The following is a 56726-nucleotide window of genomic DNA, read 5'->3' as shown; positions in this document are numbered from 1 at the left end:
TGATTAGTCAGTGATTCGGGTTCGCCAGCGCAGCCAACGCACTTGTGAATCGAAGGATGACGGGAAATTAGATCAGCCGACGTGCGGCTTCTACAACAATCTTGACCGCATGGCTTTCGGTCTTCTTCATGGTTTCCGCATTAGGAATTTCCTGCTGCGTGCGGTTTACGATAACACCGGCAACCATACCCGCGCGCAGGCCCTGGCTGGCGCACATGGTCAGCAAGGTGGCGGATTCCATTTCGTAGTTCATGACGCCCATTTCCTGCCATTCTTTCATCGATTCTTTGAAGCGACGAACGACGCGGCCGGAGAACGTGTCATAACGTTCCTGACCCGGATAGAAGGTGTCAGAAGACGCGGTCACGCCAATGTGCGTGGCAGCGCCAACAGATTCAGCCGCAGCGACCAGCGCAGTAGTACAGGCAAAATCAGCGACCGCAGGGAATTCCATTGGTGCGAAGTGCAGGCTTGCGCCATCGAGGCGAACGGCAGCGGTAGTCACCAGAACGTCGCCCACATTGATGTGTGGCTGGATAGCGCCGGTGGTGCCGACACGCAGGAAAGTACGGATCCCCAATTGCGCCAGTTCTTCAACCGCGATGGAAGTCGAAGGACCACCAATCCCGGTCGAGCAAACAATCACAGATTTGCCGTCAAGCTCAGCACGCCATGAGGTAAATTCGCGGTGAGAAGCCAGACGAACCGGGTTCTCCATCAGTTTGGCAATTTTTTCCACGCGTTCAGGGTCGCCGGGAACAATCGCCAGCGTCGCGCCATTTAAATCTTTTTTGGCCAGGCCAAGATGGAAAACTTCAGGCTGAGACATAACAAACTCCTCTGTGTGTAAGGTCATAAATTGGCAGGAGGAACACCCGGCAACTCTACTGAACATTGTGACGTTATTTCGTGACGGTCGTCACTATGATGTAACAACAGGAATTACACATACATTTAATTTGTGATTCAAGTCACAAATAAATGGATGATTGGCGAGATTTTAAACAGCCCATCTCCGACACCGGAGACGGGCTGTTTTCAGATGATGCCGAATCAGGCAGGAACGGAATCTGCCGCCGCACTGCGCGACCAGATCCGGTGTTTGAGCATTTCTTGCAGGAACGTTTTCAGTAATGCTCCCTCAGCTTTCTCCCCCTCGACGACACCTTCTTCCGGCACATCGTCAGTCAGTCCCAGCAGCGACTTGAAGCGGCGTGCATCACCGCTTAATCCGATGACTTTCAGATGCTTATAGGCTTCAAGCAGGTAATGTCGGGAATCGCCGTTCATCAGCAAGGCATCAATGTGCCCGTGAGGAACAATTACGGCATCGACGGTAATAGAAGGCGAACCGGCGAATGTGGCATCTACCGGAAGTGAAGAACCATCATCGGCGGTGACATTCCCTAAATGGCTGGCCAGAAGTTTTGGATGCACACCCGCCGCCTGAAGCGCCTGCAAGGTTTCCAGTACATCCGCCGCATTCACGCCCTCACCCAGCAATACCGCCACCTGACGTCCTTTGATGGTGCCTTTGCCGCTGGCGTATAAACTCAGTGACGGATCATTGTTCAGGCCATTCACCGGCTTCGGTGGTTTAATATTCAGGGTTTCAGCCGAAAGCGTAATCCCCAGATTTTTAGCCACTGTCTGCGCCAGCGCCTGATCGACATGCGCCAGTAAATCCACTACACGTTCGCGGATATAAGACCGTGCAACTTTCGCTAATTCAAATGAGAAAGCCCCGGCAATATGATCCTGCTCGACAGCCGTCTGACTCAGCCAGAACAGGCGAGGATGCGCATAATATTCGGCAAACGACGGACTGCGCTGACGGATTTTTTCGGCATCAATACGCTCCGGATAGCTTTCAAAACCGCCGCCGGACGCTGCCGGAGGTGTTTCCCTCGGCCAGTTATTGTTGATGGAATTCGGCTCGTAGTTCGCCGGATTGGTATCGATATCCTGGCGGTGCATACCGTCGCGCTGGAAGTTATGGTACGGGCAGGTCGGACGGTTAATCGGAATTTCATGGAAGTTCGGCCCGCCAAGACGACTGATCTGCGTATCGGTGTAAGAGAACAGGCGGCCCTGTAACAGCGGGTCATTAGTGAAATCAATGCCCGGCACCACGTGTCCCGGATGGAAGGCGACCTGTTCGGTTTCCGCAAAGTAATTATCGGGGTTACGATCCAGCACCATCTTGCCGATGAGTTCTACCGGCACCAGTTTTTCAGGGATAAGTTTGGTCGGGTCGAGCAAATCGAAATCGAACTTGAATTCATCTTCCTCCGGGATCAGCTGAACGCCCAGCTCGTATTCCGGGTAATCACCGGCTTCGATGGCTTCCCACAAATCGCGGCGATGGAAATCCGCATCTTTCCCGGCCAGTTTCTGCGCCTCATCCCACAACAAAGAGGCCTTTCCGGCCAGCGGTTTCCAGTGGAAACGCACAAAGGTGGCTTTGCCTTTGGCATTCACGAAACGGAAAGTATGAATACCAAAACCTTCCATCGTGCGGTAACTGCGCGGAATGCCGCGATCCGACATCGCCCAGAAAACGTTGTGCAGGGTTTCCGGCTGCAGGGACACATAATCCCAGAAGGAATCATGGGCGCTGGCGCCCTGCGGGATTTCATTATGCGGCTCGGGTTTCACAGCATGGACAAAATCAGGGAACTTATGCGCATCCTGAATAAAAAATACCGGCGTGTTGTTGCCGACCAGATCGTAAATCCCTTCATCGGTATAAAACTTGGTGGCCCAGCCGCGGATATCACGAACGGAATCCGCCGAACCGCGCGCGCCCTGAACGGTAGAGAAACGCACAAAGACCGGCGTTTTCTTTTTCGGATCAGAGAGGAAACTGGCTTTTGTTACCGACTTCATGCTGCGGTAGGGCTGAAAATAGCCATGCGCTGCCGCACCCCGCGCATGAACAATACGTTCAGGAATGCGCTCGTGGTCAAAATGGGTAATTTTCTCGCGCAGGATAAAATCTTCCAGCAGCGTCGGACCACGGTTACCGGCTTTCAGCGAATTCTGGTCATCAGAGATTTTGGTGCCCTGATTGGTGGTCAGCGGCTGCTTTTCACCATTTTTACGATGACGCTCTAACGCATCGAGTTTGGCATTGGTATTTTTCGGACTTTTGGCACTCCCGGAAGCGGTCGGCTCTTTTCCCGGCGGCGTCGGTTGTGGTGAAGGCTGATAAGCGCGATCAGCAGGTGCCAGATCTCCAAGGCCAGGTTGTGAGGACTTGATGCCCGTGGCGGGGGCGCGGCTTACCGGTTTTGGCTCACTTTTTTTGGTCACTTTAGACGGTGATTTTGACATTGAACATAGCTCCTCAGACAAAGGTTTCGGGCGTTCTGTGGACGTTCTGTAAATCTTCCATGATGACTTTCCTGATTAACTTTTAACTATAGAACATCTCTTGCGCCTTGCTGTTCATGCTTTCCGGCTATAGTTTTAATCCATAGCCACCGATTTTCGTATGGACACTTGCCTGGAGACCCCGATGAAAAAAGAAGAATTGCTTACCCTGAAACAGGCTCCGACCAGCTTTGCTCCTGCTGTCACCCCCGTCGCCAGCACCACCATTCACACTGATACCGACGGTCTGCACGCAGGCCAGACCACCATCCCTTCGCAGGGCGAAGACATGCCCGCCTATCTCGCCCGTCCGGAACAGTTCACCGGTAAATTGCCAATCGTTCTGGTGGTGCAGGAGATTTTTGGCGTACACGAACACATTCAGGATGTCTGCCGTCGCCTGGCTAAACAGGGCTATATGGCCATCGCACCTGAACTGTATTTTCGTCAGGGTGATCCGCGTGATTACACCGAAATCAGCGAACTTTTCGCCAAACTGGTCAGCAAAGTGCCCGATCAGCAAGTGCTTTCTGACCTCGATCACACCGCGCACTGGGCAGCACAACACGGCGGGGATATTTCCAAATTGGGCATCACCGGTTTCTGCTGGGGCGGACGTATCACCTGGTTGTATGCGGCGCACAATCCGCAGTTGAAAGCGGGCGTGGCGTGGTACGGCAAACTGGTCGGTGATAAAACGCTGACCAGTCCGTCACAGCCGGTCGATCGCGCCGCCGCGCTGGATGCGCCGGTCCTGGGTTTGTACGGCGCAGAAGATTCCAGCATTCCTCTGGATACGATTGAAACCATGCGTCAGGCCATTCGCGCGGCTAATGCCACGGCGGAAATCGTGGTCTATCCGGAAGCGGGCCATGCCTTTAATGCCGATTATCGCCCGAGTTACCATGCTGAAGCCGCCGCCGATGGCTGGCAGCGTATGCTGGATTTCTTTATCCAGTACGGCGTGAAATAAAAAGCACGGCAATGAGTAAATAAAAAAGCCCGGCAGCTTTTCCTGTCGGGCTTTTTATTTAAATTCAGTTGGTTACCTGTTTACAACGACAATCGCCCGAACGCGCCCTGCCAGTCCTGTTCGAATTTATCGACTGCCGCCTGTACCGCCGGTGCGCTGATAAACTGCTCCGCCACGTCTACCGGAATGGTGACCGACTGACAGCCCGCCAGCAGACAGGCCAGAACCTGACGCGGCGTTTTGAAACTGGCGGCCAGCACTTTGGCGTGCGGTGCATGGAGTGACAGCAATTGCTGCAACTCCGCCACCATCGCAATGCCGTCTCCTCCCTGCGCGTCCAGCCGGTTCACATACGGCGCGACATATTCTGCACCGGCCAGTGCAGAAAGCAGTCCCTGTCCCGCCCCGTAAACCGCAGTGCCCAGCGTCGGAATTTTACGGGTGCGCAGGATCTTAATCGCAGCAAGGCCAGCGGCTGTCACCGGCACTTTCACCACCAGCCCCGGCACGCGCGAATGCAGCAATTCAGCTTCTTCCACCATTTGCTCAGTCTGATTCGCCAGAACCTGCGCAAAGAGTTTTCCTTCACCGCCTAACGCATCGCGAAGCGCGGGCAGCACTTCCCACAGGGAAGCCTGCGATTTCGCCACAATGCTCGGATTCGTCGTCACGCCCTGCAAAGGCAAAATACGGGATAAGCGTTTTACTGCGCTGATATCAGCCGTATCCAGATAAAGTTCCATACCCTCTCCTGTCAGAGTTCAAGCTCTTGTTTGAGCAGCGCTTCTATCTGTGCTGCTGTCGTCGAATTCATCAGCGCATCGCGGAAACTATCGTGCATGATCCGTCGCGCCAGCTTTGAGAAAATCCGCATATGCTGGTCGCCTGCGGCATGTTTATTCAGCGTCAGCATGATGACAAACTGCGCTTCCTCATCGCCCCACTGCACCGGTTGCGCGAGTTTCGCGACGCTGATAGTCGATTGCTCGATGTGCTCAGATTTTGTGTGCGGAATAGCAAAACCGAACCCGAGGCCCGTGGAAAATACCGCCTCACGCGCCCAGACGTCGGTGGCAAGTTTGCGTGGATAACGGCAGCGACCGGCCAGCATCAGGTTATCAACCATGCCTTTAATCACTTCTTCTTTGCTGCGCCAGTCGGTATTGAGCGCTACACACTCCGCCGTGATCAGCGGTGCATCGTTGACCGCCATACGGAACTGCGCCAGCAGGTGTTCCACTTCAAGCGACGTGCGGCACTGCATTGCACGGTTGAGCAGTAAGCGGCACTCGCGGCTGTCGAGTTTCGCCAGACGCGCTTTGGTCACCGGAATCGACGGCGCGCTCATACTGATTTCATCCAGCCCCAGCCCGACCAGCAGCGGTAACACCGAGCCTTTCGCTCCCAGTTCGCCGCACAAACCAATCCATTTTCCGTGGCGATGCACCTCGCGTACAACGTGGTCGAGACCACGCAGGAAGGCCGGATTCAGGCTGTTGTAATGGCGGGTCACTTTGGCGTTATCACGGTCGACTGCCAGCAGATATTGCGTCAGGTCGTTGCTGCCGATGCTAAAGAAATCAATCTCCTCGCAGCACTGGTCGATGATGAACATCACCGACGGCACTTCCAGCATGATCCCCAGCTGAATTTTTTCATCGAACGGGATTTGCTCACCGCGCAGCGATTGCTTGGCTTCCGCCAGCTTCTCTTTCACCCATAAAATCTCTTCCATCGATGAAATCATCGGGATCATAATTTTCAATGTTCCGTGCGCTGAGGCGCGCAGGATCGAACGTAGTTGCGTATGGAATAACGGCAGGAATTCCTGATAGATACGCACCGCGCGATACCCAAGGAATGGGTTATTTTCGGCAGGAATATTCAGATAATTAACCGGTTTATCGCCACCGATATCCATGGTGCGGACAATAATGGTTTTGCCCCTCGCGGCTTCCGTGGCCTGGCAGTAAATGTTGTACAGCTCATCTTCAGAGGGCGCACTGGCGCGATCCATATACAGCATCTCTGTACGGAATAACCCGACAGCTTCCGCGCCATTGCCAAACGCTGCGCTGGCTTCAACTGAATGGGCAATATTTGCCGCGACTTCAAGACGCACGCCGTCAGCGGTATACCCCGGTTTATCAAGATATTCGCTTTGCTGTTCACGCAGCGCCTGATGCACAGCCTGTTCCTGACGATAATAACGGCGCACCGGCTCGCTGAGCGCACAGGCAATCAGCCCCAGATCGCCGTCGATCTGCACATCCTGCTGCAAATAAGACTGCAACGGTTTGGGATCAACACCGACAAGCGAAGGAATATTGAACGATCGGGCGAGGATCACGGTATGCGACGTGCTGCCCCCGCTGCCGAGTAACAATCCTTTGAGATGTTTTTTATCCAGCTCCAGAAACTGACTCGGCGTCAGTTCATCCGCCAGGCAAATACTGGCTTCGCTCAGCGCCTGCTGGGAAGCAAAGCGTTCCTCACCATAGATTTGCTGCAAAAGCTGGAAGCTGACATCACGAATATCCAGTTCGCGTTCACGCAAATAAGCACTGGACGATTGTGCGAGCTGCGCGCTGAAATGCGCGGCGGTATCGACAATACTTTGCGCACAACTCTGGCCTTGCGCCACTCGGTTCAGCAACGCTTCGCGCAGGCTGTTATCCCGCAGCAAAGAACGGTGCGCTTCCAGCACGGCGGTGATCGTTCCGCTACCCGCCATCAGCTGTAGTTCGATCGATTTTTCAAGCTGTGCCAGTCCGGCGGAAAGCAGGCTTTGCTCTTTATCTTTTCCCTGAGACTCCGGCAAATCCGTCAGCGCCGCCAGATTGACGCTGGAAAGGCTGACCAGTTTACCCAGCGCACAGCCTTCACTGACGGAACGGGCGCGGAAAACCAGCGGGGAAAGATTCATCAGGGATTCAGGAAGCGGCTCAAGTTCAGCGTTTTCATCATGTTCAGGCAGGGCTTCATCACAGAGCGGGAACTGATGCTCAATGAAATGGGCCAGCGCCGCGTGCGCCGCATCTTCGTCCGCTCCTTCGATAGTCACATGGCATTCATCACCCAGTAAAATATCGGCACCAATCAGTGACAACACACTTTTGCCATCAGCAAAGCGGTCAGTACGGACGTTATGCCATTCAAATGCGGAGCCGAAACCGTTGCACAACGTTTCAATATGACTGGCCGGTCGGGCATGAACACCATTTACCAGCACGCAGGTGAAGCTCAACTTCTTGGTCATTTCTGAATCCTCATCCCAAATTCCGGTGCAATGTACCGGCTTATTGCAGGATAAGAGTCAGGAGACGCTGATAGCTACCAGACAAAAATGACAAATGCTGGACAAATGTATTGTCAGTGGTTTTTTGCGAGCCAGCTCACACGCCAAAAGTTAGCAGAAACCTCGCTATTTTTCGGGTTATTTGAACCTGCTCGCATTTTTGCTCTGACATTACAAAAGTCCAGTAAAACACAATTTTGTCCACTATTAGCGCCCCGGTCAGCAGCCTATTGTTGAGATCGATAGCCTTTCTGTATCTGCGGTTTTTGAATTAAGAACGCTGATATTTGCGATTTTTAGCCTGACACCGGTTTTCGTGGAGTTCATCATGAAAGACTTACTCAACATTCTAAAAAATACCCGCCAGCATCTGATGACCGGCGTGTCTCATATGATCCCTTTCGTGGTCGCAGGCGGCATTCTGCTGGCTATCTCGGTCATGCTGTATGGCAAAGGCGCTGTGCCGGATGCCGCAACTGATCCGAATCTGAAAAAGCTGTTTGATATCGGCGTGGCCGGTTTAACCCTGATGGTACCTTTCCTGGCGGCCTATATCGGCTATTCCATTTCCGACCGTTCAGCACTGGCTCCGTCAGCCATCGGAGCCTGGGTCGGTGCCTCCTTTGGTGCAGGCTTCTTCGGCGCAATCATCGCCGGACTGCTCGGCGGCATTATCGTTTTCTATCTCAAGAAGATCCCGGTACCTAAGATCCTGCGCTCGGTGATGCCGATCTTCGTGATCCCGATCATCGGGACGCTGCTGACGGCGGGGATCATGATGTGGGGGCTGGGTGAACCGGTCGGCCTGCTGACCACGTCTCTCACGCACTGGCTGCAAGGCATGCAACAGGGCAGCATTATTGTGCTCGCCATCATTATGGGGCTGATGCTGGCTTTCGACATGGGCGGGCCGGTTAACAAAGTCGCTTATGCTTTTATGCTGATTTGTGTGGCGCAGGGCGTGTATACGGTGGTTGCGATTGCTGCGGTGGCCATCGCCACACCACCGCTCGGGCTGGGTTTTGCCACACTGATTGGCCGTAAATATTACACCACCGAAGAACGCGAAGCGGGCAAAGCCGCCATGCTGATGGGTTGCGTCGGCATCACTGAAGGCGCCATTCCTTTCGCCGCCGCTGACCCGCTGCGCGTGATCCCGTCCATCATGATTGGCTCCGCCTGTGCCGCCGTCACCGCCGCACTGGTTGGCACGCAATGCTATGCCGGCTGGGGCGGGCTGATTGTGCTGCCGGTGGTGGAGGGGAAACTGGGTTACATCGGTGCATTGCTGGTCGGCATGGTCGTCACTGCGCTGTGCGTCAACCTGCTGAAACATCTGGCTGCCAAAAAACAATCCGCTAAAAAACATAAGGAATCCGACCTGGATCTGGATTTCGAAATTAACTGATCTCTGTGCAAAAAATAGAAGGATAAGACTATGACTCATATTATTGCTGTCACCGCTTGCCCGTCAGGCGTTGCTCACACTTACATGGCCGCAGAATCTATTGAACGTGCGGCGAAAGCCAGAGGCTGGGAATGCAAAGTCGAAACGCAGGGCTCTATTGGCCTGGAAAACGAACTGACCGCTGAAGATGTGGCGGCAGCAGATATCGTGATCCTGACCAAAGACATTGGCATCAAACAGGAAGAGCGTTTCAAAGGCAAAGTCACCGTGCGCGTCGCCATCAGCGATGCCGTTAAACGCGCGGACGCCATTATGGAAAAAATCGCGGCGCATCTCGCTAAAGCCGCTGTCACGGATTGAAAGTTAGGAGAACAGGATGACTTCCCGCATCGAACGTCTGAAAACTGCACTTTTCACTGACCCGCGTGAAATCTCGCTGGAACGGGCTCTGCTGTACACTGCCAGCCATCGCACGACGGAGGGTGAGCCCACCGTCGTGCGCCGGGCAAAAGCGACGGCCTATATTCTTGATCACGTGGAAATTACCGTGCGTGAAGACGAACTGATAGCCGGTAACCGCACCGTAAAACCGCGAGCGGGGATCATCTCTCCTGAAATGGATCCTTACTGGCTGCTCAAAGAGCTGGAAGCTTTTTCTACCCGTCCGCAGGATCGCTTTATGATTTCTGAGCCGGATAAACAGATTTACCGCGAACAACTTTTCCCTTACTGGGAATCGCGTTCGATGAAAGATTTCATCAACAGCTAGATGCCGAAAGAGGTAAAAGCCGCCACCAAAACGCAGATTTTCAGTATCAATCAGACGGACAAAGGCCAGGGGCACATCATTATTGATTACCCGCGCCTGCTCAGTTGCGGTCTGGATAACTTAGTCGCTGAACTAAAGCAGCACGTTAACGCTGCGCCGGATAACGCCTTTTATCAGGCGGCACTGATTTTGCTCGAAGCATCGCAACGACACATTTTGCGTTATGCCGCGCAGGCAGAGAAGATGGCGCAAGCGTGTGAAGATCCGCAAAGGAAAGTAGAACTCGTCCGTATTTGCCACATTTCGCAGCACATTTCCGGCAATAAGCCGCAGGATTTCTATCAGGCCTGTCAGCTGTTCTGGTACATGAACGTCATTTTGCAGTATGAATCCAACGCCAGTTCGCTTTCACTCGGGCGTTTTGATCAGTACATGCTGCCGTTTTATCAGCATTCACTGTCCCACGGCGAATCTTCGGAATTCCTTAAAGAGTTGTTGGAAAGCCTGTGGGTGAAATGCAACGACATTGTGCTGCTGCGTTCGGCTTCCAGCGCACGTTACTTTGCCGGATTCCCGACCGGTTACACCATTTTGCTGGGTGGCCTGACCGACGCCGGTCGCAGCGCTGTCAATGTACTGTCGTTCCTGTGTCTGGACGCATATCAGAATATTTGCCTGCCGCAGCCAAACCTTGGCGTGCGGGTCAATGAACTCATCGACCGTTCTTTCCTGCTGAAAACCGCCGAAACCATCCGTCTCGGCACCGGCATTCCGCAAATTTTCAACGATGAAGTGGTGGTTCCGGCATTTCTCAATCGCGGCGTGCGCCTTGAAGATGCACGAGATTATGCGGTGGTTGGCTGCGTCGAATTATCCATTCCGGGTAAGACCTACGGTCTGCATGACATAGCGATGTTTAACCTGCTAAAAGTCATGGAACTGACGCTGCATGAAAACGAAGGCAACACCACCATCAGTTATCCAGAACTGATGGAACAAATCCGCCAGAAAATCAGTCATTACGTCCGGCTGATGGCGCAGGGCAGCAATATCTGCGATATCGGTCACCGCGACTGGGCACCGGTTCCGCTGCTCTCTTCGTTTATCGAAGGCTGCCTGGAAAGCGGCAAAGACATCACCGCAGGCGGCGCACGCTATAACTTCTCCGGTGTGCAGGGCATCGGCATCGCGAACCTCAGCGACTCGTTACATGCGCTGAAAGGTATGGTATTTGACCAGCAACGCCTGACGTTCGACGAGTTACTGGCCTCGCTGAACGAAAACTTTGCAAGCGAGGAGGGCCGCGCCATTCGCGCGCGCCTGATTAACCGCTTTGAGAAATACGGCAATGATGTCGATGAAGTTGATTTAATCAGCGCCGATTTACTACGCTACTACTGCAAAGAAGTTGAGCAGTACCGCAACCCGCGCGGCGGACAGTTTACGCCAGGCTCTTACACCGTTTCCGCGCACGTGCCTTTAGGCGCAGTGGTCGGCGCCACACCGGATGGTCGTTTTGCCGGTGAGCAACTGGCGGACGGCGGGCTTTCCCCGATGCTGGGGCAGGATCATCAGGGGCCGACCGCTGTGCTGAAATCCGTCAGTAAACTCGACAATATGTTGCTCTCAAACGGTACGCTGCTGAATGTGAAATTCACGCCATCGACCCTCGAAGGCCAGCAGGGGCTGAATAAATTAGCTGACTTCCTCGGGGCATTCACCCGTCTGAAATTGCAGCATGTACAGTTCAACGTGGTGAATGCAGAGCAGCTGCGCGAAGCACAAAAACGTCCGCAGGATTTTGCCGGGCTGGTCGTCAGGGTGGCGGGATACAGCGCGTTCTTTGTCGAACTGTCTAAGGAGATCCAGGATGACATTATCGGCCGCACCGCACACCAGCTCTGAGCGGCGGATCCCCGTCACGCAAGAGGCGGAAAAGCGCGGGCGCATCTTCAATATTCAGCGTTTTTCGCTCAACGATGGCCAGGGTATCCGTACCCTGGTTTTCTTCAAAGGCTGTCCGCACCGCTGCCCGTGGTGCGCTAACCCTGAATCGATGTCGCCACGTATTCAGGTGATCAAGCGGCAGGCAAAATGCCTGAACTGTCGCACCTGTTTACAGGATCCTGTCGAATGCCCGAGCGGTGCAATGGAATATGTCGGCGAGGATGTCACGCTGTCAGAACTGATGACGCGATTGCTGAAAGATGAAGTGTTTTTCCGCTCATCGGGCGGTGGTGTCACACTTTCCGGTGGCGAGGTGCTGATGCAGCACTCGTTTGCCGGTGATCTGCTCGATGAGTTGCGGGTGCTGGGCATTTCTACTGCAATAGAAACCGCGGGCGATGCACCACTGCCTCATCTGCTTGCACTGACTGAAAACTGCGATCAGGTTCTGTACGATTTTAAAATTATGGATCCTCAGCAGGCCAGATCGGTGCTCAATATGAACCAGCCGAGAGTGCTGGAAAACTTCCATGCGCTGGCTGAGCGCGGCGTTAATCTGCTTCCCCGCCTGCCGCTGATCCCCGGTTTCACAATGACAAATGAAAATATGCAGCAGGTTCTGGATTTCCTGCAGCCTTTCAACTTAGCCGAAATCCATCTGCTACCCTTCCATAAATACGGCGAAGCAAAGTACCCGTTGCTGGACAAAACTTACTCGATGCATAAGACAAAGGTGCCGGATGCCGCAACTATTGCGCCGTTTTATGCGATGGCTGAAAAATACGGTTATAAAGTCACGCTGGGTGGGTAAATTTTTTAAATCAGGGGAAATACTATGTCGCTCAAACTGGTCGCAGTCACCGCTTGTATCAGCGGTGTGGCACATACTTATATGGCGGCGGAGCGTCTGGAAAAACTCTGCGCACAGGAAAAGTGGCAGGTAAAAGTTGAAACACAGGGTGCGCTGGGCGTCGAGAATTTACTGTCTGAAGCGGATATTGCCCAGGCGGATATTACCTTGCTGATCACTGAAATTCAGCTGGAACAAAGCGAACGTTTTGCTCACAGCCGCTGTGTTCAGACGGGCATTCATACGTTTTTACGTACCCCTGAAAAAGTGATGGCTGCCGTAAAAAAAATCTCTACATCGCCACAGGGCACAAAAATCGTTTTACCGTAAATCCCTCGAAACAGGTCAGCAGTCAGGCATTTTCAAACTGGCTGCGGTATTGACGGCGGTACTCTGAAGGAGATCTTTCGGTGCTCTTTCTGAACTGCCGGCAAAAATAGTTGCTGTCGATAAACCCGCAGGCGTGAGCCACTTCCCTGACTTTCATGTCATACCCTTTCAGCAAATTCTTCGCCTGTTCCAGCCGCACATAATTCAGGTACTCATTCAGGCCAACGCCGCCACTTTTCTGGAACAGATGCGATAAGTAGTTCGGCGAAATATAAAAGGCCTTGGCGACAGAATCGCGGGTCAGCGGTTCGCGGTAATGCTCTTCAATATACTGACGGATAGCAGCGAACAACGCCTGACTGCGTGAGACGGTTTGCACCGATGAACTGAAGAGATCCAGCGCGTGGCTGAGCAGCCCTTTCACCAGAAACTTTGCCGTGGGCTGATCCTGGCGATGCCACGCCAGTTCATTGAGTGCCTGTAACATGAACGCGCCGGTACGCGGCCCGCGCCGCCCGACATTGCCTTTTTCGCTGGAAGAAAACTGTTCGCCATCCCAGTTCAGCAGGCTGAAACCCAGTTGTTGTTTACCAAACAAAAAACTCAGCGTCCGCACCGGCTGCTGCCATTGCGGGCTGTTCCAGCCTTTTGCAGGAACAAATAACGCATCGCCAGTCTGCATCCGGGTCGTCTGAACATTGCCGTGTTCGTCTTCCCACTTCATCATCTGCACTCCGTCCAGAACCAGTTCAAGACGCGGAAAATCCACCTGATAAGCCAGTTCCGGCACCGGATGCTGAGCGCCAGCAAAATACACCTGCCGGATGCCCGCCGGATGTTCAAGTACCGGAGATAACAGGGGAAAAAGAAGATGAGTCATGGTCAGGCTACCTTTGTACTGAAACCCCACCATGATAGCGAAACTATCCCGGAGAAAGGAAAACATGGCGCAAATTTGCGGCAGACCGCGAAAAAATGGCCCGCCAGTAAAGTGGCGGGCCGGTGAGAGCAAATTTTATCGCGGATTCTTCAGCAACTACGCCTGTGGAGGCTGTCCGTTTGAGGCTGAAAGACCGCCATCGACCGGCAGATTTACACCGGTTACGAAGCGGGCGTCATCACTGGCGAGAAACGCAATGACATCGGCAATTTCTTCTGGCTCTGCGCCACGCCCCAGCGGAATACGTTCGGCAAATTTCGCCAATAACGGCTTATTGTCTTTAATGCCAGCCGCCATATTCGTGAACGTCAGCGACGGACATACGGCGTTAACGCGCACGCCGTCTTTGCCGTGATCCATTGCAATCGAACGGGTGAAGTTGGTCACACCGCCTTTCGCGGCATTATAGAAACTCATTCCCCAGTCGCCGCCGATACCGGACACCGACGAAATATTGACGATATTACCTTTGCTTTTAATCAGCGCGGGCATAAAGAACCGCGTGCAGTAGAAAACGCCACTGAGATCGATACCGATAATTTTCTGCCAGTCCTCGAGACTGGCCTCTGTCACATTGCCCTGTACCACCACGCCCGCGCCGTTCACCAGCACGTCGACGCGACCGAATTTATCCTCAATCACTTGTGCCATACGCTCCACATCAGCCGCGGAAGAAACATCTGCCAGATGAATGTAATACTGCGTACTACTCAGTGTTTTCGCGACTTTCTCCAGCTTTTCCTTCGTCCGGCCAACAAGAACCACAATCGCCCCTTCTGAAGAAAAACGCCGCGCCGAAGCAGCGCCCATGCCGGAACCTGCGCCAGTCACTACCACGACTTTGTCTGTAAACCGGTTCATATTTTCTCCCTGTCTGGTGAGTAAAAAGAAAGTGAAGCCTGAATTAAGCCTAGCGGAGAACCACGTCGTACGTGGAAACTGTATGAGATTCAGCACCGCAATCGCGCCACAGCCGCCGTAAGCTGCGGGCTGAAAGAGACGTAACAAAGTACGAATGAGGCCATGCCAGCCCATCCGGATGGCGGATCCCCCTCCCCGCCATTTATCCCTGATTTCCAGCCGGGCAACCGATATTTTCCCACCCGCTATCTCCTTATTCTTTCTCCTGCGGGTCCGCACCTCGTTTCGCACTTATCCAACAGGAGTAAATATTATGGATTCACAATTTATTGGTTCCGTTATCAATGCCCTGCCGCTGGAGAACATGATCGGCGGCCCTTTGCAGGCCATGATCAAAGCTCAGGTTCAGGCCAGTAAAGCCTATGCCGACTTCTTACTCTCCGTGTGTATTAAAGACGGGAAGGCCGAAGCCGTTCAGTTTGACTACGACGAAACCGTCGTTGACCAGGCTGGCGTGATCCAGGGCGTGGTGAAAAAGACCATGCGCATTCCGCTGCTGGCCGCCATCACCCATCCGATCATTTGTATCGAAGAAGGTACCATCGATTTCGAGCTGGAAGTCACCCAGAGCGAATCGAGCTCAAGCAGTGACGATGCGGAAGGCTCCTTCGAAGCCACTCTGGGCTGGGGTCCGGTCAAAGTTAAAGTTTCCGGGCGCGTTTCGCACAAAGCCGAACAAACCCGCAAATCCGATACCCGCGCGAAATACAGCATCCATACCCAGATCAAACGTCAGCAACCGCCAGAAGCGCTGATGCGTGTCATCGACTTCCTGACCGATGCCGCAACCAAACCGGCTGTTTTGCCAGCGGAAGCGAATAAGAAGGAGCTGGATGCGTTTACACCAACCGTAACTTCCGCAGAGAAAGCACCGGAAAAAGCACCGGCCTGATAAAGCCTGTGCCTGACAACGTGTTATCCGAAGGCCGCCAGCGCGGGGCCTTTTCAATCAGGAGCAGGTTATGTCTTTAAAAAGCTGGTTACGGGGCGGGAAAGCCTCAGGTGAAGTACCGCCCGGTGCAACAGTTCCTCCGGCCGGGAATTCGGCCCCTGTGCCACCTCCGGGAGGGCTGATGCCGGTATCGCTGGAGGAAGTGACGCGTGGCATGCAGCAAGCGGCAAGCGCAGCCAATCAGTTGATTGCCCATCAGTATATGCTGGCGCTCGATCCCTATTTTGAGCACCTTGATGACGGTTCACTGGTGCCGCGCACGATGATTATGCAGCTCGACGATAACCATCATTTCGAGCTCCCTCTGGTCGCGCTGGCCACCCCGCGCGGGCTGATGCTGGAGAAGATGAAAGTTCATCTGACCATCCGTACCGACGGCGTCGAACAGTTGCCCGTTGAAGGTGGCGAGGAAAATGTCAGTCGTTTTCACGTCAGCCTTTCACCCGCCAGCAAAAATCAGGAGGGCCGCGACAGCCGCCATGTGGATATCGAAATGCAGTTCACGGTGCTGGAGCCGCCCGAAAGTGTGATGCGCCTGATTGATGAGTACACCAACCGGGTCATACCCAAACCTAACGCAACTGAGGTACTAACAGATGAGTGAGCCACGTTTATCTACCGGCGCAAAAGGTATTGCGTTGATCAAAAGTTTCGAAGGACTGAGCCTCAGTAAATATCAGGATATCGTCGGAAAATGGACCATTGGCTACGGCCATCTGATCCTGCCGGATGAAGTGTTTAATGTGGCACTGACCGAAGCCCAGGCTGAAACGCTGCTGCGCCGTGATCTGGCAGTCAGTGAAAAAGGGGTGAATCAGTACGTTCTGGTGCCACTGACGCAGAATCAGTTTGATGCGCTGGTGTCATTCACCTTTAATCTCGGCGTCGGCAATCTGAAAAGCTCAACGCTGCTGAGGGTGCTGAATGCTCAACAATACCAGAGTGCCGCTGATGAGTTTCTGCGCTGGGATAAAGCGGGCGGCAAACAGGTTGCCGGGCTGACCCGTCGCCGCACCGCTGAACGCGCTTTATTTATCAGTCAGTCCTGAAATAACCCTGGCCTGAGATAATTCATTAATACCGGCCCCCTATTAATACAGGAAACTCACATCATGCCCATTACCCGTAATACACTTTCCGGATTATTCCCGGCACTGAATGCTTTATTCCTTCTGGCAATGTTTATATCAACAGCGGATGCGGAAGATAAAATAAAATGTGATACCGCAGTACAGGAAGCCAATCAGCAATTAGACAAAAATAATAACAAGCCTGTTAATGACGAATCCGGACTGGTGAAGTTATTGCGGACATTAAATAAGGACGATGTTTTACCGCCACAATATGTCACCAGTGAATTTGCCAAAAAGCAGGGCTGGAGTGGCAAGGCACAGGACTCGCTGTGGAAAATCTGGGTGCTGAACAAGAGAGAGATTGGCGGTGACAGCGTCCAGTTGCCGGAGCAGAAGAGCGGCGAAAAATGGTATAGCGCTGATCTGGAATCGGTACGCGGTTATCGCAGTGCAAAGCGTCTTATTTATTCACCACAAAGTCAGGAGCGTTATTTAAGCACAAATGAAAATACATCCAGAGTCATGATTAAACCCTGTCTGTAATCTGAAATGATATAGATATTTTTTCACCCCACCGTTCGTTTCTTATATCTGTTAACTGAGAGGTATCATCATGTTTGAAACCTTTACGCTTCAGCAACCTGCGGGTGGTAATGCCTGCGGTGCCTTCGCTCTGGCGGCATTATTAAATGCCCGCAATCATGGCCTGCCGGTAAATACACCCACGGGCGCCGCGGTATATAACGATATTATTGCGCAGCAAAATGCTTTGCCCGCTGGCTATCCGGCCATTTTTACCCCGCCAGCTCCCCGGTCCCTGCCCTCCAGTCTGGTGCGCGTCGGCATCGCCCGCGGATTTAACGATCAGGTGCAGGTCATGGTCAATCAGGCATTAATGCATGCGCCAATGGTGCCGTTAATTGTGCCAGAAACCACGCGAATTGGTCATGCGGCGGCGGTCATCAACAGTAACGCCAATCTTCAGGGAATGATCCAGGCCGCCGGTTATTATCTGGCGCTGGTGCACAACGGAGATCACTGGATTGCACTCGGGCGAAACGCGCAGGGCTTTTATGCCTACGATTCTGACACCAATTTCCACGGTGCGGTCAACCAGCCGGTGGGCAACAGGGTGACGCTCAACGGCGTGCAGTATGACTTCTCCGGAATTTTAATCTGTTTCTGAGCCCGTTTTTATTCCTCTTCGGTGCCGCAGCCGGTGGCACCGCTTTTCACAGGAGTTCGCTATGGCAGCCGTGATGCTTGAATCCTCACAAAGCTTTCTCATCAGCCAGATACTGGCGGCCTTTTCCGGTTTATTCGGCGGGCTGAGTATTTCTTTCTTCTGGCAACCGAAAAAACTGCATCAGCACGGACGCTTATCTGCCGGGCTGATTATTTGCAGCATCAGCGTCGCGGCCACTTTTGCCCTCGGCGGGCTGGTGTCACGCTGGCTGGGGATGAATTTTAGTCAGGCGGATAATGCAATGGGGCTGGGCTATGGCCTGGGAATAGTGAGTGTCGGAGTGATTGCCTGGCTGGCGAATTTTTTCAACCGCCGGGAGGACAGCGATATTCTCGAAGTCGCCGGAGAACTGAAACGGGTGGCGCGCGGTTTGCGGGCTAAAGGCGTTTCAACTGCGTCACCTTCCGCCGCAAAAACACCGCGCAGACGGGCCGCAACTCATAAATCAACGCGAGGTGAATAAGATGAGTCACTTTGAATGGCCGGCATTTTTTCTGCTGACCCTGCTCGATGCAGTAACCGCAGTGATGATTTTCTTTTGTGCGCTCAATGAGCGTATTTTGCTGATGTCGGTCTGGTATCGCGTCGGCCTGATTGTCGCCGCACTGGGCTTTGCTGCGCAGGGCGCACTGAATTTGCCCTATCTGATTTTTGGCACCCAACTTTACGCCAATGAGATCCCGTTCTGGGCGCTGAAGGATGTGGGCATCGCGATGGTCGCCACCCATTACTTCTGGCTGGTGTTACGCGATAAGAGGAAGCTGGGTACGCCGCTGGAAAATGACAGGGTGAAGCCGCCAGGCAAACCGGCAAAACCACGTATCCGGGCAAAGGCGGCAACGACAATCGTGGCCGGGACAAAAAAACCGGTAACGAAAAGCAAAAAAAAAGTAACGACAGGAACCTGATTATCTTTCGGACGTTACCAAAGTAGCGTCTGAAAAATCACGCAGCGGTGGCTGGTTGAATAAATAATCCCTGGTGTATATCAAATAAAAAAAGGAGTTTAATTATAAATGAAGTGGTTTATTTGACAGAAAATTGTTTATTAAAAAATTATTCATCAGGTGACATCATCATGGCAGCCTGAGTCCGGTTTCTGACGTTAAGTCGCCGGTAAATAGATTCAAGATGAGATTTAACTGTTCCGGCACTGATATTAAGAAGACGGCTGATTTGTTTATTTGACTCACCGGCCGCAATAAGTTTTAACACTTCTCTTTGCCGGTCACTTAACTTCATCACGGATTCCTGCTCCCCCTCCATTTCAGTAACACCTTCCGGATTAGGGATGCAAATCATTCCGCAACTTGCGGTTTTTATCACCTGAAAAATCGTTTCCAGTGAGGCTTCCTTTGACACCACCGCGATCGCATGGTGCTCAAGAAAGCGCCTCAGCGAATCCTTTCTGACCTTCATGAGCATGACAATAATACGGATATGCGGGTAGCGGGCAGCAATGTCATCAAGTAATGTAAGCTGCGAACTGTTCTCTGAACCACCGTCAATCAGTATCACTGAAATATGCATCTCCTCCAGAACCTCCCAAATATCCTCAGGGTGTATTACCCCCTTCACCTCAATGTCCTGCATTATATTTTTTAAACCAGATGCCATGCCTTGTATAAAAAATGGCAGCGGATCAACAATAAGTATGTTCATTATAATGACTCCCATTACTCATAAATTGCGTGTGTGTCTGAGCCGGAAGAAATTTCCTCCGCCTAACGAGTATTATCGCAATATCTTAAGAAAGGGAGGCGTCATTCAGCCTATGACATCAGGCAGTATGACAAAAGGAATAAACTCTATTAGTCAGGTAAAAATAAAAAAGAGGCACCGGAGTGCCCCAAATGTTTCAGCAACAACACAACGATTCTTTATTTCACGCTTTCTCAGCGCGCAAGCGCTTGGCGGCTTTCACCATATTTTCCAGCGACTCGCGGGTTTCCGGCCAGCCGCGGGTTTTCAGACCGCAGTCCGGGTTCACCCACAGGCGTTCTGCCGGGATACGATCTGCGGCTTTACGCAGCAAAGCTTCTATCCATTCCACGCTTGGCACATTCGGTGAGTGAATGTCGTACACGCCCGGCCCGATTTCATTCGGGTACTCGAAGTCTTTGAACGATTCCAGCAAATCCATATCGGAACGCGAGGTTTCGATAGTGATCACATCGGCATCAAGCGCGGCAATGGAATCCATGATGTCGTTGAATTCGCAGTAACACATGTGGGTGTGGATCTGCGTGTCATCGCGGGCAATCGCAGCATTCAGTTTGAATGCATCCACCGCCCAGCGCAGATACGCATTCCACTCCGACTGGCGCAATGGCAGGCCTTCACGCAGTGCCGGTTCATCAATCTGGATGATGCCGATACCGGCTTTTTCCAGATCTTCCACTTCGTCGCGCAGCGCCAGCGCGATTTGTTTGGCGATAGTTTCACGGCTGACATCTTCACGCGGGAATGACCAGCAAAGAATGGTAAGCGGCCCGGTCAGCATGCCTTTCACCGGTTTTTCGGTCAGAGACTGCGCATACTTCGCCCACTCCACGGTAATGGCTTGCGGACGGCTGACGTCGCCGATAATCACCGGAGGTTTCACGCAACGTGAACCATAGCTCTGCACCCAGCCGTTTTGCGTAAAGACAAAGCCGTCGAGATGCTCACCAAAATATTCGACCATGTCGTTACGTTCAGCTTCACCGTGAACCAGTACGTCGATACCCAGGCGTTCCTGTTCTTTGATGGCTTGTTTGATGTGCTCACTGATACCGGTGCGGTATTTAGTGTTATCCAGACGGCCTTGTTTGAAGTCCAGTCGCAGGCCGCGGATTTCGGTGGTTTGCGGGAATGAACCGATGGTGGTTGTCGGCCAGGCGGGCAGATTGAAACGGGCGCGCTGCGCTTGGGCGCGTTCAGTGTAGACATGCGCACGCTCAATATCTGCGCCGGTAATCGCTGCCACACGTTTACCCACTGCCGGATTATTCACTCGGGTGGATCCGCGGCGGGCGCGAATTGGCGCGCTGTATTGTGCCAGTTTCTGTTGCGCTTCAGTGGTCGGATTGTTCAGTGCGGACGTCAGCAATGCCAGCTCGGCGCATTTTTGCAGGGCAAAGGCGAACCAGCTTTTGACTTCTTCATCCAGACGGCTTTCGACGCTTAAATCAATCGGGCTGTGCAGCAGTGAACAGGAGCTGCCAATCCAGACATTGCGTCCCGCCACCAGCGGCTTCAGACGATCAAACCAGGTACTCAGATCCGCACGCCAGACGTTACGCCCGTTGATCACGCCCAGAGAAATCAGCCAGTCTTGTGGCAGTTTACTGATGACGTTTTGCAGGTCGTCACGACCGGCAACGGCGTCAATGTGCAGGCCCTGAACCGGCAGTTGGCGGATAGTGTCGAGGTTATGCCCGACGCTGTCGAAATAGGTGGTCAGCAGCAGTTTGGTTTTGCTCTGTTCCAGCGCGGTGTACGCCGGCTTGTACGCATCCAGCCACTCCTGCGGCAGTTCCAACACCAGCGCCGGTTCGTCAATCTGCACCCATTCAATATCGCGTTTGGCCAGTTCAGCCAGCACCTGCTGATAAACAGGAAGAATATCGTTGAGCAGGGAAAGACGGTCAAACTGCTCGCCTTTTACTTTGCCGAGCCACAAATAGGTCAGCGGACCCAGCAGAACAGGTTTCACTTTGTGGCCGAGCGCCAGCGCTTCGTCCACTTCTTCCAGCAGCTGCGTCCAGGTCAGTTTGAATTTCTGCCCTTTCACAAACTCCGGCACCATGTAGTGATAGTTGGTGTTAAACCATTTGGTCATTTCTGCCGCCGCTGCCGGTTTACCGGTTGGTGCGCGGCCACGGCCCAGGCGGAATAAGGTATCGAGATCCACAGAGCCGTCAGCATTCTGATGACGAGCCGGGACGTTACCCAGCAGCAGGCTGGTGGTCAGTACGTGATCGTACCAGGCGAAATCACCCACCGGCACCAAATCCACGCCGGCTTCAGATTGTTGCTTCCAGTGACGGGCGCGAAGTTCACGTCCCGTTGCCAGCAGTTCTTCCTGAGTGGAATTGCCTGCCCAGTAGCTTTCTTGTGCTTTTTTAAGTTCACGACGCAGACCAACGCGTGGAAAACCCAGAGTGTGATTCAGTATCGTCATCTTTTTAATTCCTGTTTAGCCATCCAGATGTTTACACATCCATAATCCGCAGGTACTGTATAATCCACAAGCGCAAATTATTCATGACACAGTGAAGGACCCTCATGATCGAACTGAAACACCTGCGAACGTTGCAAGCACTGCGTAACACCGGGTCACTGGCCGCAGCCGCCTCGCAACTTCATCAAACCCAATCGGCTCTGTCGCACCAGTTCAGCGACCTGGAGCAACGGCTCGGTTTCAGGTTGTTCGTGCGAAAAAGTCAGCCTTTACGTTTTACGCCGCAGGGCGAAATCATGCTGAATCTGGCAGAACAGGTGCTGCCGCAAATCCAGCAGGCGTTGCAGGCCTGTAATGAGCCACATCAGGCTTCACTGCGTATCGCGATTGAGTGCCACAGCTGTATTCAGTGGCTGACGCCAGCACTGGATAGCTTCCACCAGAACTGGCCGCAGGTACTGATGGATTTCAAATCTGGCGTGACCTTCGACCCGCAGCCCGCGCTGCAACAGGGCGAGCTGGATATCGTGTTAACCTCCGACATTCTGCCACGCAGCGGTCTGCATTATTCCCCGATGTTCGATTTTGAAGTGCGTCTGGTGCTGGCACCGGATCATCCGCTGGCAGCCAAAACGGTGATTACGCCGGAAGATCTCAGCACAGAAACGCTGATGATTTATCCGGTGCAGCGTCAGCGTCTGGATATCTGGCGGCATTTCCTGCAACCGGCAGGCGTCAGCCCGGCACTGAAAAGTGTCGATAACACTTTGTTATTAATCCAGATGGTGTCGGCGAGAATGGGTATTGCGGCGCTGCCCCACTGGGTGGTGGAGAGTTTTGAGCGCCAGGGTCTGATCGTGACCAAAACCCTGGGCGATGGCTTATGGAGCCGCCTGTACGCCGCCGTGCGCGACGGCGAACAGCGTCAGCCGGTAACCGAAGCGTTTATTCGTTCGGCGCGGCAACATGCGTGCGATCATCTGCCTTTTGTTCGCGACGCGGCACGACCCAACGCCGGTGCACCCACAGTGAGGACATAATCACAGCGGCACCGATGATAAAGCTCGGCCAGTGCGGCTGCTGTTGCCAGATCGCCAGATTTACCAGCAGCCCGGCCGGGACGTGAAAGTTGTTCATAATCCCAAGCGTTCCCGCATCGACCTGCGTCGCGCCGTAGTTCCACATGAAATATCCCAGGCCTGAAGCGCCGATCCCCAGCCACATCAGAATGCCCCACTGCAGATTCGTGGTCGGCAGTTTTTGCGGATTACCCCACAGAAACCACGCCACCACCGCACACAGTAGCGCCCCAAGATAAAACCAGGAAAACGCCGTGTGCTGCGGCACCGGACGGGTTTCCATCAGACGTTTATAACCCACCTGTCCGATGGCGAAACAGATATTCGCCGCCTGCACCAGCAACAAGCCAATGATGAAATGTTCGCTGATATGGTCGTAACGGATAATCGCCGCGCCCGCCACCGCCAGCAACGAGCTGAGCGCATACCCGATGCGGATTTTGCGCCCGCTGATCAGGTCATAAATCAGCGTGACATACAGCGGCGTCATTACCGTAAATAACAGGAACTCCGGCACCGACAGGTAAAGATAAGCTTCGAAGCTGATGAGATACATGATGCCAAGCTGCATCGCGCCGACCGCCATATACAGCAAAATGGTGGTGAGCTGATGACCTTTCCAGCGCAGAAAGGGCAGGAAAACCAGCGCAGCAAGTCCTAAACGGACTAACACGGAAAACACGCTGTCGACCTGTCCGGCCAGATAGACACCGATCAGGCTGAATGAAAAAGCCCACAAAATGGTAGTGATAATGAGTAAAGGCACGGCAGTTGAGCCCTAAAATGATAAAGATGGATAATTGTAACGGAATGAAGGAAACCGCGAAGCGTGAAGGTGGTTTACATCTGTTCAATTATAGCGCAAACGAGAGCAACCCGACGCTTTGAGGGAAACGGGCGCTCAAAGGACACGTACATGGCTGCGATGGCATACACTTAACGTATGACTGGAAACGGAGGATGAACTGATGAAATATTTATATGGAATGCTCGCCGCGCTGCCGCTGCTGTTTGCCGTTCAGACCGCCAGCGCAGTCGAAAAAGTGCCGAACCCGAACGATCCGCTGCTGAACAATCCTTCGCAACAGCGGATGCAGCAGCAACAGCAAACCAACCAGCAGATGCAGAAACGTCAGCAGGAGCAGAGTCTGCTCAACAGTCAGCAACAGCAGCAACTGAAGCTGAAGTCTCAAATCCAGAGCAATCAGCAACGGTTGCAGATCCAGCAGAATAACCAGACGCTGAATCAGAAACTGAATCAAACGCCTTAATCACCCCTTCAGGCGCGGTGTTCACTGCGCCTGATCCGCATTACCTCGCTCTAGACGAAATCCGGCCCGATCACATCAATCTTATCGGTACAAATACAGTCCACGCCCCAGCCCAGTAATTCACGGGCGCGCGCCGGATTATTCACCGTGTACACCAAAATATGCAGACCGGCGTCTTTAATCGCCCGCACGCGTTCTTCGTTGAGCAATTTATGGTTTAGATGCAGGGAAACGCATTCCAGTTCATCGGTCAGCGCTTTCCAGTCTTCGTGCCATTCATCGATCAGCAAACCACGCGGCAATTCCGGTGCCGCTTTTTTCGCAGCAACCAGTGCATCGAATTCGAACGAGGAAAGCAGCGGTGGAACGACGTGATCTTTCCATAACTCGCGTGCTGCCAGCGCCACATCGGTGCCGGTTTTTTCATTCAGACCCGTCGTCGGTTTGATCTCGATGTTCACCATCATGTCATGACGCGCGCAGCGTTCGGCGACCTGCGCCAGCAGCGGCAATTTCTCGCCTTTAAACGCGGCGCTGTACCAGTTACCGGCGTCAAGCTGTTCGAGCTTTTCCCACGGCAGTTCACCTGCCACGCCCCAGCCGTTACTGGTCCGGTTCAGGGTATCGTCATGCAGCAGGAAGATTTCCCCGCCCTGCGCCAGTTTGGCATCAAACTCGATCATGGTATGACCGTATTTTGCACCCGTATCAATAGCCGCCAGCGTATTTTCCGGAGCCAGCGCGCCGCCGCCACGGTGCGCCACAATGCGAGGGTAAGGCCAGGCTTTCATGTTCATTCCATCCGTAATCCGGTTTCAGTATCGAAAAAGTGTAACGCTTTCGCCGGGAAAACCAAGCGTAACAGCGAACCGGCTGTCGGGAATACTTCATGCGATAAACGAACCACAACGCCGCTGCCCGCCAGTTTGCCATGCGCCAGATTATCCGCGCCCAGCAGTTCCAGCGTATTCAGCACCATCGGAATACCGTTTTGCATATCATCAGTCAGGTGGATATGTTCAGGGCGGATACCGACCGTCAGCTCGCGACCGCCCCACTCCGGACGAGGAACCGGTAGCGGCAGTTCAAAACCGCCTTCCATCACCAGCGACGTACCGTCGGTGGTCAGCTGGCCGGGCAACAGGTTCATGGCCGGAGAACCGATAAAGCTGGCCACAAACAGGCTGGCGGGACGACGGTAAACCTCTGACGGCGTACCAATTTGCTCGGCGATACCTTTATTCATCACGATCACGCGTTGCGCCAGCGTCATGGCTTCGACCTGATCGTGGGTGACGTACAAACTGGTGGTGCGCAGTCGCCGGTGAAGCTGTTGCAGCTCAAGGCGCATCTGCACGCGCAGCTTGGCATCAAGGTTAGACAGCGGTTCGTCAAACAGGAATACCGCCGGTTCACGGACGATGGCGCGCCCCATCGCCACGCGCTGACGCTGACCACCGGAAAGCTCGCGCGGTTTGCGTTTGAGCAACGGGCCGAGTTCGAGAATACGCGCCGCTTCTTCAACACGGTCATTGATCTGCGCTTTGCCGAAGCCGCGGATTTTCAGGCCATACGCCATGTTGTCGTAGACGCTCATGTGCGGATACAGCGCGTAGTTCTGGAACACCATCGCGATGCCGCGATCTTTCGGTTCCAGCTCGGTCACACGCTGGTCGTTAATGTAGATATCGCCGGAAGTGGTGCGCTCGAGCCCGGCCACCATGCGCAGCAGGGTCGATTTTCCGCAGCCGGAAGGCCCGACCATTACTATAAATTCGCCGTCGGCGACGTCCAGATCAATGCTCTGGATAATCTGGTTTTTGCCGTCGTAGGATTTGGTCACTGCCTGTAATTTCAAATTTGCCATTTCAGTTACTTCTCACTGTCTACCAGGCCGCGCACAAACCAGCGCTGCATCAGGAGCACCACCGCCAGCGGTGGCAATAAGGTCAGGATCATGGCCGCCATCACCTGATTCCATTGGGTCGAGCCGTCACCGGAGGAAATCATGCTTTTAATCCCCGCCACCGCCGTGCCCATGGAGGCATCGCTGGTGATCAGAATCGGCCACAGATACTGGTTCCAGCCATAGATGAAGGTGATGACGAACAGCGCCGCAAGATTGGTTTTCGACAGCGGCAGAACAATGTCCCAGAAAAAGCGCATCGCGCCTGCGCCGTCGATACGCGCGGCTTCCAGCAATTCATCCGGCAAGGTCATAAAGAACTGACGGAACAGGAAAGTCGCGGTCGCCGACGCCATCAGCGGCAACGTCAGGCCGGTGTAACTGTCGAGCATATGCAGATTGGCTATCACCTGAACAGTCGGAAAAATACGCACTTCCACCGGCAGCATCAGCGTCATAAAAATCAGCCAGAAAAACAGGTTACGCAGCGGAAAACGGAAATAGACAATCGCGTAAGCCGAAAGCATCGACACCGAGATTTTGCCGATGGTGATGACCATCGCCATGATGAAGCTGTTGATCAGCAGGCGCCCGAATGCCGGACTGTTGTTGCCCGCGCCCTGCGTCCAGATAGTGCTGATGTTTTCCCACAAATGCGTGCCCGGGATCAGCGTCATCGGCACATCGAAAATCTGTTTGTTATCCAGCGACGCCGCCACAAACGCGACGTACAGCGGGAATAAAATCACCAGCACGCCGAGCAGCAGCATGATGTGGCTGAAGATATCCAGCCCTCTGCGGTTTTCAATCATTGGTAACGCACCTTACGCTCGACAAAGCGGAACTGAATGAACGTCAGGCCGCAAACCAGCAGCATCAGAATCACGGACTGCGCGGCGGAACTGGATAAATCCAGACCGGAAAAACCTTCGCGATAGACTTTGTAAATCAGCGTGGTTGTCGCCTGCACCGGGCCACCCGCTGTCGCGGCATCAATCACCGGGAAGGTGTCGAAGAAGGCGTACACCAGATTGACCACCAGCAGGAAGAAACTCACCGGCGAAATCAGCGGTAATACCAGATTGAAGAAACGACGTACCGGCCCTGCGCCGTCGATAGCCGCCGCTTCCACCAGCGATTTAGGGATCGACTGCAACGCCGCTAAAAAGAACAGAAAGTTGTAGCTGATTTGCTTCCAGACCGACGCCAGCACCACCAGGAACATCGCCTGACCGCTGTTTTGTGCGTGATTCCAGTTATAGCCAATCGAACCTAAGAAATGGGTGATCAGGCCCAGACCGGGGCTGAACAGAAACATCCATAAGACAGCGGCCACGGCAGGCGCGACGGCGTAAGGCAGGATCATCAGCGTCTGATAAATCCGGCTGCCGCGTACCACGTGATCGACCAGCGCCGCGAAAAACAGCGAAACGGCCAGCCCGATAAACGCCACCATAAAGCTGAATTTCAGCGTGGTGTAGAAAGAGTCGAGATAGTACGAGTCCTGAAACAGCTGCGTGAAGTTAGTCATTCCCGCGAAGGTACTGGAAAGTCCGAACGGATCCAGCGTCTGCACCGAATACCACAGCGCCTGACCCGCAGGCCACAGGAAGAATATCGCGGTGATCAGCAGCTGCGGCAGCACCAGTGCATAGGGCAACCAGCTGCAACCAAAACCGGGACGGTGTGAACTCATGATGGTTTACTCTTTAATGCGATGACGCGTTTGGCTCCCTCACCTTTGCAGGGGAGGGAGCCAAACAGGATTACTTAGTTGACGCTTCGAAGCGACGTAACAGTAGGTTCCCGCGCTGAACAGCGGTGTCTAATGCTTCTTTGGCGGTTTTCTTACCGCTCCACACGCTTTCCAGTTCTTCATCCACAATGGTACGGATCTGCGGCATGTTGCCCAGACGCAGGCCTTTGGTGAACGGTAATGGTGGCTTGTTCAGCATCTGGCGCGTGGCGACGTCAGAACCTGGGTTCTTCTCGTAGAAGCCTTCTTTTTTGGTCAGCTCATACGCCGCAGTCGTCACCGGCAGATAACCGGTTTTCTGGTGCCATTCGGCCGCGATTTCCGGCGTGGTCAGGAATTGCAGGAATTCGGCAACGCCTTTGTAGGTGTCTTTGTCTTTGCCGTTCATCACCCACAGGCTTGCACCGCCGATGATGGCGTTTTGTGGCGCGCCTTTGATGTCTGCGTCGTAAGGCATCATGCCCACGCCGTAGTTGAATTTGGAATACTGACGGATGTCAGCCAGTGAACCGGAAGAGGCGGTAGTCATCGCGCAGTCGTCGTTGTAGAACTTGGCGGTGGATTCATCCTTACGACCAAAATAGGTGAAATCACCTTTCTTGTTCATGTCTTCCAGCATCTGGATATGTTTGATTTGTTCTGGTTTGTTGAATTCCAGAACCGCATCAGTGCCATCGAAACCGTTATTTTTGGTGGCGATTGGCAGACCGTGCCAGGCGCTGAAGTTTTCAATCTGGATCCAACCCTGCCAGCCGCTGGCGTATCCACACTTCATACCCGCTTCACGCAATTTTTCGGTGTACGCGGCCATGTCCTGCCAGGTTTTTGGCGGCTGATCCGGATTCAGACCGGCTTTCTTGAACGCATCTTTGTTGTAATACAGCACCGGCGTGGAGCTGTTGAAAGGCTGGGACAGCAGACGGCCTTTGGAATCAGAGTAATAACCGGAAACGGTCGGCACGAACTGGGAAACGTCTTCTTTAATGCCCGCGTCGCTGAACACTTCGTACACTGGTTTGATGGCTTTACTGGCCATCATGGTCGCGGTGCCCACTTCATAAACCTGCAAAATCGCCGGAGCATTACCGGTACGGTATGCCGCGATACCGGCCGCCAGGCTTTCGTCGTATTTGCCTTTATAGACAGGCACGATTTTGACATCAGGGTGCGTCTGGTTAAAACGGTCGGCCAGCGAGTTCACTTCTTTGCCTAATTCGCCGTCCATAGAGTGCCAGAATGGAATTTCTGTCACAGCAAAAGCATTGGCGCTGAAAGCCAGCGTCAGCGCAGTGCCGATAACCGTTTTTTTGAGGTTGATGAACATGCCTGTCTCCTGAATTCTGCTGGTGTGCTGCAAGTGCAGAGAAATAATGGAAGTTAAGAAACGTTTTTAATCGCAGGTAAAATGACACGGCTAAATGACAGAAAAATAACCGTTAAATGACAATGAAGTTACAGCAGCGTTAAATGCAGGTGACGAACAGATGGCAAAAAATAAGGCGCATCTGGTGAACGATGCGCCTTTGGGTTACCGAAAAAAGAGGATTACAGCGCGCGTTTCAGGCGGGCAACCGCCTCGTGCATCTGCTCTTCAGTCGCGGTCGCGAAGGACAGACGGAAGGTCGAATGATCCGGGTTATCTGCATAGAAGAATTCGCCCGGCACAAACACCACGCCCTGCTCCAGCGTCTTTTTCATCCAGTCAGCGCAGTTGCGCGGCTCGCGAAAACGCGCCCACAGGAACATGCCGCCTTTCGGGTATTCAAACGTCAGCACGTCGCCCAGCTCGCGCTCCAGCAGTTCGGCCATGATCTGACATTTCTTTTTATACGCGGCACGGATGGTTTCGATCTGCTTCGGCAGACGTCCCAGACCGAGATAATATTCAGCGATAGTCTGCGACAGCGCGCTGGCGTGCAAATCGGCGGCCTGTTTGATGATCGCGACTTTGTGCAGCAACCAGTCAGGCATAATCACCCAGCCAAGACGCAGGCCCGGAGCCAAAATTTTGGAGAACGTCGAAGTGTAGATGATGTTGTCGGCATGACCGAACAGCGACTTGGACAGCTCAAACAGCGTCGGCTGGCGTTCATCGGTGAAACGCAGTTCGCCATACGGGTCATCTTCGACAATCAGGAATTCATGCTGTGCCGCCAGTTTCACCAGCTGCTCGCGACGGGCACGGCTCAGGGTCACGCCGCTCGGGTTACCGAACGTCGGAACCAGATATACACCTTTGATTTTCTGCGTTTTCAGCAGTTCCGCCAGTTCATCGACAATCATACCGTCGCCGTCAGAACCGACAGAAAGCAGTTTGGCTTCAGCCAGTTCCAGCGTCTGTAATGCCGCCAGATAGGTTGGACGCTCGACCACAAATACATCATCCGGATCCACCACAGCGCGCATCACCAGATCCAGCGCCTGCTGGGACCCTGCGGTCACCACGATATCTTCAGGGCTAGCCACCACGCCACGTTCCCGACAAAGCTCAGCAATACGCTCACGCAGCGTATAACTGCCTTCGGTCAGGCCATACTGGAAAGCATGTTCCGGCTGTTCGGTGATCGCCAGTTGTGTGGCTTCACGCAGTCCGTCGAAATCAAAAAGCGCTGAAGAAGGAATACCACCTGCCAGTGAGATAACGCCTTCCATTTTGCTGTGTTTCAGCAATTCCCGGATGGCCGAACTTTTGAGCCTGACCATACGGGCGGCGAGTAAACCTTCTGTGTTCATGACATGTTCCTGATGATGTGCAAAGTTATAAGAATGTGAGAGATGTTAATTTATAGACAAAATAAAAACCGCAAAGCGCTTGCCGTGCGGTTTTATAGATTTATCACAGATTTTCAAAAATCGAATTCAATTTATGCGCCGAGATAGGCCGCACGTACTGCTTCGTTGGCCAGCAATGCCGCGCCGGTATCTTCCAGCACCACATGGCCGTTCTCCAGCACATAACCGCGGTCGGCGAGTTTCAGCGCCTGATTGGCGTTTTGCTCGACCAGGAAGATGGTCATTCCTTCTTCGCGCAGTTGCTGGATGGTATCGAAAATCTGCTGGATGATAATCGGCGCCAACCCCAGCGACGGCTCATCAAGCAACAGCAAACGCGGCTGACTCATCAGCGCACGGCCAATCGCCAGCATCTGTTGTTCACCGCCGGACATGGTGCCCGACCGCTGAATACGGCGCTCTTTCAGGCGCGGGAACAACGTAAACACGCGCTCCAGACGTTCCTGAAACTGGTCGCGCGTGGCAAAGAAACCGCCCATCGCCAAATTCTCTTCTACCGTCATACGTGAAAACACGCGGCGGGCTTCCGGCACAATCGCGATATCGCCACGCATGATTTTGGCGGTCTGCCACTGCGTGATGTCCTGCCCTTCGAAAATGATCGAGCCATTCGTCGCACGCGGTTCGCCACATAAACTGCCGAGCAGCGTGGTTTTACCCGCGCCGTTCGCGCCGATCAGCGTGACGATTTCGCCTTTATTAATGCTCAGACTGACTTCGTGCAGCGCCTGAATTTTGCCGTAATGGGCGGATACCTGATTAAATGACAACATCTTGTTCTGTCCCTTCACCCATTAACTTTCGCCCAGATAGGCACGGATCACGTCAGGATTATTGCGAATTTCAGCCGGTGTGCCCTGCGCCAGCGGCGTGCCCTGGTTCACCACGTAGATGCGGTCAGAAATGCCCATCACCAGTTTCATGTCGTGCTCAATCAGCAGCACTGAGACGTTGTGCTGGTTACGCAGTTCGGCGATCAGCTGGTTCAGCTCTTCGGTTTCACGCGGGTTCAGACCGGCTGCCGGTTCGTCGAGCATGAGGATTTCCGGACGCGTCACCATACAGCGCACAATTTCCAGACGACGTTGCTGGCCATAAGCCAGATTCCCCGCCTGACGGTTAGCCAGCTCGAGTAATCCGACACGCTCCAGCCAGTCGGCGGCACGATCGAGCGCATCCGCTTCAGCGCGACGGAATCCCGGCGTCTTAAACAGACCGGCCAGCACACCACTTTTCAGGTGCTGATGCTGGGCGACCAGCAAGTTTTCAATCACCGTCATTTCGCGGAACAGACGCACGTGCTGGAAGGTGCGCACCACGCCCATACGGGCAATTTTCTGCCCCGGTAGGCCTTCAAGATGCTGGTCGCGCAGTTTAATGGTGCCACCGCTCGGTTTATAGAAACCGGTCAGACAGTTAAACACCGTGGTTTTACCGGCACCATTCGGGCCGATCAGCGACACAATTTCGCCCTGGTTGAGATTCAGCGCCACGTTATTGACCGCCAGCAGGCCGCCAAAACGCATCATCAAACCTTCAACCGCTAACAGAGGTTGCGTACTCATGCCTGTTCCCCCTGATCCGCGATTTGTTTCTTAGACAACTTCAGTTTGAGATGGACGCGTTTCATAGGCAATAAGCCCTGCGGACGCCAGATCATCATCAGCACCATTAACGCACCGAGCATTAACATGCTGTATTCGTTAAGATCACGCATCAGCTCTCGGGAGACCACCAGCAAAATTGCCGCCAGAATCACTGCAAACTGCGAACCCATCCCGCCGAGCACCACGATAGCCAGCACGAAAGCGGACTCCGCAAAGGTGAAGGATTCCGGGCTGACAAAGCCCTGACGCGCGGCGAACAACGTACCGGCGAAACCGGCAAACGCGGCGCTGATGGTGAACGCGGTCAGTTTGATGCGGGTCGGATTCAGACCCAGAGAACGACACGCAATTTCATCTTCACGCAGCGCTTCCCACGCACGGCCCAGCGGCATACGCAGCAAACGGTTGATGATGAACAAGGTGGCTATCACCAGCAGCAGCGCCACCATGTACAGGAAAATGATGCGGTCGCTTGGGTCATAGGCAACATGGAAGAAATTACTGAAGGTGTCCCAGCCGCCGTCGCGTGGCGTGCGGCTGAATTCCAGCCCGAACAGCGTCGGTTTCGGGATTTGGCTGATGCCGTTCGGCCCGCCGGTCAGTTCGGTATTGTTGAGCAGCAGGATACGCACGATTTCGCCGAAGCCGAGCGTCACAATCGCCAGATAGTCACCCCGCAATCGTAGAACCGGGAACCCGAGCAGGAAACCAAACGCCGCAGAGACCAATCCGGCCAGCGGTAACGCTTCCCAGAAACCGATACCGTAGTAGTGATTGAGCAGCGCGTAAGTGTAAGCACCGATGGCGTAAAAACCGCCGTAGCCCAGCACCAGGAGGCCGGACAGACCGACCACCACGTTCAGGCCGAGACCCAGCATGATGTAGATGAGCGTCAGCGTGGCAATATCCACCGTACCGCGCGAGACGATAAACGGCCAGGCGATAGCGGCGATAATCAGCACCAGCGCCAGCAGTTTTTGTTTCGGGGTTGAGCCGTCAAAGCTTGGCAAAACCCAACCCGGTCCGGAGACTTTTTTCAGGCTGCTGCTGACCAACGGGCGGAACAGCTGGAACACAAAGACGATGGCGCAGCCGATGGCGATCCACATCCAGCGCACTTCACCGGCACCGTTGACCACCAGCTTGGTGCCATCGAGGCTCAGCTGCAATCCCATGATGAACGCCGCCAGTACCAGCAGCACGAAAGCGGAAACCAGCGCATTTAACAGATTCAGGCGCTTCATACTTTCTCAACCTCCGGACGTCCGAGAATACCGGTCGGCAGCACCAGCAACACCACGATCAGCAGTGCGAAGGACACCACGTCTTTGTATTCGGTGCTCAGGTACGCCGAGGTCAGCGCTTCAGCCACACCTAAAATCAGGCCGCCGATCATTGCGCCCGGAATACTGCCGATACCGCCGAGAACCGCGGCGGTGAAGGCTTTCATCCCGGCCATAAAGCCGATGTACGGGTTGATGACGCCATAGAACTGCCCGAGCAGAACGCCCGCAACAGCGGCCATTAATGCGCCGATGACAAAAGTCAGTGAGATAACGCGGTCAGTGCTGATCCCCAGCAGGCTGGCCATTTTGAGATCTTCCGCGCAAGCGCGGCAGGCACGTCCCATACGCGAATAACGGATGAACAGCGTCAGCGCCAGCATGGCGACAAACGTGACGACCCAGATAATCAGTTGCATGGTGCTGATTGTCGCGGCGAAACCATTCGCCTCGCCCAGTTTCCACTGGCCAGTCACCAGACTTGGTAAAGCAAGGTCACGCGAGCCCTGAGTCAGGCTGACGTAGTTTTGGAGAAAAATTGACATCCCGATGGCAGAAATCAGTGCAATCAGACGCTTGGAGTTACGCACCGGCTTGTACGCCACGCGTTCAATGCTCCAGCCGTAGGCACTGGAAATCACAATCGCCGCGATAAAACCGGCACCGATCAGCAACCAGCTGGCGTCGATACCCATCATCATCAAAGCGGCGATTACGATAAAGGAGACATAACTGCCGATCATATACACCTCGCCGTGGGCGAAGTTGATCATGCCGATAATGCCGTAAACCATGGTGTAACCAATGGCGATCAGCGCATAAGTGCTGCCCAACGTCACGCCGTTGAACATCTGCTGAATGAAATAGAGGAACTGCTCTGACATACCCTATCCTTATTAATCAAGGGTTTGATAACTTGTGCTGAGACTGCAACCCGGCGCCTCTTATAACACCAGACGCCGGGCAGAGTAATGCGCTGTTCTGAAACATAATGCCCAAAATCATTCGTGTTGCATCAAGGCGGCAACTGAATGAATCCCCGGGAGCTTACACAGGTAAGTGACCGGGGTGAATGAAGGCGGCCAACGCAGAGGCGGCGCGAAGGATGCCGGGCATTTATTTGATTGGGGTAGACGTGCCGTCCTTATGCCATTCGAAGATACCGAATTCGAATCCTTTCAGGTCACCTTTCTCATCCCAGCTCAGCGGGCCCATGACGGTATCCACCGAAGCTGATTTCAGATTTTTAGCGATGTCAGCCGGTTCCATGCTGCCACTGCGTTCCATACCGGTGGTCAGCGCCTGCAATGCGGCGTAAGTCGTCCAGACGAACGGACCGGTAGGATCCAGTTTCTTGGCTTTCAGCGCATCTACGATTGGCTGGTTGGCCGGAACCTGGTCATAACGTTTTGGCAGAGTCACCAGCATACCTTCAGAGGCATCGCCGGCGATGTTAGACAGTGAGGAGTTGCCCACGCCTTCCGGCCCCATGAATTTCGCGTTCAGACCGGCCTGTTTTGACTGACGCAGGATCTGGCCCATTTCCGGGTAGTAACCGCCGAAGTAAACAAAATCGACGTTTTCTTTCTTCAGACGCGCCACCAGCGTAGAGAAGTCTTTGTCACCCGCGGTAACACCTTCAAACAGAACAACGTTGCCGCCGCCTTTTTTCAGTGCGTCCTGTACAGAACGGGCCAGGCCTTCGCCGTATTGCTGTTTGTCATGCACAACGGCGATGCGTTTTGGTTTGATAGTGTCGAGGATATATTTAGCTGCGGTCGGGCCCTGGTCGGAATCCAGACCGGTGGTGCGCATCACCATTTTATAACCACGGGTGGTCAGGTCTGCGTTGGTCGCAGCCGGGGTGATCATCAGCACGCCTTCGTCTTCATAGATATCGGAAGCAGGCTGAGTGGAAGAAGAACACAGGTGGCCGATCACGTAACGGATACCGTCGTTGATCACTTTGTTCGCTACCGCGACTGCTTGTTTCGGGTCACAGGCATCGTCATATTCCACGCCAACCAATTTGTCACCTTTCACGCCGCCTTCGGCGTTGATGTCAGCGATGGCTTGTTTTGCACCCGTAAATTCCATGTCACCGTACTGGGCGACCGGACCTGACATAGCACCAACAATGGCGACTTTGATGTCTTTTGCGAATGCCGCCTGACTCATTGCTAATGCAATACAACCTGCCAGCCAGATCTTACCCTTAGTTACTTTCATCCGATTACCCCGTTTGATGTGTGTTGTGGTTTGCTCTTTTTTGCCTGTTCAAAACATCGTCACTTACGAAATTTGGTATAAGTAATAATGAGTTACCGGCTTATTTCGTCTTATTTTCTAATAAGACTTTATAATTCATATCATTAAACAGGAATTTTCTTCTGCAAATCAAATAGCACAATCAGAAATATGAGGTGTAAACAGAATTTTATTTGGGTGAAAAAGTGGAGTGGAATTAAACAATCAGTCGTAAACACTGGCTTTATTGATTAAAGCCAACATTTATCGCTTATGCAGTGATCCCCAAAAAACTTTTCGACCTGTTACTGTACAAAAAAAGTTACGCCCGATTTTTAGTGGATTCCGCTACACTAAACGCCCCCCTTTTTCTGACCTTCTGCCTCATGAAATTAACTATCCAAAAACTGACGTCACTCAGCGCGCAGGATCTCATCGACCTGGCAAAAATCTGGCCGGAGCAAACTGAAAGCGACTGGCAAGCCAGCCTGCAAAATGACCATGCACTGTTTGCCGCAGTGTTCAATGAACGCATTCTCGGCGCAGTGAAAATCACGCTCGACGGCAATCAGGCTAAACTGAGTGATCTGCTGGTGCGCGAAGTGACGCGCCGTCGTGGTGTCGGGTTGTATCTGATGGAAGATTTACAGGCGCAAGTGCCGCAGGTAAAAAGCTGGACGATGAAGGCTGAGCCGGAACCGGTGCTGGATGCATTTATGCAGGCATGCGGGTTTTCACTGCAAGGGAATATCTGGAAGAAACCATAAATCCGGCATCAGATTTCAGGCATAAAAAAAAGCGACCCGAAAGGTCGCTTTTTTCGTTGCTACGTAAAGTGGGATCAGGCTTCGATCGCCATACGCAGTTTTTTCATCGCGTTTTTTTCCAGCTGACGAACACGTTCTGCGGACACACCGTATTTATCGGCAAGTTCCTGCAGGGTTGATTTGTTTTCGTCGTCTAACCAGCGGGCACGAATGATATCCTGGCTGCGTTCGTCCAGACCTTCCATTGCAGAGGAAAGTTTGTCGGTCGCGTCCTGATCCCAGTTATCTTCTTCGATGGTTTCTGCAAAGTCAGAACTCTTGTCTTGCAGATAAAGCATCGGTGCCATCGCTGCGCCGTCGCGTGGTTCATCGTCCGGTGTCGGATCAAACGTCATGTCCTGAGCGGCCATGCGTGATTCCATTTCCAGCACATCTTTGCTGGTGACACCCAGTTCGCGTGCAACGTGCTCCACTTCGTCGTGGCTGAACCAGCCCAAACGCTGTTTGTTTTTACGCAGGTTAAAGAACAGCTTACGCTGCGCTTTAGTGGTGGCGACTTTCACGATGCGCCAGTTACGCAGCACATACTCGTGAATTTCTGCCTTGATCCAATGCACGGCAAAGGACACCAGACGCACACCAACTTCCGGATTAAAGCGACGAACCGCTTTCATCAGGCCGATATTCCCTTCCTGGATAAGGTCTGCCTGTGGCAAACCGTAGCCTGAATAGTTACGGGCAATGTGAGCAACAAAGCGCAGGTGAGACAGGATCAGCTCTTTCGCTGCTTCCAGGTCACCGTCGTAATGCAGCCGTTCAGCCAGTGCCCGTTCTTCCTCTGCGGTGAGCATAGGATAGGCATTGGCGGCCCGAACATAGGCTTCCAGGCTACCTTGGGGTACTAATGCTAAAGTGCGCATTTCTTTGGTCATTCAAGCCTCTCATGTATGACGTAATGCAGGTTTTATACCACGTTGCTGCGGGATGATACCGCTACGTTGCTGGCCATTATTGGCGACAACAAAGCAACGCCGAGCCCTTCATATTCGCTGCTCTTCGACCACGAATTTTACATAAAGTTCACGGGCAGATTCAACAGTCTGAAGACTGTATGTGACAGACTGACTATTGGATAGTGAATTTGTGCCATTGCAGGGAAAGCAGGAAAAGATGGGACGATATAGCAATAAACGGCTGTTCCCCTGTACACAAAGACTGAGCAGCAGGGGAACATTATAGCAAATTATCGCTACTGTGGTGTAAATCGCCGTAAATGTTGAACCGTTGCCAGCCAGGCAGCGATCCAGCCAATCATAGCGGAGACGATCAGCAGCAGCAGGCTTTCGTCCCAGCCCAGACCGTGCAGGTCAAAGGTGGTGCCGAACACTTGCGCCACTTGCGTCACCACGCTCTCAAGGCGCAGTACCAGCACTTCGGAAAGGATAAGCGACAGCAGTGCGCCGGTAAAACCGAGCATCGCGCCGCCGTTCAGAAATGGTCTTAAAATGAACCCGTCGGTCGCGCCAATCAGCTTCATGACGTTGATGGTATCGCGACGGCTGAAGATACTCAGTCGCACACTGTTACCAATCACCAGGAAGACAGCGATCACCATCAGAACGCCGATCATGGCCGCAATTTGCCCGACCAGTCCGGTCAGCGCAGCAAGACGCGCAAACCAGCTGTCATCCATGCGCACTTCGTCCACGCCATGCACCGCTGCCACGCGGTCGCGCAAGGTGTTGAGCGTTGCGGAGTCCTGGAAATTCATTTTAGGCGTGATGATAGCCACCGCTGGCAGCGGATTTTGCTCCAGCATGTCCATCGCGCCGCCAAAGCCTGACCAGTTGCGGAATTCGCCCATCGCTTCTTCACGGGACAGATAATTAACTTTATCGACGCCCGCTTCGGTTTTGAGGGTTTTGACCACATTTTCTGCGGCGTCATCATCCAGCGCTTTGTCGAGATAAACGGTCAGCTGTGGCGTCGGATACCACTGTTCGGCCGCGGTACTGACGTTTTTCCACACCAGATAACAGACACTCGGCAGCGTCAGGGAAATCGCGATGACCATCACCGTGAGCAATGTCGCCAGTGGCTGACGCAACATGTCAGCCAGCGCGTTCATCCACGCATAACGCCACTGTTCACGCCAGCCACCCTGCAAGGCTTTACTTTTCGCAGCGCGGGCGCTTTTCGCGGTTTTCGCCGGATTCGGACTGTTCGCCATTAGTACACCCCTCCCGACGACATACGGCCCTGACTTAACGTCAGCGTGCGGTAATTACGGCGGGCAATCAGACCCACATCATGCGTCGCCATCAGAACGGTGACACCCACGCGGTTAAATTCTTCGAATAAACGCAAAATGCCTTCTGACAGTTCGCCATCGAGGTTACCGGTCGGTTCATCCGCCAGCAGCACTGCAGGCTTGTTCACCACCGCACGGGCGATGCCCACACGCTGCTGTTCACCACCGGAAAGCTGGATGGGCAGGTTTTTCGCTTTATCCAGTAATCCGACTTTATCCAGTGCCGCGGAAACGCGACGGCGGATATCTTCAGTGCTGGCGCCGGAAATAATCAGCGGCATCGCCACGTTGTCATACACGGTGCGATCCATCAGCAGATGGTGATCCTGAAAGATCATGCCGATCTGACGACGCAGAAACGGCACTTCGCTGGATTTCAGACGGCTGATGTCATGGCCGCCAAACAAAATGTGTCCGGCACTCGGGCGCTCAATGCCGCAAATCAGCTTGAGCAGGGTACTTTTACCCGCGCCAGAGTGTCCGGTCAGAAATGCCATTTCCGCTTGCTGGATGTGAAAATTGACGCCCTGAAGCGCCTGTCGTCCGCCCAGATAAGCTTTACTGACCTGTTCAAAGCGAATCATCCGTATTAATCCTCTCGGGCAAAAAGTGCCTCAATAAAATCGTCTGCCTTAAACGGCCTTAAATCTTCGATACCTTCACCGACACCAATGTAGCGGATCGGAATGCTGAACTGATCGGCGATGGCAAAGATCACGCCGCCTTTCGCGGTGCCATCCAGTTTAGTCAGCGTTATCCCGGTCAGCCCGACGGCTTCGTTGAACAATTTCGCCTGACTCACTGCGTTCTGGCCGGTGCTGGCGTCGAGCGTCAGCATCACTTCATGCGGCGCATCTTCGTCGAGCTTCTTCATCACTCGAACAATTTTCTTCAGCTCTTCCATCAGATGCGCTTTATTCTGCAAACGTCCGGCGGTATCAGCAATCAGCACGTCGATATTACGGGCTTTCGCCGCCTGAATGGCATCGAAGATAACAGACGCGGAATCCGCACCGGTATGCTGCGCAATCACCGGGATCTTGTTACGCTGACCCCAGACCTGCAACTGCTCAACGGCTGCGGCGCGGAACGTATCGCCAGCCGCCAGCATCACAGATTTACCCTGTGCTTCAAACTGACGCGCCATTTTACCGATAGTCGTGGTTTTACCGACGCCGTTTACACCAACCATCAGAATGACATACGGGGTTTTCCCGCTGACATCCAGTGGCTCGTCGACTTTCGCCAGTATTTCGGACATTTCTTCCTTCAGCTTACCGTACAACGCATCAGCATCTTGCAGCTGTTTACGCGATGCGTGTTCAGTCAGTGAGGCAATAATTTTGCGGGTAGTTTCGACACCCACGTCGGCGATCAGCAACTGTTCTTCCAGTTCTTCAAACAGATCGTCGTCGATTTTCTTACCGCGGAACAGACCGACAAAACCGGAGCCGAGATTCTGCTTGGTTTTGACCAGGCTGCGTTTGAGACGGGCGAAGAAACCTTCTTTGGTCGGACGTTCCTGCTCCGTTTCACCGGCAGGTAACACAACAATCGGATCCAGCGCCACCGGCAGAGGTTCTTCAGCAGCGGCAGAGTCGTCGACATAATCAATGGCGTCCAGACGTTCGTCTTCGGCGATTTCTTCTGCCGATTCAACAAACTCGTCTTCAACCGCTGCAGGCTGCGCGGCAACCTGCTCGGTGATATGAACAATTTCTTCTGCCAGTTCAGCGGCGGCCTGCTCGTGAACCGGTTCTGGATCCTTGAGCGGTTCCGGCTCAACTTCTGGCTCAGGTTCCACTTCTGGTGCCGGTTCAACATCTGGCTCAGGTTCAACTTCTGGCTCAGGTTCGACGTGAGGAGCCGGTTCAGCCACCGTTGCGATTTCAGCGGCAGACTCAGCAGATGTCGCAGCATCCCATTCGCCCGGATGTTGTTCTACCGGCACACCCGGCGCTTCAGCAGGTTCTTCACGCGCAGGCGCTTCGGCCGGTTGCTCTTTGGCAACCGGATGTTCTTCAACAGCAGGAAGTTCTTCAACAACCGGCTGTTCTTCGCGGATTTCTTCCTTCTGCTGTTCTTCTTCCTGACGGCCACGGCCAAACCAGGAGAAGAAACCGCGTTTTTTATCTTTTGCCATTTTACAACTTCACTCCTCGCCGTTAATGACTGGCGAACGGATTATTAATAGGGTTATGGTCAGGCAGTCTATCACTTTCCCCTTCAGGCAACACGCCCGCGTATTGAATTCCGGTGGTTTTTCAATCGACAATGTTAAACATTTGCCCAATGCCCGCACACCGGTAGAATAGCCTTCCAAACGATATGCAACGAAGCCGACGGCTTTGGATTACACAAGCGAACTATGGCAAAGAAACCCAACACTCCCGCCGCAGGCCAGATCCGAATTATTGGCGGACAATGGCGCGGACGCAAACTTCCGGTTCCACACAGTCCGGGACTGCGCCCGACCACCGATCGCGTACGCGAAACGCTGTTTAACTGGCTGGCGCCGGTTTTACAGGGCGCGCATTGTCTGGACTGTTTTGCAGGCAGCGGCGCACTCGGTCTGGAAGCATTGTCCCGCTACGCGGCCAGCGCCACACTGCTGGAGTTTGAGCGCCCGGTTGCGCAACAATTAGAGAAAAACCTGGCGCTGCTAAACGCCGGTGATGCGAAAGTATTTAACGTCAATACATTGAACTGGCTGGCAAAAGCCGGAAATGCTTTTGATGTGGTTTTCCTCGATCCGCCTTTCCGTAAAGGCATTCTGCAAGACACCCTGAACCTGCTTGAGCAAAACCAGTGGCTGGCTGATCAAGCCTGGATTTATGTCGAAACAGAAGCCGAGCACGGGACGTTGGATGTGCCCGCCAGCTGGCGGCTGCACCGCGAAAAAGTCGCCGGACAAGTTGCTTATCGTCTTTACCATCGCGATGTGACGCCTGAAACCGGCTCACCAGAACAGGAGCTGTAAGATGTTGATCAATATTGGTCGGTTGTTGATGTTATGTATTTGGGCGTTTCTGGCGTTTAACCTGATCCACCCGTTTCCGAAGCCGATCAAATACTTTTTAGACGTGGCGATTGTGTTCATGTTCTTCATGCACGGCTTGCAGGTGATGCTGCTTAAAGCCACGCAGGGCAAGGAAAAGGACACCATCGGCCCGTGGCTGCAAACCCGAATTTTCCTGTTCGGCGTGTTCGAACTGATGGCGTGGCAGAAAAAACAGCCGCCGCTGCCGTCTAAAAAATAGTTCTCCGCTTTACGGCGCGTCCTGCGCCGTAAACGTCACAAACCGCGTCCCTTTCACGGTCAACACGCCTTTTTGTCCTTTCGCCAGTGCGTTGTACGTTGTTTCATCCAGTTGCAATTTAATCTCTGAACCGCCCTTCAGCGGTTTAAAGTACCCTTCGTATTTCTTATCTTCGACCGGAATATGTTCGCGCTGACGTGAGCGGCGGTTAGGGGATAAATATTCGCGCTTGGCCGTGATCTCGACGCTGACCGAACGCGGCGGCGCCGCATCATTCTCGGCATTTGTCCGCCGCTGCTGGAAATACTGGCGGGTGGCGAAAATCGCAATCACCAGAACAAACAATACAAAAATCATCGGGGGTTTATTCATTATTTGGGCGGCTTCGCTGAAGATAAAAACGGAAATTTATCTGTCCAATTTACCACAGGCGGACAGACCACACCGTCCGATACAGGGATTTCTGATTGTCGGCGGTACGCCGACTCTCCTACACTGAGGATGAGTACAGGAAAACAGGATGCGTTTTCCTGAAGGCAGATCCTTGCGTTAGTTTGATTTTCTGTTCTGAAACATAAAAGGATAAACAATGAGTTGGCCATTCCTCGCAGTATTTTTCTCTGGCTGGTTATTCGTGGATGCCAGCTATCGCGGACCGCGCTGGCAGCGCTGGGTGTTTAAGCCCGTCACGTTATTACTGCTGCTCTTGCTTGCCTGGCAGGCACCCACGCTCAATGTTTACAGCTATCTGATCCTGCTGGGGCTGGCGGCGACGCTGGTGGCAGACGGCCTGTTGCTGCTGCCTGAAGAGCGGTTCATGTACGCCATCGGCGCGTTCTTCCTCTCGCATCTGCTGTATACGCTCAGTTTCGCCAGCCAGATGACCATTACCTTTTTCTGGCCGCTGCCGCTGACGTTGCTGATTATCGGCGCCCTATTGCTGGCGGTGATCTGGTCGCGTCTGGCAGAGCTTCGGTGGGCAGTGACCACTTACATCGCCATGACCTTGCTGATGGTCTGGCTGGCGGGCGAGCAGTATTTCGCGCGCAGTACCGATATGGCATTTTCGTTGTTCTGCGGCGCAGCGCTGCTTCTGCTGGCCAATATTTTCTGGCTGGTCAGTCGATACCGCGTCAAGTTTCGCGCGGCTGACGCGCTGGTTGCCGCCTGTTACTTCGGCGGACACTTCCTGATTGTCCGGTCGCTTTACCTGTAAATTCCTGCGGCGGAACCGTTCTGGTTCCGCTATATGAAAATTGTTCTTGACCTTAGAGCTGACTCCAACGTTTACAATGGGAGTAATTCCACTCGGTTTCGAACCGGAGGCTTTATGATCCCAATGAAAAATAACAACAGCTGTAGCTGCGGATGTCAGGGCAAACGCGCGCCTGCACTGCATATCAACAAAATCAGCACGCCCGTGCAGTCCGGCACACATCCTGCCAGCTGTTGCAGTGACAAAGCCCCGCTGGCGGCTTCGGCTTGCGCGTCCACCTCTGACAGTTGCTGCGCCCCGAAGACAGGTGAGCACTTACACACCTCAGATGACAGCAGCGCTGAAGGCTCGCCGGGCGAAGATGACCCCAGCACGCCGCTTTCCGGCAGCCAGCAATACAGCTGGAAAGTGGAAGGAATGGATTGCCCGGCGTGTGCCCGCAAAATCGAAAAAGCCGTGTCCGGCATTGACGGTATCAGCCGCGCCAAAGTGCTTTTTGCTACTGAAAAACTGGTCATTGATGCCGGTTTTGATATCACGCAAAACGTGCAGAATGCCGTTACTGCTGCAGGTTTCACCCTGCAATCTCTCGATAACAAACAAAACACCCCGCCACCGGAAGAATCACGTCTGAAAGAGGCGCTGCCGCTGATCGCCCTTTCGGTTCTGATGCTGCTGAGCTGGGTGCTCGATCATTTCAACCCGCAAATGGGTGAAATGGCGTTTATTGCCACGACGCTGGTGGGATTGTGGCCGGTACTTCGCCAGGCTATCCGCCAGACCCGCGCAGGTTCACCGTTCGCCATCGAAACACTGATGAGCATTGCTGCGATTGGTGCGCTATTTATCGGTGCCACCGCTGAAGCAGCGATGGTGCTGCTGCTGTTTATGGTCGGCGAACGTCTTGAATCTTTTGCCGCCAGCCGGGCTCGCAGCGGTGTGAAATCGCTGATGGCGCTGATCCCCGATACCGCCGTGCGTGTGGTAAATGGCAAATCTGAAACCGTGCCGGTCAGCAGTTTGCTTCCCGGTGACGTGATTGAAATCGCCGCAGGCGCACGTCTGCCTGCCGACGCCATTTTGCAAAGCGCCGCCAGTTTCGACGAAAGTGCCCTGACCGGTGAATCAGTCCCCGTCGACCGCATGCCCGGAGAAAAAGTCCCCGCAGGCAGCCTGTGCGTTGACCGGCTCGCGCATCTGGAAGTGGCCTCCGCGCCCGGTAACAGCGCCATCGACCGCATTCTGCAACTGATTGAAGAAGCTGACGAACGCCGGGCGCCTATCGAGCGTTTCCTCGATACTTTCAGCCGCTATTACACGCCGGTCATTATGCTGATGGCGCTGCTGGTGATTATCGTTCCTCCGCTGGCAATGGGGCTTTCGTGGGAAACCTGGATTTATCGCGGGCTGACATTACTGCTGATTGGCTGCCCTTGTGCGCTGGTGATTTCGACTCCGGCGGCGATCACCTCCGGACTGGCAGCGGCCACGCGTCAGGGTGCATTAATCAAAGGCGGCGCGGCGCTGGAACAACTGGCATTGATCCAAACCGTCGCGCTGGATAAAACCGGTACGCTTACGGAAGGTAAGCCGGAAGTCACCGACGTTTTAACCCTGAACGGTGCCAGTGAAGGCGAGGTGTTAAGCCTGGCCTCGGCGGTGGAGGAAGGTTCCCATCACCCGCTGGCGCAGGCGATTTTGGCCCGTGCAAAAACCAGTAATCCGTCACCGCTCACAGCGCAGGATCGCCGGGCGCTGACAGGTTCAGGCGTTGAAGGTATCGTATCTGGCCGTAAAATTCAGGTGCTCGCGCCGAAAAGTGTGGCAGAAAACAGCCTGACAACAGAGACTCTTGCGCGAATTAATGACTGGGAATCCACCGGGAAAACTGTGGTAGTGGTGTTGCAGGAAGATAGCGCGATAGGCCTGATTGCGATGCAGGATCGCCTGCGGGATGACGCCGCAGAAGCCCTGCAGAAACTTAAAACCCTCGGCGTGTCGGCGGTGATGCTGACCGGTGACAATCCGCGTGCGGCAAAAACCATCGCTGACCGGCTGGGCATTGATTTCCGTGCAGGCTTGCTGCCTGCGGATAAAGTTTCGGCAGTCACCGCGCTGAATACGCAGAAACCGGTAGCGATGGTCGGTGACGGCATCAATGATGCACCGGCGATGAAAGCCGCGACCATTGGTATTGCAATGGGAAGCGGAACGGACGTCGCGCTGGAAACGGCAGATGCGGCGCTGACGCACAACCGCCTGAGCGGGCTGGCGCAGATGATCAGCCTTTCACGCGCTACCCGCGCAAATATCCGTCAGAACATTACGATTGCGCTGGGGCTGAAGGCGATTTTCCTGGTCACCACGCTGATGGGGCTGACCGGATTGTGGCTGGCCGTGCTGGCGGATTCCGGCGCAACAGCGCTGGTCACCGCCAATGCGCTAAGGCTGTTGCGCAATAAATCGAAGTAACCAATATGGGGCTGAACATTCAGCCCTGTTTTTCGACCAGACCTTTACATAATAAATAGCGATACGGCTGGTTTTCGGTATCCGATGCCAGCAGCGTATGCTCCATAAAACGGCAGAAACCGGGAATATCGCGGGTCGTTGCCGGATCATCGGCGATGATCAGCAGCGTTTCGCCATCTTTCATGGTGCGTACCGCTTTGCGAACCATCATTACAGGTTCCGGGCAACGCAGCCCCAGCGCATCAAGCTGATGGTCGGGATTGATAAAGGGGTCGGTCATTTCGTGTCTCAACATCTACCTACGTGAATGGGCGGTTGTTTGGCAAAGGCGGATAGTTTAACCCGCTGGTTTTCTGGCGCAACAAACACGGCTCATTGCGCTAAAATTAACCGCTGGATCTGTTGCGCAAACGGTGCGCAAACAGGTACTATGCGCGCCGCACGCGATAATCGCTGCGAAAGTAAAAATATTCTTGGGTTCCCTCACCCCAATCTGCTAATAAAAAAAGGTCACATATATGTACTCCTTTACTGCTCAGCAGCGGTTTTCCGCGCTGATATGGCTTTCGCTATTCCACATTGCCATTATTACTTCCAGTAACTATCTGGTTCAGTTGCCCGTTTCCATTTTTGGTTTCCATACCACCTGGGGTGCGTTCACTTTCCCGTTCATCTTTCTGGCCACTGACCTGACCGTGCGTATATTCGGCGCGCCGCTGGCACGACGGATCATCCTTTCCGTGATGGTGCCTGCGCTGGCAATTTCCTATGTCATCTCGGCGCTATTCTTTGAAGCACAGTGGCAAGGCGCGCAAGGGCTCAGCAGCCTGAATATCATGGTTGCCCGGATCGCCACCGCCAGTTTTATGGCCTATGTGCTGGGGCAAATACTCGACGTTCACGTATTCAACCGCCTGCGCCAGAACCGCCGCTGGTGGATTGCGCCGGTGGCCTCGATGTTCCTCGGCAATATCAGCGACACGCTGTCCTTCTTCTTTATCGCTTTCTACAAAAGTACCGATGCCTTTATGGCGCAGCATTGGGTGGAAATCGCGATGGTGGATTACACATTCAAGGTGCTGATCTGCCTGGTGTTCTTCCTGCCGATGTACGGCATGCTGCTGAATATGCTGCTTAAGCGTTTATCCGCGCAGGGAAATAACCCGCATTCTGCCGTCCGCGCGCACTAAATAAGTACGCTGTAAGACACAAATCGCGCCATAATCTGACTTGCATTTGTGGCCTGAATAGGTTGCCATAAAGGCTGTTAAGTCAACATGTAAGCCTGGTGAACAGGCCACTTAAGGAAGCCCGATGCGTAATATCGCGAAAATGATGGGAATGGCAGTATTGATCGCCGGTCTGGCTGCGTGTGACGGTAAAACCACCGACGCACCTGCCGCAGATAAAAGTGCGCCCGCGGCCACAGCAGCGGCAGCGACCGCGCCGGTCAGCCTGCTGGAAGGTAAAGTCACCTTTTCCCTGCCGCAGGGAATGAGCGACCAGAGCGGCAAGCTGGGCACTCAGGCAAACAATATGCACGTGTACGCTGACAGCACCGGTCAGAAAGCCGTGATTGTGATCCTGGGTGATAACACCACCGAATCGCTGGACGTTCTGGCGGGTCGTTTACAGGATCAGCAGAAAGCCCGTGATACTAATCTGCAGATTGTGACCAATAAATCTATTCAGGTGAATGGTCAGACATTGCAGCAACTGGACACCGTGATCACCTCTGCGGGTCAGAAAGCCTATTCTTCCATCGTACTGGGCAAAGTCGACAGCCATTTGCTGACCATGCAAATCACCCTGCCGGCAGATAATCAGCAGCAGGCGCAGACCGATGCAGAAGCGATTATCAACACCCTGAAAATTCAGTAATTTCAGGCGTGGTAAAGCGAAAAGGCGAGGCTCAGGCTCCGCCTTTTTTGTCTTATACTGTTACTCATTCTCACAAAGGACGCCTCCACTGTAATATAAATGTAACAATTCCGTCATAAATCACAGTTCGTTTGTGCGCGAATGGCTAAAATGATGTTCGTTTTGGAACACCTTTGCTCCGCCATTTCATCCGTGGCTCATGATGAGTCCGACCTGATTTATGCCATCGGAGGCATTTATGCTCAGTATCTTTAAACCCGCGCCCCACAAAGCTCCTGTTGATGAGGCTCACGTCGATCCGCTTTACCGCCGTCTCCGCTGGCAAATCTTCATGGGGATTTTCTTCGGGTATGCGGCCTACTATCTGGTGCGCAAAAATTTCGCGCTGGCCATGCCTTATCTGATTGATCAGGGCTTCTCCCGTGGCGATCTCGGGTTTGCGCTGTCCGGGATTTCCATCGCGTACGGCATCTCAAAATTCATTATGGGTTCGGTCTCTGATCGCTCTAATCCGCGCGTGTTTTTACCCGCCGGTTTGATTCTGGCCGCAGCGGTGATGTTGTTTATGGGCTTCGTGCCCTGGGCAACGTCAAGCATCGCCATTATGTTCGTGCTGTTGTTCCTGTGTGGCTGGTTCCAGGGCATGGGCTGGCCACCGTGCGGTCGCACTATGGTTCACTGGTGGTCACAGAAAGAACGTGGCGGCGTGGTGTCGGTATGGAACTGCGCGCATAACGTCGGCGGCGGTATTCCTCCGTTGCTGTTCCTGCTGGGTATGGCATGGTTTAACGACTGGCACGCGGCGCTGTATATGCCCGCTTTCGGCGCGATCCTGCTGGCCGTCTTTGCCTTCATGACCATGCGTGATACGCCGCAATCTTGTGGTCTGCCACCGATTGAAGAGTACAAAAATGATTATCCGCCGGACTATGTAAAAGAGTCTGCGGAACAGGAACTGACGGCAAAACAGATATTTATGCAGTATATTTTGCCTAACAAATTGCTCTGGTATATCGCGCTGGCTAACGTTTTTGTCTATCTGCTGCGCTACGGCATTCTCGACTGGTCACCGACCTACCTTAAAGAAGTGAAGCATTTCGCGCTGGATAAATCCTCATGGGCGTATTTCCTTTATGAATACGCAGGTATCCCCGGCACGCTGCTTTGCGGCTGGATGTCAGACAAAGTGTTTAAAGGCAACCGCGGCGCCACCGGCGTGTTCTTTATGGTGCTGGTGACTATCGCAACGGTGGTTTATTGGCTCAATCCGGTCGGCAATCCGGGTATTGATATGGCCTGTATGATCACCATCGGCTTCCTGATTTACGGGCCGGTGATGCTGATTGGTTTACATGCACTGGAACTGGCACCGAAGAAAGCAGCCGGAACCGCGGCAGGCTTTACCGGTCTGTTTGGTTATCTGGGCGGCTCAGTCGCGGCAAGCGCGATTGTGGGTTATACCGTGGATTACTTTGGCTGGGACGGCGGTTTTATCGTGATGATCGCGGGTTGCGTGCTGGCCGTTCTGCTGCTGGTGCTGACCATGCTGAGTGAGAATAAGCACAAAGCGCAGCTGGCAAGAAATGGCTGATTTCAGCGGGTAATAAGATAGCCAAAGCAGGGCAAACGCCCTGCTTTGGTATGACGATTTTAGTTTTACAGCAGATCAGCTTTCTTCAGCCAGATACATCTTGCGCAGGTAATGCGGCACGGCGTCGTCGGCGTTGGAGCCGATGATTTCCGCATCCGGCATGGCGGCTTTCAGGCGCGGCAACGAACCGCTCATCAGACAGCCTTTACCGGCCATCGTCAGCATTTCAAGGTCATTCAGACCATCACCAAATGCGATGCAATCTTTCAGTGAATAGCCCATCAGCTTGGAAACATATTCCAGCGCATGGCCTTTCGATACGCCACCCGCCATCACTTCCAGACACACCGGTAACGAGAAGCTGACGTTAACACGGTCGCCCCAGCGCGCATTGATCGCTTCTTCGAGCGGCAGCAGTTTGTCGTGATCTTCACAGGTGAAATACACTTTGCAGATCCCATCGGTTTCCAGCCAACCCGGTTCAAACAGTTTGTATTTAAAAACGGATTCGCGGAAGAAATCGTCCTGATCTGCGCGGTCACGGTTCATGTACCAGTCATCGTTGCGATAAACGTTGGTCAGAATATCCGGGTTGTTATGCATGATGCCAAACAGATCTCTGGCGATGTCTTCATCCAGATTGTGCGAGAAAATCAGATCGCCGTCGGTATTATGCACGCGCGCACCGTTGGAGGTGATCATGTACGCACTGATTTCCAGATTGTCGCGCATCTGCGCCACGTCGATATGGTGACGCCCGGTGGCGAACACAAAATGCACGTCGCGCTGTGTCAGCAGTTTCAGCGTCTCTTTGGCGAACGGGCTCAGGGTATGATCAGGTGATAGCAGCGTGCCATCTAAATCGGAAGCAACAACATGGTACATAGCGTTAGGTTCTAACCTCTGATGGAGTTGTGCGCGGCGAACCGCGGATTAATGCTGTCGCGCAAAAAAGCGCATGATAGCGTCCAGCGCCTGTGCCCTCAGGTCGTCCCGTTCAAACAGGATCTCATGGCGCGCGCCTTCGATGACCAGCGGTTTTTCCCCTTCACAAGGGTGCCCCGCAACGGCCATGGCCTGACAAAAAGCAAGATGGGACCGGTTATCCACCACACGGTCTTCGCTCGCCTGCAATAAAAGAACAGGAGTGGAGATTTTTTCGGCTTCTTTGAGGATATGCATCCCCGCCTCAATTCCTTCACGCACCCAGTGATAGGTAGGTCCGCCGACCTGCAACTCAGGGTAATCCGCGTAAAAACGCAGATTGCGGCGATAACGTGCGCGGCTGTGCGTGAGCTGGTTGACCACAAACGGCAGCGGCCGCCAGTGTCCCGTACCCAGCGCATAACCATCGCGACGAACCGGACGATTCTCTGCCCAGTTAAGAATGCGGCGGGATAACCAGTCCGGCATCGGCAAATAAATACCGGTCATCGGTGCGAGTAACGCCGCGGCATCGAAATTCTGCGGATTTTTCGCCAGGTACAGCGCCAGGATCGCACCGCCCATGGAGTGTGCCAGCGCAAACTTTTTAGTGTACTGACGCGGCGCAATCTCCAGCTGATAAAAGCGGTCGAAATCTTCCACATAATCGTCAAAGTGCTTCACATGGCCGCAATGCGGATCGTCGAGCATACGCCCGGAACGCCCCTGCCCGCGGTGATCGATAATCATGACATCGTAGCCGCAATGGAATAAATCGTAAGCCACTTCAGGATATTTTACGTAGCTTTCTATACGCCCCGGTGACACCACGATGACTTTATCGTGCTCAGGGGAACAAAACCGGACGTAGCGGATAGGCACATCATCAACGCCGCTAAACTCACCTTCTTCGCGTGTCCGCCAGAAATCCAGCAAAGGCCCGGTCGCAAAGGCTGCAAACTCCTTCTCACGTGTTAACCACTTCGCAAAATTCACAGGCATTCAATGATCCAGAGTCGTCAAACGGAGAGGAAGAAAGTGTTATTTGTGAGTTATAGCGCAATTATAGACAATGGCGTATTGTGCCATAAAACAACCTAAAACGTACTCAGGGAGTCTCGCAATGACACTGGACTGGTGGTTAACCTACCTGCTCACCACTTCTATTTTAAGTTTATCACCCGGTTCCGGCGCGATTAATACCATGAGTACGGGCATCAGCCACGGCTATCGTGGTGCCGTGGCATCGATTGCCGGCTTACAGCTCGGTTTGACCATCCACATCGTGCTGGTGGGTATCGGGCTGGGCGCGCTGATTTCATCATCACTGATGGCCTTTGAAATTCTCAAATGGCTCGGTGCGGCATACTTAATCTGGCTGGGTATTTGCCAGTGGCGTTCTGCCGGTGCGATTGACCTGAACGCGCTCGCAAGCAGTATGCCGCGTCGTCGTCTGTTCAAACGCGCCATTCTGGTGAACCTTACCAATCCAAAAAGCATTGTGTTTCTTGCCGCACTATTCCCACAGTTTATCATTGCTCACCAGCCGCAGGCTGCACAATACGTGGTACTGGGCACGACAACGGTCGTGGTCGATATCATTGTGATGATTGGTTACGCGACGCTGGCCACCCGAATCGCCAACTGGGTAAAAGCCCCGAAACAGATGCAGTTGCTGAACCGCATTTTCGGCTCGCTGTTTATGCTGGTCGGTGTGCTGCTGGCGAGTGCCAGAAAGGTATAATCTTTCAGAATGCAAAAAGGGTTCGGTATCAACCGAACCCTTTTTTTTAAAAATTTTTCTGATTAACGGTTCATGATCAGCGCGATGCCAAAACCTGCAAACACCACGCCCGCCACACCATCAATCCATTTTGCTAAACGCTGATACCCGCGACGCATTTTCGGCAGGGCAAAAACCAGCGCCACTAACGAGAACCATGCCAGGGTTTCAACAACGATCAGCAGGAATATGCCCAGACGCTCGCCGCCGCTGACGCTGTCACCAACAAACATGGAGAACACGCTGCCGAAATAAATTACGGCTTTAGGATTCGAAAGATTGGTCAGCAGTCCGCGCATAAACGTGCGACCACGGGCAGGCAAGGCCACCGTTGTATCATCGCCGCTTTGCTTTTTAGCACGTGCGGATTTCAGCAACTGCCAGCCCATCCAGCACAAATACAGGCCACCGCCGACGGTAATAATCTGATGCAACCAGGCCATTTTTTGAAGAATTAAATGTAAGCCCATCAGCGCAACGGCGGCCCAGACCAGAACGCCCAACGTAATGCCAATCACACCCATCATGGCTTCTTTACGCGACCGGCTGGCAGCGGTTTGTGAAACAAAGAAGAAGTCCGGCCCCGGACTCATCAGCGCGATCAGATGAACCATCGCAACCGTCAGGAATAACATCAGCATGATTAACTCTCTGTATTATGTGTAGGTAGGGAACAGAACTCTTATTCGTCGCCGTTATCGATATGGTCACGGATCATGGTCATAAACGGTCGCCCGAATTTCTCCAGCTTACGCTGCCCGACGCCCGTGATATCCAGCAAATCGCTCGGACTGACGGGCAGATGCTCAGCCATTTCCAGCAGCGTCGTGTCGTTAAACACCACGTATGGCGGCACGTTATTTTCATCCGCCAGCGACTTACGCAGTTTGCGCAATTTGGCAAAGAGCTTGTGATCGTAGTTTCCGCCGTACGTTTTCTGGCGGGAAGTACTTTTAATCTTCAGCGTCTGAATTCGTGGTACCGCCAGCTGTAACGGGATTTCGCCGCGCAACACCGGACGTGCCGATTCAGTCAGTTGTAACGCGGAATGCATGGCGATATTTTGCATCACCAGCCCGAGGTGGATGAGCTGGCGAACCACACTGGTCCAGTGCTCGTTACTGTGTTCTTTGCCAATACCGTAAACCGAAAGCTTTTCGTGACCGTATTCGCGGATACGCTGATTGTTCGAGCCGCGCAGCACTTCGACCACATAACCCAGACCAAAACGCTGCCCGACGCGTGCGATGACTGACAGCGCTTTCTGCGCGTCCAGCAAACCGTCGTAGCGTTTTGGCGGATCCAGGCACACGTCGCAGTTACCACAGGCGTTCTGTTTACCTTCGCCAAAGTAATTGAGCAACACCAGACGGCGGCAGGTTTGCGCTTCGGCAAACGCGTTCATCGCGTTGAGTTTGTGACGTTCCACATCCTGTTGCGCGCCAGCCGGTTTTTCTTCCAGACAGCGGCGCAGCCAGGCCATATCGGCCGGATCGTAAAGTAGTACGGCTTCCGCAGGGAGGCCATCACGTCCGGCACGGCCTGTTTCCTGATAATAAGATTCAATGGTGCGCGGAATATCGAAGTGCACCACAAAACGCACGTTAGGTTTGTTGATGCCCATGCCAAACGCGACGGTAGCGACCACAATTTGCAGGTCATCGCGCTGAAAACCTTCCTGCACGCGGGCGCGCGTTTCGTTATCCAGCCCGGCGTGATACGCGCCGACGCTCAGCCCGCGGCTTTGCAGGCGGGCGGCAGTGTCTTCCACTTTAGCGCGGCTGTTACAGTAAATAATGCCGCTTTTGCCGCGCTGATCCTGCACAAAGCGGATCAACTGATCGAGCGGCTTAAATTTTTCCACCAGCGTATAACGGATATTCGGACGGTCGAAACTGCTGACTTCAATCAGCGGATCGTTCAGTTCCAGCAGACGGACAATATCGTTACGGGTGGCTTCATCGGCGGTTGCGGTCAGCGCAATCACCGGTAACTGCGGATAGCGCAGTTTCAGCTGGCCGAGCGCACGGTATTCCGGACGGAAATCGTGACCCCATTGGGAAATACAGTGAGCTTCATCCACGGCGAGCATCGCCGGATTCCACTGTTGCAGTTGTTCGAGGAAATCGCCCATCATCAGGCGTTCCGGCGCGATATACAGCATTTTGATCCGCCCCGCGCGGCAACCGGCCATCACTTCCAGCTGTTGGTCACGGGTTTGGGTCGAGTTCAGGCAGCCGGCTTCAACGCCCGCCGCCATCAATTGGTCGACCTGATCTTTCATCAGGGAAATGAGCGGCGAAACGACCAACGTCAGGCCATCCATCACCAGTGCAGGGATTTGATAGCACAGCGATTTACCGCCGCCTGTTGGCATCACTACCAGACAATCCCGGCCAGAAATGGCGGTGTTGATAATAGTTTGCTGGCCTGGTCTGAATTGCTGATAGCCGAAGGTATCGCGTAATACCTGATGAGCCAGCTCTTCTTTGTTTATCACTGCCGCCGTAGACACTCAATTCCCCAACTGTTCAAACCACCCGGCTAAGCCCAAAAGCCGCCGGGGCTGTACTGCACCGACATAATATACCCTAAATTATCCGCAATGCCGCTAACGCAACTGCAACCAGACGTATGGCGGGAATTACATAATGTCGTTAAGCATGATACCGACGCCGATACGGGTTTGCTTGTGGTTATAGTCGATCAGGGATTCACCGTACCCGCTGAAGACCTGAGTATAGAAGCGAACCTGCTTGGAAATCGGGTAGCTCCAGCCAGTGGTTGCTCCGCCGTAACCGGTATTCCAGTTGTAACGACTTTCCACGCTGAACACGCTGTCGCCCCACGCATAACCGACTTTCAGGCGGTAATAGCCCATGTATTTGTTGATGTCCGGGTTATCGTCGTTTTCATCGCTTTCAGGGATGCGGTACCAGGGTTTTAAATCCACCTGCCAGTTGCCGTGTTGCGCCATGAAACGGGCATAAACACGGTTCCAGCTGCGGGAAGTCGGGTCTGAGCGGCCGTTAGACTGATGGACAACGCCGTATTCTGCTTCACGCAGCGTCCAGCCGAGGAAATCATAATCCGTCGCCCAGGCGAGGAAGAGCTGCGGTTCATAGTTGGTTTCACGAAAAGGCGAAGACCCGGCGCGGTTGGAAAGCTGCCAGAAAGAGTTTTGTGTATAAGATCCACCGAGAACCGAGTTATCACCCGCAATACCGCGCCACAGAGGGAACGCCAGACTGAGCTGGAATTCCACTTCATCATGCTTTGCTTCATTTGCCCAGTCATAAGACTGAATCGCTTTCTTATTGATATTGCTGGTATCGGTATACAGCAGGAAGTTAGGTTCGTAAGGATACAAGGTGAACGGATTGTCGTGCTCCTGCAGCATATTCGCAATAATGCTTCCGCGCACAGCAGGTTTATCATGCACTTCCTGTACCGTGGCTTCTTCTGCAAAGCCTGCTAATGGCAACGCCAACAATGTGGCCCCGACAGCCCAATTTATACGCATTATTCCTTACCCTCACCCTAAGTTATTGATTAATTATTTTTTGAAATAATCCCGCTGTCTGTTCCGTCATTTACTGGCTAAAAGCAGAAAAATCTCGCAGCAGAGTATTTTACACTCGAATACATTTCCACATGAATATGTAATACATTTATCGTTCGTCAGGTAGTAATCCCTTTCTGTCGCACCTAAAATCAACACTTCGTTAACTTTTTCGGCGAACATACGGTCCACTCGTTTTCGTCAGGAATTCATTCATGTCTGCTTCATCTCTCAGCCACGAGGCTGCCCTGCAACTGATCGGCAATATTTTCGTCTACGATATGCCGTTTAACCGCGAACTGGGCCTCGAGCTGAAACGTCTCGACTGCGACTACGCAGAATTAAAATTTACCAACCAGACCAAACTGGTTGGCAATGCCGCACAAAGAATTCTGCACGGCGGCGTGATTGCGGCGGTGCTGGATGTCGCTGCCGGTCTGGTGTGTGTGACCAGTTCGCTTATCCGCCGCGACAAACCCGATCACCCGTTGCTGGAAGCGGAAATGCGCCAGCGGCTGTCAAAGATGGGCACTATTGATTTACGCGTGGATTATCTGCGTCCGGGCCGTGGTGATTACTTTATTGCTTCGGCAAGCCTGGTGCGCGCAGGCAATAAAGTTTCTGTGGCGCGTGTCGATCTGCACAACGAGACCGGCGTTCACATTGCCACGACCACGGCGACCTATATGGTCGGCTGAAATCAGGTAAACTCCGCTTCTTTCCTTACTTTTTTTCAGGTACCTCATGGACGCACAACGTACCCGGCAAGG

Annotated in this window: 56 protein-coding genes and 1 pseudogene (1 of these 57 only partly in view); 26 read left to right on the top strand and 31 right to left on the bottom strand. The window is 53.5% G+C overall.

Features of this window, described 5'->3' with window-relative positions:
- Positions 1-67: 67 nt before the first annotated feature.
- Positions 68-829: a uridine phosphorylase gene (gene udp / locus J1784_RS10035; protein WP_120134743.1), complete on the bottom strand. Its 762-nt coding sequence runs from the start codon at positions 827-829 to the stop codon at positions 68-70.
- A 224-nt stretch (positions 830-1053) separates the two neighbouring features.
- A complete protein-coding gene (gene katE, locus J1784_RS10030; RefSeq protein WP_238485466.1) occupies positions 1054-3336 on the bottom strand; it encodes a catalase HPII in 2283 nt (760 codons plus the stop codon).
- A gap of 184 nt (positions 3337-3520) precedes the next feature.
- Between katE and J1784_RS10025 the strand changes: the two genes are divergently transcribed.
- The gene (locus J1784_RS10025) at positions 3521-4348 is read left to right on the top strand and encodes a dienelactone hydrolase family protein (RefSeq protein WP_217149075.1); all 828 of its coding nucleotides are present in this window, start codon (positions 3521-3523) and stop codon (positions 4346-4348) included.
- Positions 4349-4428: 80 nt separating this feature from the next.
- Here the strand turns inward: J1784_RS10025 and fsa are convergent, their stop codons facing one another.
- Positions 4429-5091 (bottom strand): fructose-6-phosphate aldolase, encoded by a 663-nt coding sequence (gene fsa / locus J1784_RS10020; RefSeq protein ID WP_217149074.1) that lies wholly within the window; start codon positions 5089-5091, stop codon positions 4429-4431.
- 11 nt (positions 5092-5102) lie between these two features.
- Positions 5103-7607, bottom strand: a complete 2505-nt coding sequence (gene ptsP, locus J1784_RS10015) for a phosphoenolpyruvate--protein phosphotransferase (protein ID WP_217149073.1) — start codon at positions 7605-7607, stop codon at positions 5103-5105.
- Positions 7608-7974: 367 nt separating this feature from the next.
- On the opposite strand from ptsP, the gene J1784_RS10010 reads away from it, so the two are divergent.
- The 5 genes and pseudogenes from J1784_RS10010 (at position 7975) to J1784_RS09990 (ending at position 12950) form a co-directional block, all read left to right on the top strand.
- A complete protein-coding gene (locus J1784_RS10010; RefSeq protein ID WP_217149072.1) occupies positions 7975-9054 on the top strand; it encodes a PTS fructose transporter subunit EIIC in 1080 nt (359 codons plus the stop codon).
- 30 nt (positions 9055-9084) lie between these two features.
- The gene (locus J1784_RS10005; RefSeq protein ID WP_217149071.1) at positions 9085-9414 is read left to right on the top strand and encodes a PTS fructose-like transporter subunit IIB; all 330 of its coding nucleotides are present in this window, start codon (positions 9085-9087) and stop codon (positions 9412-9414) included.
- 16 nt (positions 9415-9430) lie between these two features.
- Positions 9431-11728, top strand: a pseudogene (locus J1784_RS10000) (formate C-acetyltransferase).
- Positions 11694-12581 carry a [formate-C-acetyltransferase]-activating enzyme gene (locus tag J1784_RS09995; RefSeq protein ID WP_217149070.1) on the top strand — a complete coding sequence of 296 codons (888 nt, stop codon included), beginning with the start codon at positions 11694-11696 and terminating at the stop codon, positions 12579-12581. The pseudogene J1784_RS10000 and the gene J1784_RS09995 overlap by 35 nt, the downstream one beginning before the upstream one ends.
- Positions 12582-12605: 24 nt before the next feature.
- The gene (locus J1784_RS09990) at positions 12606-12950 is read left to right on the top strand and encodes a PTS fructose-like transporter subunit IIB (RefSeq protein WP_120134728.1); all 345 of its coding nucleotides are present in this window, start codon (positions 12606-12608) and stop codon (positions 12948-12950) included.
- A 22-nt stretch (positions 12951-12972) separates the two neighbouring features.
- Here J1784_RS09990 and J1784_RS09985 read toward each other — a convergent pair whose 3' ends face one another.
- Together J1784_RS09985 and budC are read right to left on the bottom strand one after the other, a co-directional pair.
- A complete protein-coding gene (locus tag J1784_RS09985) occupies positions 12973-13830 on the bottom strand; it encodes an AraC family transcriptional regulator (RefSeq protein ID WP_217149069.1) in 858 nt (285 codons plus the stop codon).
- Positions 13831-13986: 156 nt separating this feature from the next.
- The gene (gene budC / locus J1784_RS09980; RefSeq protein WP_217149068.1) at positions 13987-14751 is read right to left on the bottom strand and encodes a meso-2,3-butanediol dehydrogenase; all 765 of its coding nucleotides are present in this window, start codon (positions 14749-14751) and stop codon (positions 13987-13989) included.
- Between the two features lie 313 nt (positions 14752-15064).
- Between budC and J1784_RS09975 the strand changes: the two genes are divergently transcribed.
- From J1784_RS09975 to J1784_RS09945, 7 genes are all read left to right on the top strand, one after another.
- Positions 15065-15703, top strand: a complete 639-nt coding sequence (locus J1784_RS09975; RefSeq protein ID WP_217149067.1) for a DUF2589 domain-containing protein — start codon at positions 15065-15067, stop codon at positions 15701-15703.
- 70 nt (positions 15704-15773) lie between these two features.
- Complete coding sequence (locus J1784_RS09970; protein WP_217149066.1) at positions 15774-16367, top strand: DUF2589 domain-containing protein; 594 nt, start codon at positions 15774-15776, stop codon at positions 16365-16367.
- Positions 16360-16812, top strand: coding sequence for a lysozyme (locus J1784_RS09965; protein ID WP_217149065.1), 453 nt, complete (start codon positions 16360-16362; stop codon positions 16810-16812). Before J1784_RS09970 ends, J1784_RS09965 begins: the two co-directional genes overlap by 8 nt.
- A gap of 63 nt (positions 16813-16875) precedes the next feature.
- A complete protein-coding gene (locus J1784_RS09960) occupies positions 16876-17379 on the top strand; it encodes a ribonuclease domain-containing protein (protein WP_238485465.1) in 504 nt (167 codons plus the stop codon).
- A 70-nt stretch (positions 17380-17449) separates the two neighbouring features.
- Complete coding sequence (locus J1784_RS09955; RefSeq protein ID WP_217149064.1) at positions 17450-18022, top strand: hypothetical protein; 573 nt, start codon at positions 17450-17452, stop codon at positions 18020-18022.
- Between the two features lie 61 nt (positions 18023-18083).
- Complete coding sequence (locus tag J1784_RS09950) at positions 18084-18545, top strand: hypothetical protein (protein WP_217149063.1); 462 nt, start codon at positions 18084-18086, stop codon at positions 18543-18545.
- A gap of 1 nt (position 18546) precedes the next feature.
- Entirely contained in the window at positions 18547-18990 is a 444-nt protein-coding gene (locus tag J1784_RS09945) for a hypothetical protein (protein ID WP_217149062.1), read from the top strand.
- A gap of 148 nt (positions 18991-19138) precedes the next feature.
- Here the strand turns inward: J1784_RS09945 and J1784_RS09940 are convergent, their stop codons facing one another.
- Positions 19139-19744 carry a response regulator transcription factor gene (locus J1784_RS09940; RefSeq protein WP_217149061.1) on the bottom strand — a complete coding sequence of 202 codons (606 nt, stop codon included), beginning with the start codon at positions 19742-19744 and terminating at the stop codon, positions 19139-19141.
- A 223-nt stretch (positions 19745-19967) separates the two neighbouring features.
- Positions 19968-22247 (bottom strand): 5-methyltetrahydropteroyltriglutamate--homocysteine S-methyltransferase, encoded by a 2280-nt coding sequence (gene metE, locus J1784_RS09935; protein WP_217149060.1) that lies wholly within the window; start codon positions 22245-22247, stop codon positions 19968-19970.
- Positions 22248-22351: 104 nt separating this feature from the next.
- On the opposite strand from metE, the gene metR reads away from it, so the two are divergent.
- Positions 22352-23287 (top strand): HTH-type transcriptional regulator MetR, encoded by a 936-nt coding sequence (gene metR / locus J1784_RS09930; protein ID WP_217149059.1) that lies wholly within the window; start codon positions 22352-22354, stop codon positions 23285-23287.
- Here the strand turns inward: metR and J1784_RS09925 are convergent.
- The gene (locus J1784_RS09925; protein WP_217149058.1) at positions 23193-24092 is read right to left on the bottom strand and encodes a carboxylate/amino acid/amine transporter; all 900 of its coding nucleotides are present in this window, start codon (positions 24090-24092) and stop codon (positions 23193-23195) included. The two genes, metR and J1784_RS09925, sit on opposite strands and share 95 nt — an antisense overlap.
- Before the next feature lie 202 nt (positions 24093-24294).
- On the opposite strand from J1784_RS09925, the gene J1784_RS09920 reads away from it, so the two are divergent.
- The gene (locus J1784_RS09920; RefSeq protein ID WP_217149057.1) at positions 24295-24597 is read left to right on the top strand and encodes a DUF2756 domain-containing protein; all 303 of its coding nucleotides are present in this window, start codon (positions 24295-24297) and stop codon (positions 24595-24597) included.
- Positions 24598-24647: 50 nt separating this feature from the next.
- On the opposite strand, the gene ugpQ is transcribed toward J1784_RS09920, so the two are convergent.
- The 11 genes from ugpQ to J1784_RS09865 form a co-directional block, all read right to left on the bottom strand.
- Positions 24648-25388 (bottom strand): glycerophosphodiester phosphodiesterase, encoded by a 741-nt coding sequence (ugpQ, locus tag J1784_RS09915; protein WP_217149056.1) that lies wholly within the window; start codon positions 25386-25388, stop codon positions 24648-24650.
- 2 nt (positions 25389-25390) lie between these two features.
- Positions 25391-26464, bottom strand: a complete 1074-nt coding sequence (locus J1784_RS09910; protein WP_217149055.1) for a sn-glycerol-3-phosphate import ATP-binding protein UgpC — start codon at positions 26462-26464, stop codon at positions 25391-25393.
- Between the two features lie 5 nt (positions 26465-26469).
- Positions 26470-27315: a sn-glycerol-3-phosphate ABC transporter permease UgpE gene (gene ugpE / locus J1784_RS09905; protein WP_217149054.1), complete on the bottom strand. Its 846-nt coding sequence runs from the start codon at positions 27313-27315 to the stop codon at positions 26470-26472.
- Positions 27312-28199: a sn-glycerol-3-phosphate ABC transporter permease UgpA gene (gene ugpA, locus J1784_RS09900; protein ID WP_217149053.1), complete on the bottom strand. Its 888-nt coding sequence runs from the start codon at positions 28197-28199 to the stop codon at positions 27312-27314. The genes ugpE and ugpA overlap by 4 nt, the downstream gene beginning before the upstream one ends.
- 70 nt (positions 28200-28269) lie before the next feature.
- Positions 28270-29583: a sn-glycerol-3-phosphate ABC transporter substrate-binding protein UgpB gene (gene ugpB, locus J1784_RS09895; RefSeq protein WP_217149052.1), complete on the bottom strand. Its 1314-nt coding sequence runs from the start codon at positions 29581-29583 to the stop codon at positions 28270-28272.
- Positions 29584-29804: 221 nt separating this feature from the next.
- Complete coding sequence (locus tag J1784_RS09890; protein WP_217149051.1) at positions 29805-30992, bottom strand: aminotransferase-like domain-containing protein; 1188 nt, start codon at positions 30990-30992, stop codon at positions 29805-29807.
- A gap of 131 nt (positions 30993-31123) precedes the next feature.
- Positions 31124-31825, bottom strand: coding sequence for a high-affinity branched-chain amino acid ABC transporter ATP-binding protein LivF (gene livF, locus J1784_RS09885; RefSeq protein ID WP_217149050.1), 702 nt, complete (start codon positions 31823-31825; stop codon positions 31124-31126).
- A gap of 21 nt (positions 31826-31846) precedes the next feature.
- Positions 31847-32617, bottom strand: coding sequence for a high-affinity branched-chain amino acid ABC transporter ATP-binding protein LivG (gene livG, locus J1784_RS09880; protein ID WP_120509273.1), 771 nt, complete (start codon positions 32615-32617; stop codon positions 31847-31849).
- Complete coding sequence (locus J1784_RS09875; RefSeq protein WP_217149049.1) at positions 32614-33903, bottom strand: high-affinity branched-chain amino acid ABC transporter permease LivM; 1290 nt, start codon at positions 33901-33903, stop codon at positions 32614-32616. The genes livG and J1784_RS09875 overlap by 4 nt, the downstream gene beginning before the upstream one ends.
- Positions 33900-34826: a high-affinity branched-chain amino acid ABC transporter permease LivH gene (gene livH, locus J1784_RS09870; RefSeq protein WP_217149048.1), complete on the bottom strand. Its 927-nt coding sequence runs from the start codon at positions 34824-34826 to the stop codon at positions 33900-33902. The genes J1784_RS09875 and livH overlap by 4 nt, the downstream gene beginning before the upstream one ends.
- Before the next feature lie 232 nt (positions 34827-35058).
- Positions 35059-36171, bottom strand: coding sequence for a branched-chain amino acid ABC transporter substrate-binding protein (locus tag J1784_RS09865; RefSeq protein WP_217149047.1), 1113 nt, complete (start codon positions 36169-36171; stop codon positions 35059-35061).
- A gap of 404 nt (positions 36172-36575) precedes the next feature.
- On the opposite strand from J1784_RS09865, the gene panM reads away from it, so the two are divergent.
- Positions 36576-36956, top strand: a complete 381-nt coding sequence (gene panM / locus J1784_RS09860) for an aspartate 1-decarboxylase autocleavage activator PanM (RefSeq protein WP_217149046.1) — start codon at positions 36576-36578, stop codon at positions 36954-36956.
- A 74-nt stretch (positions 36957-37030) separates the two neighbouring features.
- Here panM and rpoH read toward each other — a convergent pair whose 3' ends face one another.
- The 4 genes from rpoH to ftsY all read right to left on the bottom strand — a co-directional run bounded on the left by rpoH (position 37031) and on the right by ftsY (position 41410).
- On the bottom strand, positions 37031-37888 hold the full coding sequence (gene rpoH / locus J1784_RS09855) for an RNA polymerase sigma factor RpoH (RefSeq protein WP_217149045.1): 858 nt from the start codon (positions 37886-37888) through the stop codon (positions 37031-37033).
- A gap of 317 nt (positions 37889-38205) precedes the next feature.
- Positions 38206-39186 (bottom strand): permease-like cell division protein FtsX, encoded by a 981-nt coding sequence (gene ftsX / locus J1784_RS09850; RefSeq protein ID WP_112290540.1) that lies wholly within the window; start codon positions 39184-39186, stop codon positions 38206-38208.
- A complete protein-coding gene (gene ftsE / locus J1784_RS09845; RefSeq protein ID WP_217149044.1) occupies positions 39186-39851 on the bottom strand; it encodes a cell division ATP-binding protein FtsE in 666 nt (221 codons plus the stop codon). Before ftsE ends, ftsX begins: the two co-directional genes overlap by 1 nt.
- 5 nt (positions 39852-39856) lie before the next feature.
- Positions 39857-41410 (bottom strand): signal recognition particle-docking protein FtsY, encoded by a 1554-nt coding sequence (gene ftsY / locus J1784_RS09840; protein WP_217149043.1) that lies wholly within the window; start codon positions 41408-41410, stop codon positions 39857-39859.
- A 225-nt stretch (positions 41411-41635) separates the two neighbouring features.
- Between ftsY and rsmD the strand changes: the two genes are divergently transcribed.
- Both rsmD and J1784_RS09830 read left to right on the top strand, forming a co-directional pair.
- Positions 41636-42247 carry a 16S rRNA (guanine(966)-N(2))-methyltransferase gene (gene rsmD, locus J1784_RS09835; protein WP_217149042.1) on the top strand — a complete coding sequence of 204 codons (612 nt, stop codon included), beginning with the start codon at positions 41636-41638 and terminating at the stop codon, positions 42245-42247.
- A 1-nt stretch (position 42248) separates the two neighbouring features.
- Positions 42249-42527, top strand: a complete 279-nt coding sequence (locus tag J1784_RS09830) for a DUF1145 family protein (protein ID WP_217149041.1) — start codon at positions 42249-42251, stop codon at positions 42525-42527.
- 9 nt (positions 42528-42536) lie between these two features.
- Here J1784_RS09830 and J1784_RS09825 read toward each other — a convergent pair whose 3' ends face one another.
- Positions 42537-42899, bottom strand: coding sequence for a DUF2500 domain-containing protein (locus J1784_RS09825; protein ID WP_217149040.1), 363 nt, complete (start codon positions 42897-42899; stop codon positions 42537-42539).
- 217 nt (positions 42900-43116) lie between these two features.
- On the opposite strand from J1784_RS09825, the gene J1784_RS09820 reads away from it, so the two are divergent.
- Positions 43117-43743 carry a lysoplasmalogenase gene (locus tag J1784_RS09820; protein ID WP_217149039.1) on the top strand — a complete coding sequence of 209 codons (627 nt, stop codon included), beginning with the start codon at positions 43117-43119 and terminating at the stop codon, positions 43741-43743.
- A gap of 114 nt (positions 43744-43857) precedes the next feature.
- On the top strand, positions 43858-46215 hold the full coding sequence (locus J1784_RS09815; RefSeq protein ID WP_217149038.1) for a zinc/cadmium/mercury/lead-transporting ATPase: 2358 nt from the start codon (positions 43858-43860) through the stop codon (positions 46213-46215).
- Between the two features lie 19 nt (positions 46216-46234).
- Here the strand turns inward: J1784_RS09815 and tusA are convergent, their stop codons facing one another.
- Positions 46235-46495, bottom strand: a complete 261-nt coding sequence (gene tusA / locus J1784_RS09810) for a sulfurtransferase TusA (protein WP_217149037.1) — start codon at positions 46493-46495, stop codon at positions 46235-46237.
- Between the two features lie 238 nt (positions 46496-46733).
- Between tusA and J1784_RS09805 the strand changes: the two genes are divergently transcribed.
- The 3 genes from J1784_RS09805 (at position 46734) to glpT (ending at position 49687) form a co-directional block, all read left to right on the top strand.
- Positions 46734-47405 (top strand): 7-cyano-7-deazaguanine/7-aminomethyl-7-deazaguanine transporter, encoded by a 672-nt coding sequence (locus J1784_RS09805; protein WP_217149036.1) that lies wholly within the window; start codon positions 46734-46736, stop codon positions 47403-47405.
- A 124-nt stretch (positions 47406-47529) separates the two neighbouring features.
- Positions 47530-48096 (top strand): DcrB family lipoprotein, encoded by a 567-nt coding sequence (locus J1784_RS09800; RefSeq protein ID WP_217149035.1) that lies wholly within the window; start codon positions 47530-47532, stop codon positions 48094-48096.
- A 238-nt stretch (positions 48097-48334) separates the two neighbouring features.
- Entirely contained in the window at positions 48335-49687 is a 1353-nt protein-coding gene (glpT, locus tag J1784_RS09795; RefSeq protein WP_217149034.1) for a glycerol-3-phosphate transporter, read from the top strand.
- A gap of 75 nt (positions 49688-49762) precedes the next feature.
- On the opposite strand, the gene yigL is transcribed toward glpT, so the two are convergent.
- Positions 49763-50572, bottom strand: a complete 810-nt coding sequence (gene yigL, locus J1784_RS09790) for a sugar/pyridoxal phosphate phosphatase YigL (protein WP_217149033.1) — start codon at positions 50570-50572, stop codon at positions 49763-49765.
- Between the two features lie 48 nt (positions 50573-50620).
- Positions 50621-51613, bottom strand: coding sequence for a lysophospholipase L2 (gene pldB / locus J1784_RS09785; protein WP_217149032.1), 993 nt, complete (start codon positions 51611-51613; stop codon positions 50621-50623).
- Between the two features lie 121 nt (positions 51614-51734).
- On the opposite strand from pldB, the gene rhtB reads away from it, so the two are divergent.
- Positions 51735-52355, top strand: coding sequence for a homoserine/homoserine lactone efflux protein (gene rhtB, locus J1784_RS09780; RefSeq protein WP_120134479.1), 621 nt, complete (start codon positions 51735-51737; stop codon positions 52353-52355).
- Positions 52356-52417: 62 nt separating this feature from the next.
- On the opposite strand, the gene rhtC is transcribed toward rhtB, so the two are convergent.
- The 3 genes from rhtC to pldA form a co-directional block, all read right to left on the bottom strand.
- Positions 52418-53035 (bottom strand): threonine export protein RhtC, encoded by a 618-nt coding sequence (rhtC, locus tag J1784_RS09775; protein ID WP_217149031.1) that lies wholly within the window; start codon positions 53033-53035, stop codon positions 52418-52420.
- Between the two features lie 41 nt (positions 53036-53076).
- Positions 53077-54909 (bottom strand): ATP-dependent DNA helicase RecQ, encoded by a 1833-nt coding sequence (recQ, locus tag J1784_RS09770; protein WP_217149030.1) that lies wholly within the window; start codon positions 54907-54909, stop codon positions 53077-53079.
- Between the two features lie 129 nt (positions 54910-55038).
- Positions 55039-55917, bottom strand: a complete 879-nt coding sequence (gene pldA / locus J1784_RS09765) for a phospholipase A (protein ID WP_217149029.1) — start codon at positions 55915-55917, stop codon at positions 55039-55041.
- A gap of 254 nt (positions 55918-56171) precedes the next feature.
- On the opposite strand from pldA, the gene J1784_RS09760 reads away from it, so the two are divergent.
- On the top strand, positions 56172-56654 hold the full coding sequence (locus J1784_RS09760) for a thioesterase family protein (protein WP_217149028.1): 483 nt from the start codon (positions 56172-56174) through the stop codon (positions 56652-56654).
- 46 nt (positions 56655-56700) lie between these two features.
- Positions 56701-56726, top strand: partial view of an EamA family transporter RarD gene (rarD, locus tag J1784_RS09755; protein ID WP_217149027.1) — the start only. It continues 889 nt past the right edge of the window; 26 of the gene's 915 nt are visible here — the first part of the coding sequence; its start codon is at positions 56701-56703; its stop codon lies beyond the right edge, outside the window.

The sequence above is a fragment of the Rahnella ecdela genome, from assembly GCF_019049625.1.
GTDB classification, from domain to species: Bacteria; Pseudomonadota; Gammaproteobacteria; order Enterobacterales; family Enterobacteriaceae; genus Rahnella; species Rahnella ecdela.
The sequence above is the reverse complement of the archived record's forward strand: the minus strand, read 5'-3'. Positions and strand labels throughout refer to the sequence as shown.

Coding starts and splice junctions, on each gene's coding strand:
- J1784_RS09985 (WP_217149069.1), bottom strand. CDS start 13,830: ATGACTCATCTTCTTTTTCCCCTGTTATCTCCGGTACTTGAACATCCG.
- J1784_RS09815 (WP_217149038.1), top strand. CDS start 43,858: ATGATCCCAATGAAAAATAACAACAGCTGTAGCTGCGGATGTCAGGGC.
- ftsE (WP_217149044.1), bottom strand. CDS start 39,851: ATGATTCGCTTTGAACAGGTCAGTAAAGCTTATCTGGGCGGACGACAG.
- J1784_RS09990 (WP_120134728.1), top strand. CDS start 12,606: ATGTCGCTCAAACTGGTCGCAGTCACCGCTTGTATCAGCGGTGTGGCA.
- J1784_RS09995 (WP_217149070.1), top strand. CDS start 11,694: ATGACATTATCGGCCGCACCGCACACCAGCTCTGAGCGGCGGATCCCC.
- livH (WP_217149048.1), bottom strand. CDS start 34,826: ATGTCAGAGCAGTTCCTCTATTTCATTCAGCAGATGTTCAACGGCGTG.
- ugpA (WP_217149053.1), bottom strand. CDS start 28,199: ATGAGTTCACACCGTCCCGGTTTTGGTTGCAGCTGGTTGCCCTATGCA.
- J1784_RS09920 (WP_217149057.1), top strand. CDS start 24,295: ATGAAATATTTATATGGAATGCTCGCCGCGCTGCCGCTGCTGTTTGCC.
- katE (WP_238485466.1), bottom strand. CDS start 3,336: ATGTCAAAATCACCGTCTAAAGTGACCAAAAAAAGTGAGCCAAAACCG.
- J1784_RS09940 (WP_217149061.1), bottom strand. CDS start 19,744: ATGAACATACTTATTGTTGATCCGCTGCCATTTTTTATACAAGGCATG.
- fsa (WP_217149074.1), bottom strand. CDS start 5,091: ATGGAACTTTATCTGGATACGGCTGATATCAGCGCAGTAAAACGCTTA.
- J1784_RS10005 (WP_217149071.1), top strand. CDS start 9,085: ATGACTCATATTATTGCTGTCACCGCTTGCCCGTCAGGCGTTGCTCAC.
- glpT (WP_217149034.1), top strand. CDS start 48,335: ATGCTCAGTATCTTTAAACCCGCGCCCCACAAAGCTCCTGTTGATGAG.
- rsmD (WP_217149042.1), top strand. CDS start 41,636: ATGGCAAAGAAACCCAACACTCCCGCCGCAGGCCAGATCCGAATTATT.
- rhtC (WP_217149031.1), bottom strand. CDS start 53,035: ATGCTGATGTTATTCCTGACGGTTGCGATGGTTCATCTGATCGCGCTG.
- tusA (WP_217149037.1), bottom strand. CDS start 46,495: ATGACCGACCCCTTTATCAATCCCGACCATCAGCTTGATGCGCTGGGG.
- J1784_RS09965 (WP_217149065.1), top strand. CDS start 16,360: ATGAGTGAGCCACGTTTATCTACCGGCGCAAAAGGTATTGCGTTGATC.
- J1784_RS09820 (WP_217149039.1), top strand. CDS start 43,117: ATGAGTTGGCCATTCCTCGCAGTATTTTTCTCTGGCTGGTTATTCGTG.
- metE (WP_217149060.1), bottom strand. CDS start 22,247: ATGACGATACTGAATCACACTCTGGGTTTTCCACGCGTTGGTCTGCGT.
- ugpE (WP_217149054.1), bottom strand. CDS start 27,315: ATGATTGAAAACCGCAGAGGGCTGGATATCTTCAGCCACATCATGCTG.
- J1784_RS10010 (WP_217149072.1), top strand. CDS start 7,975: ATGAAAGACTTACTCAACATTCTAAAAAATACCCGCCAGCATCTGATG.
- livF (WP_217149050.1), bottom strand. CDS start 31,825: ATGTTGTCATTTAATCAGGTATCCGCCCATTACGGCAAAATTCAGGCG.
- J1784_RS09960 (WP_238485465.1), top strand. CDS start 16,876: ATGCCCATTACCCGTAATACACTTTCCGGATTATTCCCGGCACTGAAT.
- J1784_RS09875 (WP_217149049.1), bottom strand. CDS start 33,903: ATGAAGCGCCTGAATCTGTTAAATGCGCTGGTTTCCGCTTTCGTGCTG.
- pldA (WP_217149029.1), bottom strand. CDS start 55,917: ATGCGTATAAATTGGGCTGTCGGGGCCACATTGTTGGCGTTGCCATTA.
- ptsP (WP_217149073.1), bottom strand. CDS start 7,607: ATGACCAAGAAGTTGAGCTTCACCTGCGTGCTGGTAAATGGTGTTCAT.
- rhtB (WP_120134479.1), top strand. CDS start 51,735: ATGACACTGGACTGGTGGTTAACCTACCTGCTCACCACTTCTATTTTA.
- J1784_RS09800 (WP_217149035.1), top strand. CDS start 47,530: ATGCGTAATATCGCGAAAATGATGGGAATGGCAGTATTGATCGCCGGT.
- ugpB (WP_217149052.1), bottom strand. CDS start 29,583: ATGTTCATCAACCTCAAAAAAACGGTTATCGGCACTGCGCTGACGCTG.
- J1784_RS09760 (WP_217149028.1), top strand. CDS start 56,172: ATGTCTGCTTCATCTCTCAGCCACGAGGCTGCCCTGCAACTGATCGGC.
- J1784_RS09830 (WP_217149041.1), top strand. CDS start 42,249: ATGTTGATCAATATTGGTCGGTTGTTGATGTTATGTATTTGGGCGTTT.
- J1784_RS09950 (WP_217149063.1), top strand. CDS start 18,084: ATGGCAGCCGTGATGCTTGAATCCTCACAAAGCTTTCTCATCAGCCAG.
- J1784_RS09910 (WP_217149055.1), bottom strand. CDS start 26,464: ATGGCAAATTTGAAATTACAGGCAGTGACCAAATCCTACGACGGCAAA.
- udp (WP_120134743.1), bottom strand. CDS start 829: ATGTCTCAGCCTGAAGTTTTCCATCTTGGCCTGGCCAAAAAAGATTTA.
- livG (WP_120509273.1), bottom strand. CDS start 32,617: ATGAGTACGCAACCTCTGTTAGCGGTTGAAGGTTTGATGATGCGTTTT.
- J1784_RS09945 (WP_217149062.1), top strand. CDS start 18,547: ATGAGTCACTTTGAATGGCCGGCATTTTTTCTGCTGACCCTGCTCGAT.
- J1784_RS09825 (WP_217149040.1), bottom strand. CDS start 42,899: ATGAATAAACCCCCGATGATTTTTGTATTGTTTGTTCTGGTGATTGCG.
- J1784_RS09970 (WP_217149066.1), top strand. CDS start 15,774: ATGTCTTTAAAAAGCTGGTTACGGGGCGGGAAAGCCTCAGGTGAAGTA.
- J1784_RS09890 (WP_217149051.1), bottom strand. CDS start 30,992: ATGAACACAGAAGGTTTACTCGCCGCCCGTATGGTCAGGCTCAAAAGT.
- metR (WP_217149059.1), top strand. CDS start 22,352: ATGATCGAACTGAAACACCTGCGAACGTTGCAAGCACTGCGTAACACC.
- J1784_RS09955 (WP_217149064.1), top strand. CDS start 17,450: ATGTTTGAAACCTTTACGCTTCAGCAACCTGCGGGTGGTAATGCCTGC.
- rpoH (WP_217149045.1), bottom strand. CDS start 37,888: ATGACCAAAGAAATGCGCACTTTAGCATTAGTACCCCAAGGTAGCCTG.
- J1784_RS10025 (WP_217149075.1), top strand. CDS start 3,521: ATGAAAAAAGAAGAATTGCTTACCCTGAAACAGGCTCCGACCAGCTTT.
- yigL (WP_217149033.1), bottom strand. CDS start 50,572: ATGTACCATGTTGTTGCTTCCGATTTAGATGGCACGCTGCTATCACCT.
- ftsX (WP_112290540.1), bottom strand. CDS start 39,186: ATGGCGAACAGTCCGAATCCGGCGAAAACCGCGAAAAGCGCCCGCGCT.
- pldB (WP_217149032.1), bottom strand. CDS start 51,613: ATGCCTGTGAATTTTGCGAAGTGGTTAACACGTGAGAAGGAGTTTGCA.
- J1784_RS09865 (WP_217149047.1), bottom strand. CDS start 36,171: ATGAAAGTAACTAAGGGTAAGATCTGGCTGGCAGGTTGTATTGCATTA.
- panM (WP_217149046.1), top strand. CDS start 36,576: ATGAAATTAACTATCCAAAAACTGACGTCACTCAGCGCGCAGGATCTC.
- J1784_RS09805 (WP_217149036.1), top strand. CDS start 46,734: ATGTACTCCTTTACTGCTCAGCAGCGGTTTTCCGCGCTGATATGGCTT.
- ugpQ (WP_217149056.1), bottom strand. CDS start 25,388: ATGAAAGCCTGGCCTTACCCTCGCATTGTGGCGCACCGTGGCGGCGGC.
- J1784_RS09975 (WP_217149067.1), top strand. CDS start 15,065: ATGGATTCACAATTTATTGGTTCCGTTATCAATGCCCTGCCGCTGGAG.
- budC (WP_217149068.1), bottom strand. CDS start 14,751: ATGAACCGGTTTACAGACAAAGTCGTGGTAGTGACTGGCGCAGGTTCC.
- ftsY (WP_217149043.1), bottom strand. CDS start 41,410: ATGGCAAAAGATAAAAAACGCGGTTTCTTCTCCTGGTTTGGCCGTGGC.